Source organism: Microcystis sp. LE19-8.1F, from assembly GCF_027531715.1.
Taxonomy (GTDB): Bacteria; Cyanobacteriota; Cyanobacteriia; order Cyanobacteriales; family Microcystaceae; genus Microcystis; species Microcystis wesenbergii_A.
This window is the reverse complement of the sequence record NZ_JAPZSO010000022.1, coordinates 1-48023: the sequence shown is the minus strand read 5'-3', so window position 1 is coordinate 48023 and position 48023 is coordinate 1. Positions and strand designations below refer to the sequence as shown.

Annotated in this window: 45 protein-coding genes and 2 pseudogenes; 25 read left to right on the top strand and 22 right to left on the bottom strand. The window is 43.9% G+C overall.

From position 1 onward, the window contains the following. Nucleotides 1-147 precede the first annotated feature (147 nt). Nucleotides 148-357, bottom strand: a complete 210-nt coding sequence (locus tag O9334_RS02965) for a hypothetical protein (protein ID WP_072024758.1) — start codon at nt 355-357, stop codon at nt 148-150. Between the two features lie 43 nt (nt 358-400). After that, on the bottom strand, nt 401-1525 hold the full coding sequence (locus O9334_RS02960; RefSeq protein ID WP_045356994.1) for a type I restriction endonuclease: 1125 nt from the start codon (nt 1523-1525) through the stop codon (nt 401-403). Nucleotides 1526-1729: 204 nt separating this feature from the next. Here O9334_RS02960 and O9334_RS02955 point away from each other — a divergent pair, with 204 nt between their 5' ends. Then, nucleotides 1730-2179, top strand: coding sequence for a DUF29 domain-containing protein (locus O9334_RS02955; RefSeq protein ID WP_045356997.1), 450 nt, complete (start codon nt 1730-1732; stop codon nt 2177-2179). A 12-nt stretch (nt 2180-2191) separates the two neighbouring features. Further along, entirely contained in the window at nt 2192-2941 is a 750-nt protein-coding gene (locus tag O9334_RS02950; RefSeq protein ID WP_190381608.1) for an amino acid ABC transporter ATP-binding protein, read from the top strand. An 18-nt stretch (nt 2942-2959) separates the two neighbouring features. Here the strand turns inward: O9334_RS02950 and O9334_RS02945 are convergent, their stop codons facing one another. The 4 genes from O9334_RS02945 to O9334_RS02930 form a co-directional block, all read right to left on the bottom strand. Further along, nucleotides 2960-4525: a cation:proton antiporter gene (locus tag O9334_RS02945; RefSeq protein ID WP_287999240.1), complete on the bottom strand. Its 1566-nt coding sequence runs from the start codon at nt 4523-4525 to the stop codon at nt 2960-2962. 181 nt (nt 4526-4706) lie between these two features. Continuing rightward, nucleotides 4707-8009: an efflux RND transporter permease subunit gene (locus tag O9334_RS02940; RefSeq protein ID WP_287999238.1), complete on the bottom strand. Its 3303-nt coding sequence runs from the start codon at nt 8007-8009 to the stop codon at nt 4707-4709. Nucleotides 8010-8015: 6 nt separating this feature from the next. After that, on the bottom strand, nt 8016-9215 hold the full coding sequence (locus O9334_RS02935) for a membrane protein (protein ID WP_045357006.1): 1200 nt from the start codon (nt 9213-9215) through the stop codon (nt 8016-8018). Between the two features lie 248 nt (nt 9216-9463). Beyond that, nucleotides 9464-10597: a glycosyltransferase gene (locus O9334_RS02930; RefSeq protein WP_287999234.1), complete on the bottom strand. Its 1134-nt coding sequence runs from the start codon at nt 10595-10597 to the stop codon at nt 9464-9466. 293 nt (nt 10598-10890) lie between these two features. Between O9334_RS02930 and O9334_RS02925 the strand changes: the two genes are divergently transcribed. The 4 genes from O9334_RS02925 to plsY all read left to right on the top strand — a co-directional run bounded on the left by O9334_RS02925 (nt 10891) and on the right by plsY (nt 13881). Beyond that, nucleotides 10891-11070, top strand: coding sequence for a hypothetical protein (locus tag O9334_RS02925; protein ID WP_002798263.1), 180 nt, complete (start codon nt 10891-10893; stop codon nt 11068-11070). Between the two features lie 281 nt (nt 11071-11351). Further along, nucleotides 11352-12377, top strand: a complete 1026-nt coding sequence (locus tag O9334_RS02920) for a daunorubicin resistance protein DrrA family ABC transporter ATP-binding protein (protein ID WP_045357014.1) — start codon at nt 11352-11354, stop codon at nt 12375-12377. Between the two features lie 82 nt (nt 12378-12459). Continuing rightward, nucleotides 12460-13155, top strand: a complete 696-nt coding sequence (gene fabG, locus O9334_RS02915; protein WP_002798601.1) for a 3-oxoacyl-ACP reductase FabG — start codon at nt 12460-12462, stop codon at nt 13153-13155. 69 nt (nt 13156-13224) lie between these two features. Continuing rightward, entirely contained in the window at nt 13225-13881 is a 657-nt protein-coding gene (gene plsY / locus O9334_RS02910) for a glycerol-3-phosphate 1-O-acyltransferase PlsY (RefSeq protein ID WP_045357015.1), read from the top strand. Between the two features lie 338 nt (nt 13882-14219). Here plsY and O9334_RS02905 read toward each other — a convergent pair whose 3' ends face one another. From O9334_RS02905 to O9334_RS02895, 4 genes are read right to left on the bottom strand one after another with little or no spacing between them, the layout of a single operon-like run. Then, a complete protein-coding gene (locus O9334_RS02905) occupies nt 14220-15404 on the bottom strand; it encodes a glycosyltransferase family 4 protein (protein ID WP_045357016.1) in 1185 nt (394 codons plus the stop codon). Between the two features lie 6 nt (nt 15405-15410). Then, entirely contained in the window at nt 15411-15581 is a 171-nt protein-coding gene (locus O9334_RS22765) for a hypothetical protein (protein WP_338011288.1), read from the bottom strand. Further along, nucleotides 15532-15912: a ribonuclease toxin HepT-like protein gene (locus tag O9334_RS02900; protein WP_238567742.1), complete on the bottom strand. Its 381-nt coding sequence runs from the start codon at nt 15910-15912 to the stop codon at nt 15532-15534. Before O9334_RS02900 ends, O9334_RS22765 begins: the two co-directional genes overlap by 50 nt. After that, nucleotides 15890-16261, bottom strand: coding sequence for a nucleotidyltransferase family protein (locus O9334_RS02895; protein WP_045357019.1), 372 nt, complete (start codon nt 16259-16261; stop codon nt 15890-15892). Before O9334_RS02895 ends, O9334_RS02900 begins: the two co-directional genes overlap by 23 nt. Nucleotides 16262-16485: 224 nt before the next feature. Here O9334_RS02895 and crtH point away from each other — a divergent pair, with 224 nt between their 5' ends. The 3 genes from crtH (at nt 16486) to O9334_RS02880 (ending at nt 20585) form a co-directional block, all read left to right on the top strand. Next, nucleotides 16486-17997: a carotenoid isomerase gene (crtH, locus tag O9334_RS02890; protein ID WP_045357023.1), complete on the top strand. Its 1512-nt coding sequence runs from the start codon at nt 16486-16488 to the stop codon at nt 17995-17997. Nucleotides 17998-18277: 280 nt separating this feature from the next. Continuing rightward, on the top strand, nt 18278-19957 hold the full coding sequence (locus tag O9334_RS02885) for an ABC1 kinase family protein (protein WP_287999227.1): 1680 nt from the start codon (nt 18278-18280) through the stop codon (nt 19955-19957). A 142-nt stretch (nt 19958-20099) separates the two neighbouring features. Continuing rightward, nucleotides 20100-20585, top strand: a complete 486-nt coding sequence (locus O9334_RS02880; protein ID WP_002777498.1) for a DsrE family protein — start codon at nt 20100-20102, stop codon at nt 20583-20585. Between the two features lie 96 nt (nt 20586-20681). Here O9334_RS02880 and O9334_RS02875 read toward each other — a convergent pair whose 3' ends face one another. Further along, nucleotides 20682-21740: a tocopherol cyclase family protein gene (locus O9334_RS02875; RefSeq protein ID WP_045357028.1), complete on the bottom strand. Its 1059-nt coding sequence runs from the start codon at nt 21738-21740 to the stop codon at nt 20682-20684. Between the two features lie 2 nt (nt 21741-21742). On the opposite strand from O9334_RS02875, the gene O9334_RS02870 reads away from it, so the two are divergent. Beyond that, on the top strand, nt 21743-22993 hold the full coding sequence (locus O9334_RS02870; protein WP_045357032.1) for an FGGY-family carbohydrate kinase: 1251 nt from the start codon (nt 21743-21745) through the stop codon (nt 22991-22993). A gap of 355 nt (nt 22994-23348) precedes the next feature. Here the strand turns inward: O9334_RS02870 and O9334_RS02865 are convergent, their stop codons facing one another. Beyond that, on the bottom strand, nt 23349-23930 hold the full coding sequence (locus tag O9334_RS02865) for a thioredoxin family protein (RefSeq protein ID WP_287999221.1): 582 nt from the start codon (nt 23928-23930) through the stop codon (nt 23349-23351). Between the two features lie 152 nt (nt 23931-24082). Between O9334_RS02865 and O9334_RS02860 the strand changes: the two are divergent. Together O9334_RS02860 and O9334_RS02855 are read left to right on the top strand one after the other, a co-directional pair. Next, nucleotides 24083-24292 (top strand): annotated as a pseudogene (locus O9334_RS02860) (ISAs1 family transposase); the annotation flags it as partial. Nucleotides 24293-24452: 160 nt separating this feature from the next. Further along, a complete protein-coding gene (locus O9334_RS02855) occupies nt 24453-25898 on the top strand; it encodes a DUF3370 domain-containing protein (protein WP_045357038.1) in 1446 nt (481 codons plus the stop codon). A gap of 302 nt (nt 25899-26200) precedes the next feature. On the opposite strand, the gene glmU is transcribed toward O9334_RS02855, so the two are convergent. Continuing rightward, a complete protein-coding gene (gene glmU / locus O9334_RS02850; RefSeq protein WP_287999246.1) occupies nt 26201-27553 on the bottom strand; it encodes a bifunctional UDP-N-acetylglucosamine diphosphorylase/glucosamine-1-phosphate N-acetyltransferase GlmU in 1353 nt (450 codons plus the stop codon). A 191-nt stretch (nt 27554-27744) separates the two neighbouring features. Between glmU and O9334_RS02845 the strand changes: the two genes are divergently transcribed. The 4 genes from O9334_RS02845 to O9334_RS02830 all read left to right on the top strand — a co-directional run bounded on the left by O9334_RS02845 (nt 27745) and on the right by O9334_RS02830 (nt 31466). Then, nucleotides 27745-27912, top strand: coding sequence for a hypothetical protein (locus tag O9334_RS02845; protein ID WP_002756735.1), 168 nt, complete (start codon nt 27745-27747; stop codon nt 27910-27912). 92 nt (nt 27913-28004) lie between these two features. Continuing rightward, a complete protein-coding gene (locus O9334_RS02840; RefSeq protein WP_045357051.1) occupies nt 28005-28748 on the top strand; it encodes a DUF561 domain-containing protein in 744 nt (247 codons plus the stop codon). Between the two features lie 246 nt (nt 28749-28994). Next, nucleotides 28995-30254: a dihydrolipoamide acetyltransferase family protein gene (locus tag O9334_RS02835; protein WP_287999218.1), complete on the top strand. Its 1260-nt coding sequence runs from the start codon at nt 28995-28997 to the stop codon at nt 30252-30254. Nucleotides 30255-30518: 264 nt separating this feature from the next. Further along, nucleotides 30519-31466: a PRC-barrel domain-containing protein gene (locus tag O9334_RS02830; RefSeq protein WP_287999216.1), complete on the top strand. Its 948-nt coding sequence runs from the start codon at nt 30519-30521 to the stop codon at nt 31464-31466. 147 nt (nt 31467-31613) lie between these two features. On the opposite strand, the gene O9334_RS02825 is transcribed toward O9334_RS02830, so the two are convergent. The 6 genes from O9334_RS02825 to O9334_RS02800 form a co-directional block, all read right to left on the bottom strand. Further along, nucleotides 31614-31841: a type II toxin-antitoxin system HicA family toxin gene (locus O9334_RS02825; RefSeq protein ID WP_016514648.1), complete on the bottom strand. Its 228-nt coding sequence runs from the start codon at nt 31839-31841 to the stop codon at nt 31614-31616. Further along, nucleotides 31834-32043 carry a type II toxin-antitoxin system HicB family antitoxin gene (locus O9334_RS02820; RefSeq protein WP_002734849.1) on the bottom strand — a complete coding sequence of 70 codons (210 nt, stop codon included), beginning with the start codon at nt 32041-32043 and terminating at the stop codon, nt 31834-31836. The genes O9334_RS02825 and O9334_RS02820 overlap by 8 nt, the downstream gene beginning before the upstream one ends. A 424-nt stretch (nt 32044-32467) precedes the next feature. After that, complete coding sequence (locus tag O9334_RS02815; RefSeq protein ID WP_045357062.1) at nt 32468-33130, bottom strand: hypothetical protein; 663 nt, start codon at nt 33128-33130, stop codon at nt 32468-32470. 437 nt (nt 33131-33567) lie between these two features. Continuing rightward, nucleotides 33568-33942 (bottom strand): type II toxin-antitoxin system PemK/MazF family toxin, encoded by a 375-nt coding sequence (locus O9334_RS02810; RefSeq protein ID WP_016515140.1) that lies wholly within the window; start codon nt 33940-33942, stop codon nt 33568-33570. After that, a complete protein-coding gene (gene mazE / locus O9334_RS02805) occupies nt 33935-34159 on the bottom strand; it encodes a type II toxin-antitoxin system MazE family antitoxin (protein ID WP_004158853.1) in 225 nt (74 codons plus the stop codon). The genes O9334_RS02810 and mazE overlap by 8 nt, the downstream gene beginning before the upstream one ends. Nucleotides 34160-34587: 428 nt before the next feature. Continuing rightward, nucleotides 34588-35433, bottom strand: a complete 846-nt coding sequence (locus O9334_RS02800) for a competence protein CoiA (RefSeq protein ID WP_123231138.1) — start codon at nt 35431-35433, stop codon at nt 34588-34590. 585 nt (nt 35434-36018) lie between these two features. On the opposite strand from O9334_RS02800, the gene O9334_RS02795 reads away from it, so the two are divergent. The 3 genes from O9334_RS02795 to O9334_RS02785 all read left to right on the top strand — a co-directional run bounded on the left by O9334_RS02795 (nt 36019) and on the right by O9334_RS02785 (nt 39044). Continuing rightward, nucleotides 36019-38484: an ATP-dependent Clp protease ATP-binding subunit gene (locus O9334_RS02795; protein WP_002732350.1), complete on the top strand. Its 2466-nt coding sequence runs from the start codon at nt 36019-36021 to the stop codon at nt 38482-38484. 76 nt (nt 38485-38560) lie between these two features. Continuing rightward, entirely contained in the window at nt 38561-38827 is a 267-nt protein-coding gene (locus tag O9334_RS02790; protein WP_287999212.1) for a hypothetical protein, read from the top strand. A gap of 64 nt (nt 38828-38891) precedes the next feature. Next, a complete protein-coding gene (locus O9334_RS02785; protein WP_193745592.1) occupies nt 38892-39044 on the top strand; it encodes a hypothetical protein in 153 nt (50 codons plus the stop codon). On the opposite strand, the gene O9334_RS02780 is transcribed toward O9334_RS02785, so the two are convergent. Then, the gene (locus O9334_RS02780) at nt 39041-39253 is read right to left on the bottom strand and encodes an Hfq-related RNA-binding protein (RefSeq protein ID WP_002733331.1); all 213 of its coding nucleotides are present in this window, start codon (nt 39251-39253) and stop codon (nt 39041-39043) included. The two genes, O9334_RS02785 and O9334_RS02780, sit on opposite strands and share 4 nt — an antisense overlap. A 61-nt stretch (nt 39254-39314) precedes the next feature. Here O9334_RS02780 and dapF point away from each other — a divergent pair, with 61 nt between their 5' ends. Continuing rightward, a complete protein-coding gene (gene dapF, locus O9334_RS02775) occupies nt 39315-40160 on the top strand; it encodes a diaminopimelate epimerase (protein ID WP_287999206.1) in 846 nt (281 codons plus the stop codon). Between the two features lie 58 nt (nt 40161-40218). Here dapF and O9334_RS02770 read toward each other — a convergent pair whose 3' ends face one another. Beyond that, nucleotides 40219-40431: a CAB/ELIP/HLIP family chlorophyll-binding protein gene (locus O9334_RS02770; protein WP_002756687.1), complete on the bottom strand. Its 213-nt coding sequence runs from the start codon at nt 40429-40431 to the stop codon at nt 40219-40221. Between the two features lie 1185 nt (nt 40432-41616). Here O9334_RS02770 and O9334_RS02765 point away from each other — a divergent pair. The 3 genes from O9334_RS02765 (at nt 41617) to hisB (ending at nt 44824) form a co-directional block, all read left to right on the top strand. Continuing rightward, nucleotides 41617-42300: a hypothetical protein gene (locus O9334_RS02765; RefSeq protein WP_045357079.1), complete on the top strand. Its 684-nt coding sequence runs from the start codon at nt 41617-41619 to the stop codon at nt 42298-42300. Nucleotides 42301-42465: 165 nt separating this feature from the next. Next, entirely contained in the window at nt 42466-43980 is a 1515-nt protein-coding gene (locus O9334_RS02760; RefSeq protein ID WP_287999202.1) for an energy transducer TonB, read from the top strand. Nucleotides 43981-44194: 214 nt separating this feature from the next. Beyond that, the gene (gene hisB, locus O9334_RS02755; protein ID WP_287999199.1) at nt 44195-44824 is read left to right on the top strand and encodes an imidazoleglycerol-phosphate dehydratase HisB; all 630 of its coding nucleotides are present in this window, start codon (nt 44195-44197) and stop codon (nt 44822-44824) included. A 30-nt stretch (nt 44825-44854) separates the two neighbouring features. On the opposite strand, the gene thrC is transcribed toward hisB, so the two are convergent. Beyond that, nucleotides 44855-45964 carry a threonine synthase gene (gene thrC, locus O9334_RS02750; RefSeq protein ID WP_008203543.1) on the bottom strand — a complete coding sequence of 370 codons (1110 nt, stop codon included), beginning with the start codon at nt 45962-45964 and terminating at the stop codon, nt 44855-44857. Nucleotides 45965-46304: 340 nt separating this feature from the next. Here thrC and tnpB point away from each other — a divergent pair, with 340 nt between their 5' ends. Together tnpB and O9334_RS02740 are read left to right on the top strand one after the other, a co-directional pair. Next, nucleotides 46305-47501 carry an IS200/IS605 family element RNA-guided endonuclease TnpB gene (tnpB, locus tag O9334_RS02745; protein WP_045357087.1) on the top strand — a complete coding sequence of 399 codons (1197 nt, stop codon included), beginning with the start codon at nt 46305-46307 and terminating at the stop codon, nt 47499-47501. Nucleotides 47502-47689: 188 nt separating this feature from the next. Continuing rightward, nucleotides 47690-48023, top strand: a pseudogene (locus O9334_RS02740) (hypothetical protein); the annotation flags it as partial.

The following is a 48023-nucleotide window of genomic DNA, read 5'->3' as shown; positions in this document are numbered from 1 at the left end:
GTAGGTTGGGCTTCGGCCGTGAGCTTTTGCGTTCGACAAAAGCTCACGCCGAGGTCCGAACGGTTGAAGCATGAAACCCAACGCCCGCATAGTTTACGCTACCGCTAACCCATCCTACAAATAATTGTGCCTCCCTACTTATGCGGCCTAGGTTATCAGTGCCATGGCGAAGGGACTGCCTAGCAGTACGCCGCTCCAGAGGAAAGATTGAGTGATAAAATCGGCAGTAACGCCCAATTTTAGCCGAGAGTTTTCCCTTAAAAATCCCAACTTAGTAGATTGACAAAAATGAGATGCACCCCTATCCCTAGATAAAATTTTACAACCATAATCAGCGATTACTAAAAATGATATCATTAAAAACCCCTATCGGTCATTAAAGAGATAGGGGATAATTATTTTAGATACTTTCTGTTTTTTCTGACTTGCTTCTATAAGTATCTTGAGTCAGATAGCGGATACGAGATTTCAGAAATTCAGCGACTCCATAAATTTCATCAAGACTGTTTATATTAGTGGTTGCTTCTCTACCAGTTTCGACGTTATCGGGAATACTGATTGATTTCTTGCCAGTTCTTTCATGGAAGCGCAGACGACAGACTGTTTTAGTTACTTTTCCATCTAAGTTGATACCAAAATAACTTTTAGTGTCTTTGAATTGAATGCGTGCGGTATTGATTTCTTCCCGTAGAATTGATTTAATAATGTAAAATCCTTCCAATTCTTCGGGGGTCGTATTAATTTTATCTTCCCCTGTTTCTTCTGGTGGAGTATCTTCTGCTGCTGGTGTATCAGGAGGATTTGGTTCAGGTTCTTTTCCTAAGACTTCCTCAAATTTTTCTTTGATGATATCATTGATATACTCTTTGAGAGAACGCTTAATAATTTCTTTGAATTTTTCGACAACCGATGCAGTTTTCACCCCAGAATATACATGACTAACAAAAAACTTAACAAATTCGGGGGAAGGATCACTTAATTGCTGGGCAATCACTTTTTTAACTTCTTTGGTGTACAATAAATTGCGAGCAACCTCTCCTATTTCGTCAGAATTAAAGCTAGATTTAGAAAATCGTTTTAATTCGTTAACGGAAGAGTCGTCAAAGTCGAGGATGTTAAACTCAAAAAATGGCTTATCGTCCATGATATTATCCTTGACGATATCCGTATAAAACCGATAGATAATCCCATTAGTTAAAACTCCAAAGTTAGCTCCAGTTGCGTTAAAATATCGATGCAGTTGGGAACTATGTTTAGGATGCTCAAGATTTTGATGACAGCTTTTACATTCCATCAAAATAATCGGTTGATTGTCCAAACAAATAGCATAATCTACTTTTTCCCCTTTTAATCCAGTTAAATCGGCACTATATTCGGGGTGAACTTCCATGGGATTGAACACATCGTAACCCCATGCTTGCAAAAAAGGCATAATAAAAGCTGTTTTGGTTGCCTGTTCGTTTTGGATTTGAGAACGAGAGGTTTCAACTTTTTGAGCAATTTCTTTGAGTTTATCGATTTCCATGATAGCCTCATTATCTAGGATGTGTGGGTTATCTTCTCAGCCTAACCATAATTTAACCTTTTTTTTACCTCAGGGTCAAGCATTTTTTACTGTCATCATCATTGATTCACAAATATTTACACTAATACAGTGCCATCCGGATATTTTGTGCTATCATTTCTAGGAACGGGTTATTTTTCTTCTGTCGCCATTTTGTCAAAGACAATGCTTGCTTTAGAACAGCTTTATGAACGGGAGTATGATCGCTGGTTAATCGAGACGATCGAGTTATTAAAAAATCGCCAGTTTGATTGGGTAGATTACGAACATTTAATCGAGGAGTTGGCAGCTTTGGGACGAAGCGAAAAAACTGCTGTTAAAAGTTTAAGTTTACAAATAATAATCCATCTCCTAATCTATCAATTTTGGACAACAGAAAGAAAAAGAAATAGTAATCATTGGGCGGCAGAGATGATCACTGTTCGAGTACAATTAGAAGATAAGTTCACCACCAATTTAAGCAAATTTCTAGAACTAGAGTTGGAAAATATCTATGAAAACGCCCGCTTAATTGCCGAAAAAAAGACAGGATTAAAAAATTTACCGATAATTTGTCCCTACTCTCTGACACAAATTCTTGAGAAACAGTGGTTTCCCGATACAGATAATCAATAAACTCTCAAAAATATGGAATCTCACAACAGTGAACCGATTATAATTGCCGAAGCGGTGGAAAAATGGTACGATAACCGCTTTCATGCTTTACGGGGAGTCAATCTCACCGTTAATAAACAGGAAGTTGTCGTGATTATGGGTCCGTCTGGTTCGGGAAAATCCACCTTTATCCGCACTTTTAACGGGTTAGAATCCTATCAAAAAGGCCGCATTATTATTGACGGGATAACTGTTTCCCACAACCTGAAAAATATCGAGGCAATCCGTCAGGAAGTTGGCATGGTTTTTCAACAATTTAACCTATTTCCCCATCTGACGGTATTAGATAATGTCACCCTTGGTCCGATGTGGGTGCGCGGTTGGAAAAAAGCGCAAGCGGAGGAAATAGCGACAAAACTCCTCGAAAAAGTTGGTATTCTCGAACAAGCGCTTAAATATCCCCCTCAGTTATCGGGAGGACAACAGCAGCGGGTGGCAATTGTTCGCGCTTTAGCCATGCAGCCGAAGGTGATGTTATTCGATGAACCCACCTCAGCTTTAGACCCAGAAATGGTGCGAGAAGTCTTGGAAACGATGCAAAGTTTAGCCAAATCGGGGATGACCATGGTTTGTGTCACCCACGAGGTAGGATTTGCGCGAGAAGTGGCCGATCGAGTGGTATTTATGGATCAGGGTGTAATTTTGGAAATTGCCCCCCCAGCAGAATTTTTTAATAATCCTCAATCCGATCGAACTCAGCAATTTTTAGCAAAAATTCTTTGATTTCCCATGACTTGATCATTAAACCATCTCTTTTTCTTCTTCTACCTCGACTAAAAGGGGAACGAGATTTTCATTTAAACGACCGGCTCGAATTAATTCTGCGTAGGTATTAGCTTCTATATCGAGTAAAGTATCTTGAAATTGTTCGGCCACCACATCTTTTAATTGTGGATGTTCCTGTAGTAATTTTTGCAACTGATCTGCCAAGGACTTTAATTGTCCTTCCACCAGAGTTTTTTTATAGCGATAAAATTCGGGATCGATATCGGGAAAACGTTCTGGTTGTTGCAGATAATTAGACACCCTAGTTAAGGCAATTTGACGAGCAATTAAGGCCGAATATTCGCTCCGAATCGGTTGATCACCGATAAGATTGAGGGCATTTAACAGCCATTGTATAGATAATCCTTGCACCAATAAAGTAAATAAAACCACCCCAAAAACCACGTCAATAATTTCTTGACGGTAGGGGATAGACGTAGGAACACTTAACGCTAGGGCGATCGAAACCGATCCGCGCAATCCTCCCCACCATAACACCGTTCTTTCCTTGAAATTGATGCTATTGCCCGTAATTAGGTTACTAATTCCCCCTAGTCCAAAAATTGAGAACAGACGGGAAACCACCATAGCAGCGATCGCTATTAAAATCCCGCTTAAGTGACTACCAAGACTCTCAAAACGGGTTTGATCGCCGATCAGTAAAAAGATGATGGAATTGACAAAAAAGGCGATAAATTCCCAAAATTCGCTAACTACTAGGCGCGTGCGGGGACTCATACCAATGCGCGAACCGAGATTACCGAGAATAATCCCGACAATTACCACCCCGATTACACCGGATCCGCCTAATTTTTCCGTGACGAGATAGGTTCCGTATGCAGAAACTAGAGTCAGAGACTGTTCCACAAAAGGCAAATCAAAGCGTTGGGTAAGGTAGGAAATGCCGAAACCGATCACGCAACCCACACCGATGCCAATCCCCACAAAGGTGCAGAAACGAGCGATCGTCACGGGAATTGAGAAGGTATCGACTCCCAAGGGAATACCCACCAAGAGGACGAAAGCGACCACAGCGACTCCATCATTAAAGAGACTTTCCCCTTCCATCAGGATCGTCAGTTTTTTACTGGCCCCCAATTCTTTAAATAGGGCAATCACAGAGACGGGATCGGTGGCAGCTAGGGCAGCACCCAAGAGAAACGCGATCGATAGGGGTAAATTAGCAAAGATATGTAGGGGATAGGCGACTCCCAAAACGGAGATAATTACCCCGATAACGGCAAAAAGGACGATAGTAACCCAATATTCCTTTAATTTAGCCCAAGGAATATTCCAAGCGGCTTCAAAAAGGAGGGGAGGCAGAAAAATTTCCAGAATTAATTCCGGGGAAAGATTAACTAGACGCAAATCTAAAAAAGCTAAACCCATACCGACAATAACTAACAGCAGGGTGTAGGGAATTTTGCGGAGGAAGGCAACGGTTCTCGATAAAGTGGCGACACTCAAGGAAATGGTCAAAACTAGCAGGAATTGCTCTAAATTATGAGCGATTGCCTCATTAGCAGTGGATTCTAGACTCATTATTTTCAGTTATCAGTTATCAGTTATCAGTTATCAGTTATCAGTTATCAGTTATCAGTTATCAGTTATCAGTTATCAGTTATCAGTATTAAGTGGCAATTGCGGAGCTTTCTTTTTTCTTTTCAGTGATTACTGTTTACTGATTACTGATTACTGATCACTGAAAAAGTCTCCTAACACCCTAGTCATTCGGGGACTGAGGAGAGATTTTCAAAGAGGAAATGGCCCCTTCTTCTATGGGGGTTTCTGATGTATTCCTTTCCCCATCGAGAGAAGGGGTTTTTTTGCCGCCAGAACCGCCACTTTTCGGGGGTTTCGAGGAGAGGAATCGGGCCTCGAACTGTTTGATCAGCACATACAACACCGGGACGAGAAATAAACTCAACACCGTCGAAATCAGATAACCGCCTAGGATTGCAGTTCCCAGAGACCAACGACTCATCGCCCCGGCGCCGGAAGCGATAACCAAGGGCAAGAAACCGACTAAACCGGAAATAGCCGTCATCAGAATCGGTCTTAAGCGTTCCGTCGAGGCCCGGGCTGCCGCATCGGGAATACTTAAACCCAAAGTACGGGACTGGTTAGCGAATTCCACGATTAAAATCGCATTTTTAGCCGCTAAACCGATCAACATGACCAAAGCCACCTGAGCATAGATATTATTATTCACCGTCGGGAAGAGACTACCCACTTGTAGGAAATTCGCCCGCAACAGTAGGGCCCCCATGGCACCCAGGATCGCTAGGGGAACGGTAATCATGATGATAATCGGGTCAATGTAGCTTTCGTACTGGGCTGCGAGTACGAGGAAAACCACGACAAAGGCTAATCCGAAGATAATTGGGGCAGCCCCGGCGGAAGTTTTTTCTTGGAAAGCCGTACCCGTCCAAGCGTAACCGAAACCGGGCTGCAGGACTTTCCGACAAACATCTTCCATCACTGCGATCGCCTGTCCCGTACTAAAACCGGGGGCGGGACTACCCTGAACGTTAATCGAGGGATAGAGGTTAAAGTTAGTGATAATCGGTGGATAGGTGAAGCGTTTGACGCTAACTAAACCCGATAGGGGAATATTGGCCCCGGTACGGGAACGGACGTAAAGACGGTTAATATCTTCAGGATTAGAACGATAATCCGCTTCTGCTTGGGCAAAGACTCGATACAAGCGATCGCCTAAGACGAATTGGTTGACGAAGTTGGAACCGAGATAGGTTTGCAGGGTACCGAAAACGGCCTGCATATCGACGTTTTGCGCCTGTAGCTGGTTGCGATTGATGGAAAGTTCCAGCATCGGCGTGTCGGTGGTAAATTGGGTGAAAATTCCCGATAATTCTGGTCTTGTTCGGGCCTCGGCCATGACTTTATTAGCGTTGGCAATCAAAGCGTCCATGGGGAAAGAAGCGCGGTTTTGGATAAATAACTCGAAACCGCCGGTAGAACTTAATCCATCCACGGGGGGCGCATTAACGGCGAAAGCGCGAGCATCTGGGACTTTAGTGGCTAATTGTTGGTTAATTTTCCGCAGAACCCCGAAAACCGACTTATCTTCCCCGGGCCGTTCCGACCATTCTTTTAACTTGACAAAAAATAGCCCTTGGTTGCTGCCACTTCCGGCAAAACTAAAGCCCGCCATACCGACAAAGTGTTCGATTTCTTCGATACCGTCGAGAATTTCTTCGTTAATCTGACGGATAACCTGGTCGGTGTAGCGCAGGGAAACCCCGGGGGGTGCTTGCACCAAAACGAAGGCATAACCTTGGTCTTCTTCGGGGATAAAACCCTGGGGAGTGGTGCTATAACTCCAAGCTGTGAGAAAGAGGGCGGCGATAAAGAAGGGTAAGACCAGAAACCGAACTCGGATCAGAAATTCGATCGAGCGTCGATAACCTTCTTTAACTGCGTTGAAACCCCGATTAAAGCCCTCGAAAAACAGTCCCAAGGGTCCGCGGGTGCCTTGGGGCGGTTTCATGATAATCGCCGACATGGTGGGGGAAAAACTGAGGGCGTTAAAGGTGGAGATCAGAATTGAAGCGGAGATGATGACGGCAAATTGTCGATAAACGATCCCCACCGTACCGGGGAAGAAGGTGACGGGAATAAAAACCGCAAATAGTACAAGAGAACTGGCAATTACCGCCGAGGTTAACTCACCCATGGCATCGAGGGAAGCTTGAAATGGCCGCATTCCCTGTCGTAATTTTTCCGATACCGCCTCTACAACCACGATGCCGTCGTCCACCACTAACCCGGTGGCCAGAATGACGGCAAACAAGGAGAGGTTATTGAGAGAATAGCCTAAAGCGAGGGCGACGGCCATGGTTCCGATCAAAGATACGGGAATAGCGATCGCTGGAATGATCGTGGTGCGCCAATCCTGAAGGAAGATAAAAATCACTAGAATAACCAGTAAAATCGCCTCCACCAGAGTGCCAAGGGCTTCTTCTAGGGAAGCGGCGACAAAGGCGGTATTATCGAGGGTAATGGCGATATTTAACCCCGGGGGGAAACTTGGTTCTAGTTCCGCCATTTTTTCTTTTACCAGTTTGGCGGTATTCCAAGCGTTGGAACCGGGTAACTGATAGACGATATAGACGACGGCGGGGGATTTGTCGAAATAGGCGGCGGTACTGTAGCTTTCCGCTCCGATTTCTGCGCGTCCTACGTCTTTAATGCGGATTAAATCGCCATTTTCCCCGACTTTGACGACGATATTTTCTGCTTCCTCCCCGGTGGCAACCCTACCAACGGCGCGAATGGCGATCTGGAATTGCTGCTCTTCGGGACTGGGATCACCGCCAATTGTCCCCGCACCCACCTGAATATTCTGTTCTCGGATTGCCTGTACTACTTGTTCCGCCGATACGCCCCTAGCGGCTAAAGCATCGGGATTAAGCCAAAAACGTAGGGCGTATTCCCTCTCCCCGATGATTGTTGTACTACCAACTCCCTCGATCCGACGAATCTCGGCATCGATGACCCGATCGACAAAGTTACTTAAAAAGACCGTATCGTAGGGATAATTGCCCTTTTCGTCCGGTTTGGCGGAAATCCCGTAGGCAAGGGTAACGCTGGGGGATTGGGTATTGGTTGTCACCCCCTGCCGGTTCACTTCTTCCGGTAAACTAGCGGCGGCGGTACTGACACGGTTTTGTACCAAGACTTGGGCAATGTTACGATCCATTTCCACCGGGAAAAAGACATTCACCGTACTCTGTCCAGTATTGGTACTCTGGGACTGCATATAAACAATCTGTTCTGTCCCGTTAATCTGGCGATCGAGTACCGTGGTAACGTTATCCTGTACGGTTTTGGCATCGGTTCCCAAATAGTTGGCATTTACCGCTACCTGAATAAATGCCAACTGGGGCAGTTTTTCTAGGGGTAAAAAGGGAACAGCGATCGCTCCGATCAAAACGATTAAAATCGAGCAAACTGTGGTCAGAACGGGTCTTTTAATGAAAGTATCGGCAATACTAAGGATCATAGGGCGTTACTGGTTCATCTTTTCTAGGATAGTTGCGGCGGTGGGAGATTTACGAGTCAGATAATTAAATATTAATAGTTTAAAGATGGTATCTAGGATAACGGGAACCGTGGCCACAAACAAGCTAATAAATGTAATATTCTCGCGCCAACCAAAGTGCCGGAACAAAGTTTCTAAGATTACCGTCCAACCCTCCGCCGAGTGAAACCCGACAAATATATCGGTAAAGAGAATAAAGATAAAGGCTTTGGTTATATCATTTAAGCTGAGAAAATAACGACTAACATAAGCTCGCGTAATTGCCAATTGTTGACGACCAAAAATTAAGATGGCGATAAAGGCTATTAATCCAGTGATATCGGATAGTAAGTTTTTCCAACCATCTTGACTTTCATAACCCGCTTCTTTAAATAATTCCTGCACCTGTTCCCGAAAATTTTCTTCTGATTCATGCCCTGCTTTTACTACTCCTAAAACGTGCTTGATTTCTTCAATTTCTTGAAGTCTAGCAAATTCCCTGAGATATTTTTCGCCAATTTCCTGAGAAATATAAACTTCTGATATTTTCGCTCTATCCACACCAAAATAGTTTAAAATAGGGCTAAAGACGAAGTTTCTACTAATAACCTGCACCAAGAGAGGAACTAAAATAATAATCAGGATAAAACGAATGGCAATCCGTTGCTGTTGTCGCAGGGTACGGAGTTGTTTAATAACGGTTTGTTCGTATTCTGGGGTTAATTCTTGCTGGAAGTTAAAAAATTTATTACCGGTTGCAGGAGAAATTGTCTGGTTAGTTTTATCTCTGGAGGTATCACCAGTGAGATTCGCTTTAGGCAGATTTGGGGTTTGATTATTCGGTAATGGGGGCAGCAATTCCTCTAAGTCTAGGCGATATTTACCGATAATATCCTCGATCACCTTTAAAGTCTCTAGGATGTTATTATTTTCTGGGTTAGTTTGCGGATTGATAAAATTACCCAGACGCACTTGAGTTAAATCGAGACGTATCTGTAATAATTCTCGTTCTAGGGTACTTTGAAAGTAATCATAAACACTTTTTCCTCCCAGGGCAGCCGGGGAAATTTTTTGTCCCCCAAAATGTTTATCTTCGATCGCTTTAATTTTGAGCGCTCTCTGATAAGCTGATTCTAGGGCCCCTAAAGAGCGTTTTTCTACCCATTGATTAACTCGATTCCAAGGCACGGCTATAATCCTCGCTTTTCTGTCATCACAAGCACCACGATAAGCTATCAGCGTTGGCTAGATCTCAACTTTAGAGAAATATCCATAATATTACATTTTGGGCGCATTGGCTGCGTCCTCATCATTGGGGAAATACAGAGTTTCTCATCAAGATAAAGTGTAACCTAATTTGTTATCGACGACCGATGACCGACTCCCTCAAACGAAAACCTCGTAGCTCACCATTAAGATAACTGCTCTAATTAAAGTTAGCAATAATTTTTAGATATTGAATGTTCCTCGACAAATAAACTATAGTTACTTTGAAAGATTTCAGGAGTAAATTTATTAGCCTGTTGCCGACAATCTTCCGGGTCAATTTTATCCGCATGATCGACAAAATATTTAACCGCTTCCTGCAAGGATTGGGGATTTTGTTCCCCAAAAAGTAATCCTGTTCCCTGGGGAGAATTTTCCCGCAGATCCCGCACGGTTTCTAAAGCACCTCCGGCAGCAAATGCAATCACGGGAGTACCACAAGCTTGCGCTTCCACTAAAGCAATACCAAAATCCTCACAAGCAGCGTAAATAAACGCTTTTGCTTTCGACATATATTCTGCTACCATTCGATCGGACACTGCCCCTAAAATCTGAATATTATCCTTGGCTAACTGTCGGATTAAAGCCATCTGTGGACCATCTCCAATAACCACTAGGGGTAATCCCAATTGATTAAATGCTTCCACAATTAAAGGGACTTTTTTATAACTAACCAAACGAGAGACTACTAAATAAAAATCTTCTTTTTTCTCTTGGTAGGGAAAACGCTCAATTTGTACGGGAGGATAAATAACTTTTGCCTCCCGTCGATAACAGCGCCAAATTCGTCTAGCGGTGTGGTGGGAATTAGCCAGAAAATAGTCCACACGATTAGCAGAAATCACATCCCACTGACGCAACCCATGCAAGAGATAACGGGTGAAAATACCGGGTAATCCTCGTCCTAACTTACTATTAGCCAGATAGTCAAAAGTTAAATCCCAAGCATAACGCATCGGAGTGTGACAATAACAAATGTGAACCTGATCCGGTCGAATTAAAACCCCTTTAGCCACACAATGGGAGGAGGATAAAATTACATCGTAATCCTCTAAATTTAACTGCTCGATCGCCAGGGGAAGAAAAGGTAAGTATTTTTGTACGCCATTTCTCGCTTTCGGGAAATTTTGCAGAAAAGTTGTCCCGATCGAGCGACCATAGAGATAACTATCGGGATTAGTGGACTCAAAATCGATCAAAGCGTATAAATCCGCCTCTAGACATTGTAAAATCTCCTTAACCACTAATTCTGATCCCCCCGTCGCCTTTGGGGTTAACCACTCGTGAACCAGAGCGTACTTCATAGGATAATCAATAATCTCAGCCGTAATTATAGCAGTAAGGGATCGGCAGTTTAAGAGTTTACTTTCTGGCTTTCCGTTCCCTAAAATTACCGACAATTATCTGATCAAGGCAAAAAACACTAGAAAGAAATTATTAAATTTTTCAAGAAAAATTGCAAAGTTTGGTAAAAATTACTAGCCAGATCAGATTAGCGACTCCATAATGGGGATCAAGGAAAAAATAGGCTTAAACCGATTGGGATCAAGAAAAACTAGCTTTATATAGAGAAGATAACTAATTAACGAGGTTTGCTATGATCACCCTGCAACAAGTGCGCTGTCCTAATTGTGGAAATTTTGCCGAAAGACAGCATATTTTAGAACACCATCTCGTTAGCACCGCCTGTTCTCATTGTGATTATCTGTTAATTAGTTGCAGTCTGACGGGAAATGTACTAGAGTGCTATGCGCCTGGTATTGGTTTAAGAAGTTAACTAAGGGAGAGATTCTGGAGACAAGAACAGAAATTAAATAGGGCTGGCTGAAAAAGTTTTATACAAATATATTAACAACTGGCTGTAAGCATCTCACGGAAAAACTAATGCGCTCCGGGTTGTGGGGGTTCTACCCCCCAAAAGCTGGGATTGAATGATAAAATCGCAAGTAACGCCCAATTTTAGCCGAGAGTTTCCCCTTGAAGTGGGGAATCTGGGTTAAAATAGACCGAGAAAGTTAACAAAAAAATTGTCTCGCTCAAGTGGGCGAAAATCAGCTTATGACCCTTGCGGTGGCGATCGAAAAGTTAAAAAAATCCTACGGTCAGACGGCAGCGGTTAAAGATATCTCCTTTACCGTGGCAGCGGCAGAAATCTTCGGTTTACTCGGTCCCAATGGTGCGGGGAAAACCACCACGATTCGCTGTCTTTGTACCCTTGCTAAACCCGATGGCGGCAAAATCGAGGTGGGGGGTGTCGATGCCCTGAATAACCCCAAATCCGCCCGTAAACGCCTGGGTTACGTTGCCCAAGAAGTCGCCCTCGATAAAATGCTTACGGGCCGGGAACTGTTGCAACTACAAGCGGCTCTATATCACATTCCCGCTCAAAAGTCAAGAGAGCGCATCAAAGAATTAATAAATCTTTTAGGATTAGAGGAATACGCCGACAAAAAAACGGGGACCTATTCCGGCGGCATCAAAAAACGGCTGGATTTAGCGGCGGGATTACTGCACCAGCCGGAAGTTTTGGTGCTGGATGAACCGACTGTGGGACTCGATATCGAAAGTCGTTTGATTGTCTGGGATTTTCTGCGACAATTGCGGGCGGCCGGAACCAGTGTATTAATTACCAGCCATTATCTCGAAGAAATTGACGCCTTGGCCGATAACTTGGCAATTATCGACAATGGTATCGTCATCGCTCGCGGTACCCCCTCACAACTGAAGGAGCAACTGGGCGGCGATCGCATTACCCTAAAAGTGCGAGAATTTTCCCCAGAGGAAGAGGCCCTAAAAGCGAAGGAGTTATTATCCCGTCTGCCTTTTGTCGAGGAAGTGATAGTTAATACCGCCCAGGGTAACTCCCTTAATCTCATCGTGGCGGCGAATAGCAATCCTTTAAGCAAAATTGAACAAACCCTAGCCGAATCGGGATTACCCGTGTTCAGCATGGCCCAATCCCGTCCTAGTCTCGATGATGTCTATCTAGCGGCCACCGGACGCACCCTGATGGATGCGGAAATTGCCGCCGCCAGCAGTCGCGACCTGAAGGCGGAGAAAAAACAAGCGATGAAGGAATCCTAGTTCAGGGAGAAAGGCTGTAATATTGCCTAATTGACTGGTTAAATCGTCTATAATTGGAGCGATCGACTATCTATCAATCAATATGAAAGATAAACGGGTATTGCTGACCGGCGGTACGGGAGGACTGGGTTTAGGAGTCACTCCGGCGGTTTTACACCATGGCGGTCATCTGACCATGACCTATCGGGAGGAAAGGGAGGTGGGTCGTCTGAAATCTCGGCTGAGTGCGGCGGAATTTGAGCGTATTCGCTTTGTCAGGGTGGATTTAACCCAAGAAACTGCCGTGGCTAGATTAATTGATGATCTCGGTCGGGTCGATGTTTTAATTCATCTAGTCGGGGGTTTTACCATGGGGGCGACGGAGGAGTTTAGCTATGAAGATTGGCTAAAAATGTTCGATTTAAACCTCCATAGCACTTTTTTACTGTGTAAACACTGTTTACGCTCGATGAAACTTCATAATTATGGTCGTATCGTCACTATCGGTTCTCGTGGTGCCGTACAACCGGGGGCAAATTTGGCCGCCTATTGTGCCTCGAAAGCGGCGGTAGTGGCTTTAACCCAAGCGATCGCAGAAGAAACCAAACAGACTAATATTACTGCTAACGTGGTTTTGCCCAGTATTATTGACACTCCGGGCAACCGGGAAGCGATGGGAGAGGCAAATGCCAAGGACTGGGTAAGTCCCCAATCTCTAGCCGAGGTGATCTGTTTTCTAGCGGGGGAAGGGGCGAAAGACTTGCGCGGGGCGGCAATTCCCGTCTATGGTTCCCTGTGAGTGTTTTTTTGTCTTCGGGCTGATACACTGATAACGGCGCTCGCTCTTGCTAAAAATTGGGGTTAATTTATGCTTATTCCGATTCTTATCAGTCTTACTATCTTACTTTTATCCTATCTGCTCGGTTCGATTCCCACGGGTTATTTAATCGGTAAATACAGCAAAGGTATCGATATTCGTGACTATGGTTCCGGTTCCACTGGGGCCACCAATGTGTTGAGAACTCTGGGAAAAACTGCCGGGGCGACGGTGTTATTAATTGATATGTTAAAAGGAATGGCGGCGGTGGCCCTGGTACGAGGACTATATTTTATTGATATCAATCCTCTCCCAGAAAGTTGGTATTACTGGTTAATTATTGGGGCAGGATTGGGGGCAGTCATCGGTCATAGTAAATCGATTTTTTTGAATTTTAGCGGGGGTAAATCCGTCGCCACCAGTTTAGGGGTTTTATTAGTGATGAATCCCCTAGTGGCTTGCGGAACTTTGGCGAGTTTTTTGGTTATGCTCGCACTTTTCCGGATTGTTTCTTTAGGTTCGATTATCGGGGCGCTGGTGGTGAATATTTTAATGGTTGTTTTGGGTCAACCTCTCCCCTATATTTTATTTAGTTTGATGGGGGGAATCTATGTGATTGTTCGTCATCAGGGTAATATTAAAAGATTGTTGGCAGGGACGGAACCGAAAATAGGCCAGAAAGTACAGCCATCATCGGAAGTAGGTTAAATAAGTAGTCGTGCAAAATTAATTTCCTAGTGAAGATAGGCAAGAGGCAAGAGGCAAGAGGTGGTTAGATATGTGTAATTAATTTTGCTTAGGTACTTAATTTTTTCAAGTCAGAATAACCACTGTCAAATAAAGTTGACGGTTCGGAAAAAAAAGTCAATTCAAATGGATTAAAGCTCTTGCCCTTAGTCGGTGGTAAGCTGAACGCTGATCATTTCTTTTATCAATATTCGAGAGGGGGAAAGATAGCGAGGGAATCATGGTTCGATGCCATAATTTCTAGACTTGTTCATTTATTGGTTAACTTATCAGTGAAAGATTGTGTTTTTTGACTTAACTTATTTAGCTAGTAAATCTCGATAAATTTGCTCAGTTTTTTCTGCTAATCGTTGCCAAGTGAATTTTTCTTCTACTTTTCTTTGACCGGCTATTCCGAGACTAGCGGCTAAATTATTAGCTAATAATACTTGACAAATTGTCTCGGCTATGGATTGAGATTCTTGGGGGACTAAAAAGCCATCAACCCCTTGAGAAATAACCTCAGCAACCGCAGGAATATCACAACCGATGACGGGTTTAGCAAAACTCCAAGCTTCTGTATAAACTCCCCCAAAACTTTCTTGGGTTGAAGGCACACAGAGGAGAGTACAAGCAGCCAAAGCGTCGGTTTTGGTCTGTAAATCCACACTACCTAAACGAATGATTCTATGGTCTTGATATTGGGCATAAATCTGTTCAGAATTGCCCACACTTGGACCGACAAAAACAAATTTCGTTTCGGGGATTTTTTGCCAAATTTGACTAGCTGCTTGTAGGAGTTGTTGATAACCTTTGTAGGGATAGTGTTGCCCCAAAAAAAGTACCATCGGTTCATTGATTTGATAACGTTGTTTAAAATCTTCGGGATCAGCATTAGTAGCAAGAATTGGCCCATGTCCGGTCAGATGAATTTTGTCTTCTTTTACTCCTAATTTAATCAGGATTTTTTTTTCGCTATTGGTTAGGGTAATCACGGCATCAGCTAATTGATAAAGTTTAATATATTCTCGATAGCGCCACCCCACCCACCGGGGATGATGCACAGGGGTAAAAACGAAGGGAATATCTAGTTTTTTAGCGATATTATAGGAAGCGTAACTGAGTCCCTCGCGACCAATTCTGACGTTATGAATTAAATCTTTATCTTGGGCATAATTAGTTAAATAACTCTCTAAAATATCGGCAATTTTGGGCAGAGCAAGAGACATTAAGGGATAATATATGGGCAGATAAGGTAAGAGTTTAAGTTTATCCTGAAGACTAATGCCAATTTGATGAACTGGAATATGATCAATTGTATAATTTTGAGTTTTTTGGGGTGCTTTCAGGGTGGTTCCTAGGAGCCAATCCGTGCGATTTTGGTTCCAGTGGGTAATAACTTGGATTGGGTGTTTTTGGTGCAGTTGTTGGGCTAAAAGATGTTGATGCAGTTGCGCTCCACCGATGGCAGGGGGGTAGGCTGTTAAGGTGTAAAGTAGTTTCATATCAGTTTAATTAAGACTGTCTGCTGTGGTTTTTAACCAAAGGATAAAACTATTAATATCTTCTTGGACTTCTAGCCATGTATTATAATAGTTATTAACCAGATTTTCTAATTTTTGTTTTTCCAATTCAACCCCGTATATATTGCAAACAACCTGCCGAAAGCTGAGGTATTTCATTAAGTTTATACACCGTATCTTCTCGTAATACAGCAGGACGATAATCTTGAGGTTTACTCATAGGATTTAATAGCCTTCTATGCCCGTCATAACTAGATGGTAAACCACCATTTAACTCAGAAGCGATAATTTGAAAAATTCGTTCACATCCTGTATAGAAGTTATGGAGTTTTAGGGCTAAACTTTCGGCACAAATATCGGCTAGTGCTGGGTTGGTTAGCATTGCCGCTTGAACTAAACGCATTGGGCTTTCTAGCTGATTTAATCTATTAACTTCCGGGGCAATATCAAGGGCGATTTCTTGTAATTCACTGGCACTCATCGGACGCATAAAGACATTCTCCTGTTTGCAAAACTCTTTTAAGGAAATGAGGTTCTAAGTCTTCTATAGGCTTTAAATCAATCTGGTGATCGCTAATTAAATTAACTTTTCCTAAAGCTTGAAAAAAACGTTCTGGGGGTATGCCAGCCACTGCTAGATCAATATCAGAAGTTTCCTGAAACTTACCTTTAACTAGAGAACCAAACAGGATAATTTTGGTAATTGGGAAATTTTCTTTTAGATAATCAATAACTGGCGGAAGCTTTTTCCTGGCTTCTTGGGCTAATTTTTGATTATATTCCTGCTGTTCTTTCTGGCGTTTTTGCCAGTATTCAAGATAGGGGTTACTTGCCGACATAATCATTATAGTATCGAGAATTTAGCTTAAGTTTCAAGCTCTTTTTCTAAGTTGCTGTAGATTTTTCTTGCCCTGTCTAAATTAATTTTCAATTGTCCATAATCAGTATTAGTGCCGTAGGCATATCGTCCGCCAAATTTTTTGCTCCCAAAAATTAGCCGATAACTGACCGCTAGTCAAGGGTTACAATGGAAGACTGAAACAAAAATTTATAAAGTTGGGTTATGAGTAATCAGTACGATGCGATCGTGATTGGGTCGGGAATCGGGGGATTGGTGACAGCGACGCAATTAGCGGCAAAAGGGGCAAAAGTCCTAGTTTTAGAGAGTTATCTGATTCCGGGGGGCAGCGCGGGTTATTTTGAACGAGAGGGTTATCGTTTTGATGTGGGCGCTTCGATGATTTTTGGTTTTGGCAAAAAGGGGACGACTAACCTCCTAACCAAGGCTTTGGCAGCGGTGGATATGAGTATCGAAACCATTGCCGATCCCGTCCAGATTCATTATCATCTCCCGGACGGATTAGACCTAAAAGTTCACCGCGACTACGAACAATTTTTACAGGAATTAATTAGCCATTTTCCCGCAGAAAAAACCGGTATCCGGCGCTTTTACGATGAATGCTGGCAGGTGTTTAATTGCCTAAATAGTATGGATTTACTATCATTGGAAGAACCCCGCTATCTGACTAGGGTTTTTTTCCAGCATCCTTTATCCTGTTTGGGATTGGTCAAGTATTTACCCCAAAATGCGGGAGATGTGGCCAGAAAATATATTAAAGACCCGAAATTATTGAAATTTATCGATATGGAATGTTATTGTTGGTCGGTAGTACCCGCCGATCGCACTCCGATGATTAATGCGGGAATGGTCTTTAGCGATCGCCATTACGGGGGAATTAACTATCCCCGGGGGGGAGTGGGACAGATTGCCCTCAAGTTAGTCGAGGGATTGGCAAAAGCTGGTGGTGAAATCCAGTATCAAGCGAGAGTAGCTGAGATTATTTTAGATGCAGGACGGGCGATCGGGGTAAGATTGACCAATGGTAAGGAATATTGCGCTAAAAAGATTGTTTCTAATGCCACCCGTTGGGATACCTTCGAGAAACTACTCCCCCCAGAATCTCTCCCCCGCAGCGAAAAAAATTGGCAAAAACGCTATCAAAAATCCCCCAGTTTCCTAAGTTTACACCTGGGAGTCAAGGCCGATGTGTTACCATCAGGAAGCGAATGTCACCATATTTTACTAGAAGATTGGGAAAATATGGAAGCAGAACAGGGAACTATCTTTGTTTCTATTCCTACCTTACTCGATCCCTCCCTAGCACCCCGGGACCATCATATCATTCATACTTTCACCCCTAGCTGGATCGATCAATGGCAAAAACTGCCCCCCCAAGAATATCAACAGAAAAAAGAGGCCGCCGCTAATCGTCTCATCGATCGCCTGAAAAAACTCTTTCCCAAACTAGATACAGGATTAGATTATATCGAAATTGGCACGGCTCGCACCCATCGCCGCTTTTTGAATAGAATCGATGGCACTTACGGCCCAATACCGCGAAGAAAGCTGTTAGGCTTGTTAGGAATGCCCTTTAATCGCACAGCTATTCCTAATCTTTATTGTGTGGGAGATAGTACCTTCCCCGGTCAAGGATTAAATGCGGTGGCCTTTTCCGGTTTTGCTTGCGGTCATCGTCTAGCGGTAGATCTGGGTTTACCCCGTCCCAGAGATTAAAAGCTGAAAATCAGGATTTTTACCAGCGAATTCTTAAACCGGAAGGGAATACTTGACAGCGTTTCTCAGATAGATGAGTTTTGGCGACTGGAATCCTTACTTGGGCAAGGTTTAATCCATACTTCATCTTTATGAGAAACCCTGTGGATCGGTTTTGCTGAAGGCCTCGGCAACTTATTTTAGAGGAATTACTCACCAATGCAGCCAATAGAAACCGATCACTGATAACTGATCACTGATAACTGATCACTGATAACTGATCACTGATAACTGATAACTGATGCTTACTCCCTTTGATTCCTCGAAATCTTTACATTGGCAGCAAAGCTTGCGATCACCAATTATTCGTCAATTGGAAATATTTAGCTTTACAATGCAGTTTTTGACTTTTTTGCTCTGGGATCGTTTAACGGGGGCTAATAGGGGCAAAAAACGGCAAAGGAGAGCGAAATGGTTAGTTGATCGCCTCATGAATTTGGGACCAACTTTTATTAAAATTGGACAATCTTTATCGACGCGAGCAGATTTAATTCCGCTCGAATATATCGAACAATTAACCAAATTACAGGATCGAGTTCCCGAATTTAATAGTCAAGAAGCGATCCGAGTTATTGAAACAGAATTAGGACAAACCATAGATAATTTATTTGAAAGTTTTACCGTATCTCCCCTCGCTTGTGCCAGTTTAGGACAAGTGCATCGAGCGCGGTTATTAAGTGGGGAAGAAGTCGTTATTAAGGTACAAAGACCGAATCTAGAAGGACTATTTAATCTCGATTTTGAATTGTTGCATCGTCTCACCCGTTGGTTGAATATTTTCCCCGGGGTGAAAAAATATAATTTAGAAGCTATCTATCAAGAATTCTTTGAGCTACTCTTTCAAGAAATCGATTATATTCATGAGGGCAAAAATGCCGATCGCTTTCGGGAAAATTTTAAGAATTATCCCCAGGTAAAAGTCCCTTTAGTTTACTGGCAATATACCACCCGCAAGGTCTTAACTTTGGAGTATGTGCCGGGGATTAAAGTCGATGATCGAGAGACTTTACTAGCTAATGGTATTAACGTAGATGGGATTATTCAACTGGGGATCTGTTCCTATCTCAAACAATTATTACAGGATGGTTTTTTTCAATCAGATCCCCATCCGGGTAATATGGCAGTTAGTCAGGAAGGGGAGTTAATTTTCTACGATTTCGGCACGATGTTCGAGGTAAAATCCGTCGCTAAAGATCAAATGATCGAAACCTTTTTCGCTGTCTTGAGAAAGGATACGGAAACAGTCTTAAAAACTTTGATGTATATGGGGTTAATTGAACCCGTTAGAGACCTGCAACCTGTGCGAAATATCGTGCAGTTTCTTTTGGATGAATTTCGCGATAAACCGGTAGATGTGAGGGCCTTTGAACAAATAAGCGATCAAGTGTATTTAATGTTTAAACAGCAACCTTTTCGCTTACCTCCCCAAATGACTTTTATTATTAAATCTGTCACTACTTTGGATGGGATTGCCCGCTCTTTAGATCCCCAGTATAATTTATTAGCAGCTAGTCAACCTTTTGTGAAAAGTCTAGCGGTATCAGGAGGAACTACCAAGACAATGCTTACCCTAGCTAATCAAGCGCGCACTTTTCTTCAACAACAATGGCAAAAAGGTAATAAAAACCAGAGAATGATCCGTCAATTAGAGGAAAAAATCGAGCGAGGAAATTTAGTTTTTCAAGTTAAGTCACGCGAAAATGAACGACTTCTGAAAAGAATTTATCTGGGAATTAAAGTATTAATTAATGTCTGTTTATTGGGATTTAGCATTGTCTCAGCCATATTTTTATTAGACACCAACTATAGTAAACTAGCTATTATTCCCTTCAGTTTAGCGGGGTTATTTGGTTTATTTTTTCTACGTTCTTCTATGGCTTTATTGATTCAGGAAAGATTAGATAAAATGTTAGATAAGTAAATAATTATCATTTTTATTAGTAGATGGTTTTTGTTATCCGCAACAAAAATTAAAGTTTGACAGGCTGTCTGTTGACAAGATTTTCCAGAAGTTATCATAATGAAAATGTTTTCATTGCACCCAGCAGCAAGAGGACAAGAAAATGTTATTAAAATCTTTAGCCCTTGGTTCCCTTGTCGGATTATCCTTAGTTACATCTATCCCAGTCTTGGCTAATCCTTCCCTTTCTCCAGTACAAACTAACGAAGCAATAATCGCTGTCGGTCAACAAAAATCCGATTTATTTGTTAATTTAACCACCGATGATCCTTGGCGAGCTGCAATGGCCATTGGTGTCGCCACCAATATGCTGAAAAAAGGTCACTCAACCACCATTTTTTTGAATATTACAGGGGTACACCTGGCAGCGACGACCATTCCTCAACACACTAACGGTATCACCGGTAAAACCCTGCAAGCAATGTTAGTAGATTTCATCAGTCAAGGGGGAAAAGTCTTAATTTGTCCCTCCTGTATGAAACAAGCAGCCATAAAACCCGAAGATCTAATTGCCGGTGTGGTGACAAGTTCCCCCGATTCCCTAGAAGCAAATTTATTTAAGGAAACGGTTAAAGTAATTAGCTGGTAATCGAGCATTTTCTAGAGAATATCGAGGCTGCCTCTCAATGTTGTCTGAGATGCAGCCAGATAACTGGATATTCTCCCCTCGTAATGGTGATTTAAATCACTGTTTAATCCAAGCTGATGGCCAAATACCGCCAATTTCGAGACCAGCTAGACGACTAGAGGCATTTATAAGGGTTTTACCACGACTATCAGCCAATTTTATCGATAATTTACCTTTGAGGGTATCTTGACAAGCAAAACAGAGACCTTTTTCCGTGGGTACACGCACGCGATCGGGAGGATGATCACTGATCCCGATTAAGACAATGGTATAATTCTCGTTAGTTGCCCTCATTTCCCAATATCCCCAGGGTTGCACTGTCCAAGTTAGTTGAGAATTCCAGATATCAAACTTATAAAAGCGATTTTGCCAGTGAATACCGATAATTCCCACCGATTCCGTCCAGTTGAGAACTTTTCGGGTAGAACCCACTGCGGTTAAGGTTAAATCGGGATTTTCAGGGAAAGCATTACAATTAATCCAAAACCACTTTTCGGGGAAAGAATAGCCCCAATTTTTCTCGCTATAAAAAGGTACATTCTCAAATGGGTAATTTTTTCCCCCATAGGTAATCATTCCCGTTGCTAAACCATGAGCAGTTAAAATCTGCCAACCTGGGTCAAAAATCGGTAAATAAGATAATATTCCTGCTGTTGCTTGGGGTGGACGCTTGTTATCTCCCCAAGTGTACCTAGTTTCAATGCGATAATCCCATTGACAGATTTCTCCAGTGACAGGATCATAAATTCGTCCTTGCTGCTGGTTTGCCGTTGCTTGATAACCCTCTTGAATAGACTCAAAAAAAGCTGACGGGGAAAGAAGACAGGGACGGATTTTTAAGTTAGTTTTTCCCCAATGGATAATGGCTAATTCCTGACGACTTGCCCAAAATTTATCCGTATCGGGAAAAGTGCGACAAAGATAATTAGATTCTATGGCTAAAATTTGCACTGCTCCGCCGCTATTGACTTGACCGCCGCTTGGGTCTTGAATAGAATACATAAAGGCGAATCCGTCGGCTAATTGCGGAATCATGACTCGGAAGTACCAACCTTCAAAGAATCGAGGAGTGATACCATCCCAATGGTAGCCAGAATGAGGGGGTTGTGAAGACATCTATGGGTTTATCTTTAGGTATTGATTTTGGCACATCGGGAGCGCGAGCGATTGCTATTGATTCTAGCAAAAATATCGTCGCTGAGGTTCATTATCCCTTCACTAATGCCAATTTTCAGGATTGGCAAAAGGCCCTATTTTATTTATTGGATAATCTAGGGGATTCGGTGCGTTCAGAACTTAAATCGATCGCGATTAACGGTACTTCCTCGACGGTGTTATTATGTGATAATTGGGGTAATCCTCTTTCTGAGGCCATATTATACAATGATGGGCGAGGAATTGCCTTTTTAGAAGCAATTAAAGCTATAGCACCTCCTCACCATCCCGTGATTAGTGCTACCTCCAGTTTAGCTAAATTATTTTGGTGGAGTCAGCAAGAAATTTTTTCCCAAGCGCATTATTTTCTCTCGCAAGCTGATTGGTTAGCATTTCTGCTGCACGGTAAGCTGGGAATTAGTGATTATCACAATGCCTTAAAGTTAGGTTATGATCTCGAAAATCTCTGTTATCCCCATTGGTTAGAGAATTTACCGATGTTTAATTTACTGCCGGAAATTTTTACCCCGGGTACAGCGATCGATACTATTAAACCGGATTTAGTGACTCGTTTTGCTATCCCGAAAGATTGTTTAATTTATACGGGAACCACCGACAGTATAGCGGCATTTTTAGCCAGTGGTGCTAATTCTTTAGGGGCTGCAGTGACATCTTTAGGTTCAACTTTAGTTTTAAAATTATTAAGTAGCCAGAAAGTTGATGATAGTAACTATGGCATCTATAGTCATCGTTTAGGAAATTTGTGGTTAACCGGTGGGGCATCTAATACGGGGGGAGCAGTGTTAAAAAAGTTTTTTTCTCATGAAGAATTGAGAAATTATAGTTTAGCAATAGATGGAGAAAAAGAAAGTAATTTAGATTATTATCCCCTACTAAAAGCGGGCGAGCGCTTTCCCATTAATGATCCTTTTTTACCTGCAAAACTGACTCCCCAGCCCGATAATCCTCGAGAATTTTTGCATGGTTTACTAGAAAGTATTGCCCGCATTGAAGCTTTAGGTTATCAGCGTTTACAGGAATTGGGAGCCAATAAATTACAGCGAGTTTATAGTGCGGGTGGTGGGGCAAAAAATTCGACTTGGAGAATAATTCGTCAGCGTCATTTAGGGGTTCCCGTGCTTTTATCTAAACAGGAGCAAGCGGCCTATGGTACTGCCCTATTAGCACAGCAATCGGTTACGCTATTGAAATAGTCTCATAAGTAGGGTTTGCGGCAAAAAGTTTGTTGGTGGGGTTAGGAGTCGGTCGTCAGGAGTCAGGAGTTAGGAGTCAGGAGATTATTTTTATAGTCATTTCAGATAAGTCTGATACACTCTAGACCAGTTAAACCCTTATGAACTCTGGCATTGATATTCTCAATCTTAATTGAAATGACTATAGCGGTTTTCAGTCTGCTGAGGTACAAAAGTTATGGGTTTTAGGCAAAAGGCAACAGGCAACAGGCAAAAGGAAAGAAAAACAGGTGTATCTCACTAGCTTAGGAAACGCTATATATTTATTCTTCCCACACCCCACACCCCACACCCCACACCCTACACCCTTCGTTAATTAACCGTAATAGGGTGGCTCATTACCCGGTTTCCATTTGATATTACAGCCTAAACTCGGTTTTTGCTCCGTCGGCACCGGTTGGCCGGTTAAAACCTTGTCAATAGCGGCCCGGAGATCTTTGCCTGTCACCGGTACGCCATTACTAGGGCGACTATCATCTAATTGACCGCGATACACTAGAAGGCGCTGACTATCAAAGAGGAAAAAATCGGGAGTACAGGCTGCCGTGTAAGCTTTCGCCACTTCTTGGCTTTCGTCATAGCATAAATTTAATTTAAAGTCAAGAGTTATCGCCATTTTTTTCAAATTTTCGGGCGAATCATCGGGATATTTCTCCACGTCATTAGAACTAATGGCTAGGATGCCCAGATTGGTGTTAGCATAATCGCGACCTAGACGGGTAAGTTCTTCTTGAATGTGTTTAACAAAGGGACAATGTTCACAGAGGAAGATGACTAACAGAGCGGTTTTAGCCGCAAAGCTGTCCAGAGAAATAGTTTCACCCGAAACCACATCGGGTAAGGCAAAACTGGGAGCTTTTGTCCCCAAATCTAACATTGTGGACTCGGTGCGTGCCATAAAGTTTATACTCTTTTCTATAGAGAGGACTGAGATTTTTATAGCATTTCATGCTTCATCGCGCAAATTTAAGCCATTGACCAGCATCAGTAAACAGTAATCAGTAATCAGTGAACTGATAAGCCATTGACCTATCTAAATTACTGGTTAGAGCTGCAGTAGTCATAGTTCGCAGTGTCCGCCAATTGTGGAATAAAACTACTACAGAAATTCGCTTCTTCATCAGTAGTTTAGCAGCAGATGCCCAAAAACAGGCCGAGGTGATTCGCAGACATTGGAGTATTGAAAATAGTCTCCATTGGGTACTCGATGTTACATTTAATGAAGATGCCAGTGGGATTCCTCTGGGGTATGGAGCGGAAACACCTTTGTAACCCCTAAATTAGGTTTTATGTCAAGCTATTTTGAAAGCCTTGCTAGAAACCAGTTTTAGGGACAAGTATAATTACTCACTTGCATAAATGAGATGCTCCGGGCAAACGGCAAACTGGCAAATGGCAAACTTACTGGAAAAATCAAATTATGGGAACTTTGCAAGCAAAAAACCACATCCTCAAACCTGTATTCATCATCATATCAGGATTAGCGATTACTCAAACTATCGGCTGTACAACTTTCAATAGCTATCATCAGAAAAATCAAGTAAACGCCCAAACACCTGCAAAACCAGCACCCCAAGAAATTGTACAAACTGGAGAAGTGCGCCCTTTACCTGGTAGTTTAGATAAAATACCTGTTTTTAATAGCAACAGTCCAGAATGGATCAAAAATGAAGGTATTCTACTTTCTACTTTTACACCTAATAACAAAAAAGTTCCAGCCGCACATTTAAACTTTCCCATTCAAGGCAGATTTGATTTATTTGCTCATCATTATACCCACACTCCCAAGGATTTACAAACCTTATATATAGGAGTAATTTTACATAATCCCAGTAAAAAACCTATCACTATTAACATTTTACAAGGTGCGAGTTATTTAATGACAGAAGCACCGTTTGTCACCTTGCAACCCTACATAGAAAATAACGATGGTAAAGCATTTTCTGGACCAGGTGCAAGAGCAGTAGCGGATGTTTTGCGGGGAGTACGTCAAAAAGAATTTCCAGCAAGAATAGTCATTCCTGCTGGGGGAAGTCAAATGTTATTAAACCATCCTATCCCAGTCAGAAATTTAGAAAAACCTGTCAATGGCAGATCCAGTTTTTTCCGATTAAATAGCAGTGGTAAAATTTATGCAGCGAGTTTAGCCATGTTTGCGAAAAAAAATGCTGATGGTAGCGAGCGCGCACCCACATTAAAAGAATGGCAAGACTTATTAAATAACGGTAACTTTGCAGGACCAAGAGATAAAACCCCCACACCCCCAGATGCAAAAGGAGGTCAATTAATTTACAGCAGAGTCGCAGGTATATCCGAAGGTGCAACATGGAAAGCAAACCTCACAGACAACACCAAAACCCAAACCCTGACTATTCCCGAACCAGGTAAAATTATTTCTTATCCCATAGCCAACTTACGGGGTGGAAGGTTAGGAACAGAACAAAGCCAAACCGCAAAAATGCTAGTGCGGTATCCTGATACTGCTTACGAAGCACATGGTAACTATGGGGTAGAATATCAACTCAACATACCTTTAACTAATAACACTAATAAAAATCAGACAGTTAGCATCACTTTAGAAACTCCATTAAAAGAAGATAGACTATCTGAAAAAGGAATTAAATTTAGAAAACCATCATTAGACTTTCCCTTTTTCCGTGGTACAGTGCGTTTAAAATATAGCGATGATCAAGGTAAACAACAAACCCGTTATGTACATTTATGGCATAGAACAGGGCAGGTTTTAGATCCTTTATTAAAACTAGATTTAAAACCAGGAACTCAAATAAAAGTACAATTAGATGTTATTTATCCACCTGATTCTACACCGCCGCAGGTGGTTACAATTAAGACTTTGGAAAATTAAAATAAATTGCAACAGACAAAAATCACTGACTGCCTTGTCTGTTACGGCGAACTGACAGGAGTTAATCTGAGAGTAAGCAAAAAAAAGGGCGTTGCTGAATCAAGGTATGAATGACAATCTTGCACCCATCCAAAAGTTAGTTTGGGTCTAGGTTTTAAAAATCCCACAAAAGAAAATTCATATCTCAAATCAGCAACGCCGGTTGAATGGTACTCAACCCCTCTTTCTTTCCCTCCCCGTTTATCTTGACTCTAATCTCGGAATTTAGGAACAGTTTTCTTAGCTTAAATCCCAGAATTAACCTACTGAAACTGAACTGCCCAATTTTCGACCACACGCTGACGTTCCCGAGCAATAACTAAAGCATTATCGGGGACATTTTTAGTGATAGTTGAACCCGCAGCCACGGTGACATTTTTTCCTAATTCTAGAGGAGCCACTAAAACACTATTTGCCCCAGTTTTTGTACCACTGCCGATCATCGTTTGGTGTTTTTTCACGCCATCGTAATTAGCAGTAATTGTTCCCGCACCAACGTTAACTTTTTCCCCTAAAGTGGCATCTCCCAGATAGGATAAATGGGCAATATTGGTTTTATTGCCGATGTCACTTTTTTTAATTTCAACAAAATTACCGACTCGACAATTAGCCCCAATTTTCGCTTCTCCGCGCAAATGAGCGTAGGGACCGATACGACAACCGGAATCCACCTGACTATCAGAAATAACCGAAAATAAGACCGTTACATCGCTGCCTATGCGACTATTTTCGATTAAACTCCCCGGACCGAGACGACAACCAGAAGCGATTATCGTCTCACCGCGCAGATGGGTTTGGGGTTCAATAATCACATCGGCACTGAGGGTGACAGTATCCTCAATGGTGACACTATCGGGGTCAATTATGGTGACTCCAGCGGCCATCCAATCATCTTTGACTCTAGTTTGCAGGATATCATAGGCGGCGGCCAATTGTTTGCGATCATTGATGCCGCTAATTTCTAAACAATCCTCCACATCCACAGCCATGACGGGATCGAGAAAATTGACCACATCCGTGAGATAATACTCACCTTGATCGTTATTGGGCGTTAAATTAGGCAGTATCGCCGCTAATTTTGACCAATTAAAGCAGTATATACCCCCATTAACCCGGTGGTTTTGTCGTTGGGCATCGGTACAGTCTCTTTCTTCCACAATCTCCTTAACGAGATTATTGCCATCACAAAAAACTCGACCGTAACCTTTCGGGTTAGGAAGGTTAGCAGTTAACAGGGTGGCAGCGTTACCATGGTCTTGATGAATCTGGAGAAGATTTTGCAAGGTTTCGGGACGCAACAGGGGAACATCGCCATTTAAGACCAACAAATCCCCCTGAAAGTCCTCTAAATGGGGGATTAACTGCTGAATAGCATGGCCAGTGCCTAACTGTTCCTTTTGTTCGACAAATTCGATATCCTCAAGATGCTGTAGAGTATTTCGCACCTGTTCTCCCTGATAACCGATAATCACCAGTTTTCGCCGGGGATGTAAGGATTCGCTGACATTAAGGACCCGTTCCACTAGCGATCGACTGCCGAGGGGATGTAAAACTTTCGGAAGGCTGGACTTCATTCGGGTTCCCTTACCCGCCGCTAAAATTGCTACCGCTACCATGGTCATGCTTGCCAATATCGTTCGCGACCGAGTATATCGCACTCCGATCCCTTTGGGTGCAAGAATTTTTCCCCTCTTTGAGCCTGTGCCAGTTGAGAAACTACCATAAAAAGGTTTTCTTTAAGACATTGTTAAGGTACTATACACAAATTGAAACAATTAAACATAATCAGCACTCTATAGATACCGCTATGACAACTGTACTAACTAAGGAATCCTCCGCCATGAAACAGATTCGCACCACCTACCAAGCTGACCAACAGGTTAAATATCTCCATTTAGAAGCGGAAATCGAGGTACTGCTGCAACAACTGCAAAACCTCAAGCGCAAAAACCAAGAGAATCAACACCTAAATTAAAGAAAATTTCCCTAAGAATTCTCAAATCCCACCCTCTGATCAGCGAGAAGGTGGGAAAATGTTTTTTGAGAATTCCAGATAGGTGTAGATTAATGATCAATTTTGCCTTACAGCAAGCCTTCGCCCGTCGTCATGCCCTGAAAGTGATTAGTGGGTTAAATAATTTTGATCGCTCGCAGGTTCTCTCAGTAGTTAAAGCCGCTACAGCCGGAGGAGCAACTTTTGTCGATATTGCCGCTAATGCTGACCTAATTCGGGCGGTAAAAGCCTTGACAAATTTGCCCGTATGTGTATCGGCCGTCGATCCAGAATTGTTGGTGATGGCAGTGGCGGCCGGGGCCGATTTAATTGAGATCGGTAATTTCGATAGTTTTTATGCCCAAGGACGCATTTTTGAGGCGGCGGAAGTTTTAGCCCTCACCCGTCAAACTCGCGACCTACTGCCCGAAATTACCCTGTCTGTGACAGTTCCCCATCGGCTGCCCCTCGATGAACAGGTGAGACTAGCGGAAGCTTTAGTTAGTCAGGGTGCCGACATTATTCAAACCGAAGGCGGCACTAGCAGTCAACCCCGTCACGCCGGTATTTTGGGACTGATTGAAAAAGCTGCCCCGACTTTAGCGGCAGCCCACGCTATTTCCCATGCGGTTAAAGTTCCCGTCCTCTGCGCTTCCGGTTTATCCAGCGTTACCGCACCGATGGCGATCGCTGCTGGAGCGGCCGGCATCGGTGTGGGTTCGGCGATCAATCAATTGGATAATGAAGTGGCTATGGTGGCAGCCGTGCGCGGTTTAGTCGAATCTCTGCAAGCACAACCAATCCATATTGGCAACTAGAACAATTTTTGTCTAGATACGGCAGAGAAGGGGCCGTTTTCCCTTCTCTTTTTCCCTCTGTCACCAGTTATCAGTTATCAGTTATCAGTTACCAGATGTGAGTTTGCAGTTATCAGATGTGAGTTTGCAGTTCACTGATTACTGATTACTGCTCACTGATTACTGCTCACTGAAAAGCCCCCCAACCCCATCAACTGTGGTAAAATGCGCTATGGCTCAAAACATTAGAGATAGAAGCACTCCACCATGATTCGAGATATCTTCATGCCCGCGCTCAGTTCCACCATGACCGAAGGAAAAATAGTTTCTTGGGTGAAGTCCCCCGGGGAAAAAGTCAGCAAAGGGGAAACGGTGTTAGTGGTCGAATCCGACAAAGCCGACATGGACGTGGAATCGTTTTATGATGGCTATCTCGCTGTAATTTTAGTCGAAGCTGGCCAGGAAGCACCCGTGGGGGAAGCGATCGCCTATATCGCCGAAACTGAAGAGGAAATTGAACTGGCCAAAGCTCAGGGAAAAACTGCCGCAGCTGCCCCTAGCAAGCCCGTAGAGACCCCAGAAATCGCTCCGCCTCCCGTTTCGATCCCCGTTGCCGCCGTTAAAGAGAATGGCCGTTTAGTCGCCTCTCCCAGGGCCAAAAAACTGGCTAAAGAATTAAAGGTAGATCTGAAAACCCTAGTGGGTAGCGGCCCCCACGGACGAATTACCGCCGAAGACGTAGAAAAAGCGACAGGAAAAGTCAGCACCGCCCCCGCTCCCGTCATTACTCCCCCGCAACCCGTCAGCGTGCCTGTAGCGGCTCCTAAAGCCCCTATTCCAGCCAGCGCCCCAGTCGGACGGACTGTTACCCTCACCACTCTGCAAAAAGCCGTCGCCCAGAATATGTCGGTTAGCCTACAGGTTCCCACCTTCCAAGTGGGCTACACTATCACCACCGACCCACTGGATCAACTCTATCAACAGCTAAAATCTAAGGGTGTCACCATGACGGCCCTGTTAGCAAAAGCGGTAGCTAATACCCTCGCTAAACATCCGATCGTTAATGCCAGCTATAGCGATGCAGGAATTCAATACCACGGGGCGATTAACGTGGCCGTAGCCGTAGCTATGCCCGATGGTGGCTTAATTACGCCGGTTTTGCGCTCTGCTAACCAGATGGATATCTATTCCCTCTCCCGCAGTTGGAAAGATTTAGTCGATCGCGCCCGCAGTAAACAACTGCAACCGGAAGAATATAATAGCGGTACTTTTACCATTTCTAATCTGGGAATGTTCGGAGTCGATCGCTTTACCGCTATCTTACCCCCCAACCAAGGCGCGATCCTAGCCGTGGGCGCTTCCCGTCCCCAAATCGTCGTCAATAAAGATGGTTTATTCGGAGTGCAAAAACAGATGACGGTTAATCTCACCAGTGACCACCGAGTCATCTACGGGGCCGATGCAGCCTCCTTCCTGCAAGACTTGGCTAAACTGATCGAAACTGAGGTGCAGTCTTTAACTATGTAATCAGAATCTAGACAGCAGGAGCCAAGGGAGTTTCTCTCTAGCTCCTGCTTTGTTGTTACTAAAAAAATGTAAAGAATTAGCTAAAATGGGTTTAACCTTATCTATCACCCGAAACTATCGCCCAAACGAGGCCAAAAAAAGTGTTAATCTCAGGGAACTTTAATATCTAAGCTAATATCGGTAAATTAACCCTCAATCTCGCCCTATATATTAAGCCTACACTAATTCGTATTCCCACGACCTAACGCCTACCCATAGGAAAAAATGATCACAGAGAATAGTCGCTTACGTTCAGAATTTTTAAATACACAGGTTATCACTCGCAATACAGGCAAAAAACTCGGCGTTGTTAAAGATATCCTAGTAGATATCGATCAACGAGAAGTGGTTGCCCTGGGACTCCGCGATAATATCCTCTCCCTGTCGGGAATGCCCCAATATATGTATTTATCGAGCATCAGTCAGACGGGAGACGTGGTTCTCGTTGAAGATGATAACGTCTTGGAATCCGTCGATATCGATGCTTATACTCCCTTAATCGGTAGTGAAGTGATCACGGAAACCGGCGAACCTTTAGGCAAAGTCCGCGATTATCAATTTAATCCCCTTAGTGGTCAATTACATTCCATTATCATCGCTTCCCTGGGATTGCCTCTTATCCCCGAACAATTGATCAGTACCTACGAAATTTCCATTGAAGAAGTGGTTAGCAGCGGTCCCAATCGCTTAATTGTCTTTGAAGGGGCCGAGGAACGTCTTACCCAAGTTAGTGTGGGGGTTTTGGAACGTTTGGGTATTGGTCGTCCCCCCTGGGAAAGAGAAGAGGAAGAAGCTTATTATACCCCCGCTGCTCGTCCAGAAAATCAGTTAGGTACGGGTATTCCCCTCCGCACCCCCGTTGAGGCCGCTAAACCCGTTGAAGAACGCTGGAGTGAAGACGAATGGGAAAAAGAACCACTGCGGGCCAATCCCCCACCGCAAAAACGGGCCGAAGCTCGTTATTATGAGGAAGAATACGAGGAAGAAGAAGATAACTGGGGAGAAGCGCGCTCAGAACGCACAGAAAGCTTTTCTCGTCCTCAGTACGACGATTACCAAGATAAGGCCGAGGATGATATGTGGGATGATGACGTGGAACCGGATTACAATCCCCCCCGCGTCAATATCACCGAGAAGAAAAAGGAAAGAATCCCCGAATACGAAGACGGTTAATCTTTGATCATCCCCCTATCCATTAGTTACACATTTCTTAACATAAAATTTGACAAAAAAAGAAAAGTGTGCTATGTGGACAAAGGGGGTTCTCTGGGGGGACTAAATATTTTGGGGATCACGTCGAGTGCAGTGATTTGTCAGACTTTACAGATTTTCAATGAACTCTTCAACTGTGACTTGGGCTTGTTTCAGAATTCCACTTAATGTACCAACCTTCAATTCCCGATGTAAAGGGACAACACAACCAATTTTGCCCTCTTCGGTTTCTTTCTTCATCACAACATGGCTACCTGTTTGACGAACTTGCTCGAAGCCTAAGCGTTCAAGAGATCTAATTGCCTCCCCACTAGAGATTCGTGGCAGCTTAGGCATAACTAACCTCAATACTGGTCACAAATCTAGGGGATGTTTCTGGTAAGGTAAATTCCTCTAGGTAAAGCCGTGTGGCTTCTTTCAATCCAGCAATCGCCTGCTCAATTGTTTCTCCTTGATCTACTGTGCCAACTTCTGGACATTCAGCAATGTACATATTATCTTCTTTGTACAAAATAACAGTAAAGATGCGATTTTTCATGGTGTTTTATCATCTCAGGCTTACTCTGAAAATCATAACATAACTGTTTCCTAATCGTTTGGTTAGAAAATAGTTATGTTTCCCGATCATTGACCCAACTCAAGCTTTTTGAAAAACTCTATAAGATATTAAGTTATTAGTACTTAATCTAATATTGTCCCACCTTCCTAGAATTGAGTGAGAAGATTGTGCAAAAACAGGCGTAGAGTCGATATAGAGAATGGAAAATATTAAAGCAAAATAAAGTTTTTCTATCTTGAACTTTAACTTTGATGGTCTAATTAACATCTTTTATCCTCAATTTGTCCGAAAATTCTGTCTAACGGCATGCGGATCACCGGACGGTAGTAATGTTTGTATCAATAACAACAGAGTAACGATCCGTTCCGAGTGCAGCCGCTTGTTAGGTTGGTTAGGTTGAATTTCACTGATCAATATTTTGTTGATTTTTCTCTCGCTCGATTACTTTATAAATGTCAGGTGAAAAGCGTAGAGCATCGTTCTGTTTTTGGCGTTCTCGCGCGAAACGTTGCCTAGACTTTAAGGTTTCCCTCAATAGATACTTAACCCACTTATCTACATCTGCTCCAAACTGATACTCATCTAATAAAGCTTCTTCTGAGAAGCCAAGAAAAATTTGAATCAGATCAGAAGCAGTAAGCTCCAGATAACGATTGGAGTGATTTGGCTCTTCAGGCCAGTGGGGTAAGGTATCATCTCCAAAACTCATATCTTTTGCTAGCTCAATAAGATCATAATAATCTGTATACCAGATATTTTCATGATCCATATCAGGAAATATTCTAGCCTTGATTGCAAGATAGTTAATCGCCTTTAACAGGCTATCTTTTACTCTTTCTTGTTCTGATGGAGAATAATGTTCTTCAATTGCTGCCCGGAATAGTTGCCCTAATTCTTTACCTCTTTGAAAAGTTGTCTTTTTGTCTCTGTCAATTTCACTTTTTGTAAGTCTTTCCCCCTTTCCATACTCTGTCTTAGGCAACTGATCGTGCTTTCGACGAGACTCATCTAATTGAGGATTATGGGTATTGGAAGTGAATCTTTGAAATAGCTCAAATAATGACATAGCAATCAAGTCTCAGCTTACATGGATGGTACTTACATACATATATTACTAGAACAATAATAAAACTATCGTTGTTCTCAGATGATGTTGCTGCCTAACTACATATTATAGGTCAACTTTCTGCACAATACTCTCCAGAGTAACGATATGGGTCAACTTTCGGCATATTACCCCTTCTTACAACATATATACTCATTTGTCAATAGTTAGCAATATTTAATCTGCTTATACTTCGAGTTTTGACCTGAAAATGGGCGATCAATAGAGCAGCAATTATTGTAGTTGGGTTGACCCAAGTAAACCCAACAAAGAGTAACCTTTGGGGTGGTTGGGTTGCGCTTTTTCAAGCGAATTGAGCTATTTTCGCCCCAGTATTGTTTCGCCCAACCCAACCCACGAGGCGATGCGTACTGCTACGCAGTGCCTTCGGCATCGCACTATGAAGGCTTAAAAGCTAAACTGAAACCGAGTTGAATACAGACTGCTTTCTCTATTTCTTGCCAATAAACGTCTTCTAAAACACCCTGTTTATTCTTAATTCTTTGAGAATCTACAGCCCTCATTTGACTTAAGTTGATGTGTCGATCTCCGTCTAGTCCATTCTGCACTGTCGGGGTAATATTGACAACAAAAGGATAAGTCCTTTTCCCAGGCAACAATGGAGCAACTATTGTCGTTGTTCCATTTTGATTGCCAATATCGTTTTGTAAAATCAGGCAAGGGCGTTCTTTATCGGTTTCATAACCAACAACGGGTTTCAGATCGACCCACCATATCTCTCCTCGCTTATAGGTTAGTCTTCCATTAGGCATTTAGACCATCGCCCACTGCAATATCCCAGACAGAAATTTCTGCTTGCATCTCTGGATCATTGGCCTGATCTTTATAAGCATCTTCTAGCTCTTTCATAAAAACCCTTTTCTTCTCTTGCCAGAGAACATCATTGATAAAGCGGCTACGATTGCTTGCTAGTCGATCTACAAAGTCCAAAACTTCGTCGTCTAAGGTGATGCTAACTTTCTTACTCATTGCCCTAAACTGCCCACGACAGCCCAGTAGGATTAGAGCATCATACTAACTAATCCTACATTAATTGTCAATGCCTGCCTCTGATCTGTAAGTAGATTGAATGTCTAACGGTTGAACTCACCCGCCGTCACTAACTTTGGATGATAGCAGTAGTTTAGCAATTATTTTAGGTTGGGTTGACCCAAGGAAACCCAACAAAGAGTAACCTTTGGGGGGGTTGGGTTGCGCTTTTTCAAGCGAATTGAGCTATTTTCGCTCCAGTATTGTTTCGCTCAATCCAACCCCCGCGGCTTAGACTCACAGTTTCAATCAATGTGCATGGTGCGTTCCCCAAAATCGATCGCTGGATCGGTAGGACTTGCATTAGGGAACGCACCCTACAAGATTGCGATCACTGACGTTGCTGCCCGCTCGCGTGCAACGTTTTGTTAGGGCACGTTCTCTGGAAGCGGGTAGAAGCGAGTTGCGATGTCATGAGCTTGAGTTTCGACCATCGCGTCATGCACGAATTTGCGTTTTGACACATAGCGGATGCACTCCAATTCGGAGTCGTCGTATATCTCAAGCTTCACAAGGCGATCGTCACCAAAGTCAATGTACACCGGACACTTTGCATCCAACCAAGTCGTCCGAGGTCGCACCCAATAGTACTGATGGTATCCATTATACGATTTGTCAACCTCGTCTTGGATCTCATAGATGCTATGTATCCTACCGGAGCAAACTTCTGCCTTAGTAATATTAGGGTTTTCTTCACGGGCTTCTGATAGGCGAAAGAACAAACCCGCACCCGCGTTAGCCCCGATCATGTGCCGCTGTACTTTGCCCCACACTAAGTCGCGGGCTAGTTCCGATTTCGGATCGGGAAGGCCATGATATATGTCGAAGTTCTTGCGGAAGCCCGAACCGTCAATCACCCAGACGAGGTTTTCGTAGAATTCTTCGCGAGATTGGCGTTCGGCATCGGTCATGGACGAATGCTGTACCTCGATGACGATTCCAGTAACGGTTTTTATGTCCGCCCTGTGGATCTCCCCGTCATCGGCGGTATGCGATACTTCGCGACATTCAATAGGAAATAGGTTCTTCCATTCGCGGTGCCATGGCGTTTCATTCTCCCACCAAGGGTCGCAATCCTTCGGACGATGGTGCGCCCAATGGTGCATGACTCTCGGCCCGCACTTGGCGACCATTTCGGAACCGCAGATTGGACATGACCCGCGGCCACCGGGGAAAGCCTCGACGCGGTCATTGTTGACGAGAGCGAATTGCATTGAACGATTGCCTCCTTGCGTGCCCTAACTACATACTATACGAAGGCGTTGTCAGATCAGAATATGAAAGATGCAATGCAATCCTTGCTATCAAAGTAATTTCAGTTCCCAGCTGATTCGGATCATCTTTCAATTTGACAACGCCATACGAAAACTTTCTGCACAACACTGTCCAGAGCAAAGATATGGGTCAACTTTCTGTATATCACCCGTCCTCGTACAACATATATACTAATTTGTCAATAGGTAGTAATATTTAATCTGCTTATACTTCGAGTTTTGACCTGAAAATGGGCGATCGATAGTCAAGCGATCGAGAGATGGGGATGACCACGAGCCTGGGGGATTATGCAACGGTGAACAACTTATCCGCAGGTTTCCGGGGGGACAAAACCATAATCCGGGAGATTCCGGGCATCTCCGCAAGTCAGCTAAGAGCCATTGACCCCAGAAAAAATCTTCAGAGCTACAACCACTATAACTAATAGCCGCTCCCCAATAACTGATCACTGAAAGACGGCTAAACTAAAAAGCCGTGCTAAAATCAGCATATCTAGGGTCGCTTGTGTAGGTGATGGATAGGCTATGTTTGAAAGATTTACGGAAAAAGCCATTAAAGTAATCATGCTCGCCCAAGAAGAAGCCCGCCGCCTTGGCCATAACTTCGTGGGAACAGAGCAGATTTTACTAGGACTAATTGGAGAGGGAACGGGAGTTGCCGCCAAAGTCCTCAAGTCCATGGGTGTCAATCTCAAAGATGCGCGCGTGGAGGTGGAGAAAATCATCGGTCGCGGTTCCGGATTCGTAGCCGTGGAAATTCCCTTCACCCCCAGAGCCAAACGAGTTTTAGAACTCTCCCTCGAAGAAGCCCGTCAACTGGGCCATAACTATATTGGCACAGAACACCTCCTTTTAGGACTAATTCGCGAAGGGGAAGGTGTGGCCGCTAGGGTTCTGGAAAATCTCGGCGTGGATCTCTCGAAAGTTCGCACCCAAGTGATCAGAATGTTAGGGGAAACCGCCGAAGTGGCCGCTGGTTCATCTTCCCAAGGTCGCACTAAAACCCCCACTCTTGATGAATTTGGTTCCAATCTCACCCAAATGGCCAGCGAGGGTAAACTCGATCCCGTAGTCGGCCGACAAAAAGAAATCGAGCGCGTTATCCAAATTCTCGGTCGTCGTACCAAAAATAACCCAGTCCTAATCGGGGAACCGGGGGTAGGTAAGACAGCGATCGCAGAAGGATTGGCCCAACGCATCGCTAACAAGGATATTCCCGACATTCTCGAAGAAAAACGGGTTGTCACCCTCGATATCGGCTTGTTAGTGGCGGGAACCAAATATCGCGGCGAATTTGAGGAACGCCTCAAAAAAATCATGGACGAAATTCGCCAAGCGGGTAACGTCGTCCTTGTTATCGATGAAGTTCATACTCTCATCGGTGCCGGGGCAGCCGAAGGGGCGATCGATGCAGCCAATATTCTCAAACCAGCTTTAGCCCGGGGAGAACTGCAATGTATCGGGGCGACGACCTTGGATGAGTATCGCAAACATATCGAACGGGATGCGGCTCTAGAAAGACGTTTTCAACCGGTTATGGTCGGTGAACCCTCCGTAGAAGAAACGATCGAAATTCTCTACGGTCTCCGGGAACGCTACGAACAGCACCATAAATTAAAAATCTTAGATGAGGCCCTGGAAGCGGCGGCGAAATTGTCCGATCGCTACATTAGCGATCGCTTCTTACCGGACAAGGCGATCGATTTAATCGATGAGGCTGGTTCGAGAGTGCGCTTGATTAATTCCCAATTGCCACCGGCAGCCAAGGAATTAGACAAGGAACTGCGGCAAATTCTCAAACAAAAAGATGACGCGGTGCGCGGTCAAGACTTCGAGAAAGCCGGGGAATTGCGCGATCGGGAAATGGAAATCAAAACCCAGATCCGGAATCTCGCTTCTACCAAAAAAGGCGAAGATGGCAACGATGAACCCTTTGTGGATGCCGAGGAAATCGCTCACATCGTCGCTTCTTGGACTGGGGTTCCCGTCAATAAACTGACCGAAACCGAATCCGAGAAACTGCTGCACATGGAAGATACCCTACATCAGCGTCTCATCGGTCAAGAGGACGCGGTTAAAGCGGTGTCCCGCGCCATTCGTCGCGCTCGCGTCGGTCTGAAAAATCCCAACCGTCCCATTGCTTCCTTTATCTTCTCCGGTCCAACGGGGGTAGGTAAAACCGAGTTAACTAAAGCTCTGGCCGCTTATTTCTTTGGTTCGGAAGATGCGATGATCCGTCTCGATATGTCGGAATACATGGAACGGCACACGGTTTCTAAGTTAATCGGTTCACCTCCGGGTTATGTTGGTTACAACGAAGGGGGACAATTAACGGAAGCGGTGCGTCGTCGTCCTTATACGGTGGTGCTATTCGACGAAATCGAAAAAGCTCACCCCGATGTCTTCAATATGCTTCTGCAAATCCTTGAAGATGGACGTTTGACCGATGCCAAAGGTCGCACGGTGGACTTTAAAAATACCCTGTTGATCATGACCTCGAACATCGGTTCTAAAGTCATCGAGAAGGGTGGCGGTGGTTTAGGTTTCGAGTTTGCCGATAATCAAGCCGAGGCCCAGTATAATCGCATTCGATCGCTGGTTAATGAGGAATTAAAACAGTATTTCCGTCCGGAATTCCTCAACCGTCTCGATGAGATTATTGTCTTCCGTCAACTCAATAAGGAAGAAGTCAAGGAAATCGCCGAAATCCTGCTCAAGGATGTGTTTAAACGTCTGACAGAACAAAATATTACTTTGTCTGTCACCGATAAGTTTAAAGAACGCTTGATCGAGGAAGGTTATAATCCGGCCTACGGCGCTCGTCCCTTACGTCGTGCGATTATGCGTCTGTTGGAAGATGTTCTGGCTGAGGAAATTCTCTCCGGACGGGTTTCCGATGGGGATACGGCCATGGTCGATATCGATGAGGAGGGTAAGGTGAAAGTTATTTCGGGGGAAAGACGCGAGTTAATCGCTCCCGTGATTGAATAACTTCTAACTGGAATTAGTTAAATAAAGGGTGGGCTTTTTGCTCACCTTTTCTCGTAAAAATAGGGGAAAAAGTGCGATGAAAGTTTGGGTTGTGGGTTGTGTTTTGTTATTTTTGTTGGTGGAATTTTATCAGTGGGCGAAGGGGTTTATTTTACCGTTACCTCTCTATATTTTTGCTGGAGCTTTGCTATCGATCGCTTCTAATTATTCTCAAGATATGAGCAATTTATTTGCTAGAAATGAACAGGTTTATCAAACTGCCAGTTTAAGTAATATTCCTGACATTTTGACGGCAGAAAACTCGATACCTGTGCTAAAAGAAGGAGAAAATAAGCTTGAATAGCTATAATAATCGTCTATTGATGGCTATTTTCTAGTATAAAAGCTTAAAATAAACATGAAGTACAATGTTATCGATATCTAATGAGAATAAACCGCAACAAAAAACTCTGCACCCATCCGCAAAAGAAACAGAAAGAGTGCAAAAATTAAGACAGGAATATTGGGATAAAAGTCTAGATGTAGATAATGAATTTTTGATGGGTTCGATTTCCCCCTAGGCTTTAGGTCTTAAATAAACTAGAGACTGTTGCCAAATTAAAGTGGGTTTATCGTAGTGATCAACTAGGTATAGACAGTTAGCATCTTGCCAAAGGATGCGACCAACGAGCAGATCATCGGTGCTTAACTTAATTTCTACTTCCCGTTTCTCTTGAATATAGCTCTGTACTTGTTTAATACTCGGCAGACCAGGATCAAATTGAGACATAATGAGTTTATCGATGAGGTGTTCATCCTCTATTATTCCTGTTGAGCAGCTTTTATTGACCATGAAAATCCCCTTCACCAAATATCAAGGCCTGGGCAATGATTTTATTTTGATAGATAACCGTCACAGTCCCGAACCCCTGATCACAGCGGAAATAGCCGTGGCTATGTGCGATCGACATTTTGGCATCGGCGCCGATGGCGTGATTTTTGCGCTTCCCGGCCAAGCAGCAACCGACTATACCATGAGAATTTTCAACTCTGATGGTTCGGAACCGGAAATGTGTGGTAACGGTATTCGCTGTCTAGCCCAATTTATCGCCCGTTTAGAGGCTAACAACACCATTGGCCGCACCTATCGCATTCATACTCTAGCAGGAACGATCATTCCCCGTTTAGAAGCCAATGAACAGGTAACGGTTGATATGGGACCGCCGCAACTTTTAGGCAGTGAAATCCCCACCACTTTAGTCAAGGGGTCAGAAAAAGTCCTCGCGGTTCCCCTAGAGGTGGAGGGCAAAGATTGGTTAGTTACTTGCGTTAGTATGGGTAATCCCCACTGTGTCACTTTTGTGGATGATCTGGCCTCTATTCCCCTAGAAACTATCGGGCCAAAATTTGAGCATCACCCGGTTTTTCCCCAACGGACTAATGTGGAGTTTGTGGAAGTAGTCGCGCCGGATTATATGAAGATGCGTGTCTGGGAAAGAGGAGCGGGAATTACTCTCGCTTGTGGTACTGGTGCTTGTGCTGTGGTAGTGGCGGCCGTGTTAACGGCTAAATGCGATCGCCGTTGTACCGTGGAACTCCCCGGTGGTTGTCTTCAGATTCACTGGTCGGACACCGATAACCGGGTTTACATGACAGGTCCTGCTAAAGCTGTTTTTGAGGGCATTTACCCGGTCTAAACCAACCCGCTAGGACGGGGACTGAACTCCCCGAACAGCGCGACGGGATTGTTAATTCTTAGAGACTGGTAATCCAAGCAATGATTCCTTTACCAGTTAACAATTCAATGGCTAAAAGAGAGACAAAGCCAATCATGGCTAGTCTGCCATTCAATTTTTCAGCGTTTTTGGTAAAACCGAGACTGCTAGAACTATCAACGTACATTTTTGGTTCAACAGCAAAATTATTCAGTCTTCCTTGTTCTTCGGTGGTGTAGCCGCGGGCAGTCATGGGGAGGCTCCTTTTGTATGCTTATGTTAAGAAGTGTAACACATTGTTAAGTTATGTTGCGAGTTTTAACAAAAAATTTCTGGAGACTCAGAAAACCTCGATCGGGTGGTCATACTAAATCCTGTTTAAAAGGTATAGGAGAGTGGGGAGTGGGGTGTGGGGTGTGGGGAGAAGGGAGTACCGGAGCTGCGGAGTGGGGAGCAGGGAGAAACAATTCATAACTTGAGAGTTAATCACACTATTAAAAACGGATTTGGGGTCAGTCAACGGCAAGGTTCTAGGCTGTCAGGGTAGTGCTATAGTTCTATCTCCTCTGGGGTTTATTGAGGAAATTTTGCTTTTTTCTTGACAAATTACCCAAGTTGTGGTAAAAAAGATGTGTGAACTTGATCGCCTGATCAAGGGAAAGACAAAAACTATCTTAAGGTCGCCAGAGGAGTCCCGTTAAACCGTACAGGAGTTAGCGGGGGATAAATTGCCACCAAAAGGGAACCCGATTTTAGGGAGTCAGCTTATCCTGCGTGGAGATACTGGAAAGGGTAAGTGTGGGGGGAACAGGGAAAAACCACTAGGAAAAACCTGAATAGAATCTTAATATATAGAGTGCCTAGTAGCCATAACGATTGCGCTCACTATCTTTTTGACAATCCCCGAAGCGCTCATGCGAGGGATTCTCGAAGCTCATCACTGCGCTTTCTGGTTTCCCCTACTCACGTCTTACACGATTATGTCCTATCCGAACCTACTAGAATATCACTTGTTATCTAGTTGTCCACTTGTGGATAGCTCTCCAAGCGTTTTGGTCTTTCAACCAAGATTCGGGTATGCCCTACCCTATCTGCCTTACGGCCAAATGTTTTTAGTTTATTTCAGTCTTGGAAAAGACTTACTCCCCTGTTTTAAGAGTTTTCGGGTGGCTCTTGTCTTCTTTTTTCTCCTCAAAAGTGCCGTACTATTGCAACGGGATTTTCACCTCGGTGAGCGGCATTTCAACCTGTTGACTCTTAGATTTTAACACAACTGTTTAGAGTTGTGCTTCGTGTCACTGAGCCTTGACATTGAGCTTGTCGAAATGTGTCGAAGTGTGGACACTGAGCCTGTCGAAGTGCTGTTCTATATTGGCGGAACCTTTCATCTCCGAGGTAAAACCGAGGGTTCCTTCAAGCCGACATTAAAGTAAATTCTATGGCAGAGATTAACCCAGAGATCAACCTGATGCAGATAGCGACTATACTCAACCAATATCGATTTGAAATGAGAGGATATAAAGCGCAAGAATTAATCGAGTGCTGGTTGCCCACCTATTCGCTAAATTGGATTCGCATGGCGATTTTAGAGGCACTCTATCAGGGACGTTACAAAGTCATTTCGGTGGAGGAAATCCTCAAAATTTGGCACCGTCGCGGCCATCCTACCTTTCATTTTACGGGGGAATTCGAGCGCTTGGTTTGTAAAAACTTGCTAGATTCCCAGTTAAATGGCAAAAAAACGGTAGTTATCCCTAAACAGGAAAAGGTCAATATACTTTCTACCACCCTTGAGCAGCCTTATCCAGAGCCAGCAGCGGGAAAAACCGATAGTAATGGCACAGTAGCCACGAGTAAAGACTCTTTACTAAACTTAGAAACTTCTCTTTTTGATGATCCTCGTAAAGGGATGAGTAATGTGGAGCAATTATTGTCACAGTTAACCACGGAAACGCCCAAATTCCCTGAATTAGAATCAGTGCCTAAATCGCCTAAGGGTACTGGAACTGGGGAGAATTTTCCAGCTAATTTTAAACCGGCAATCGATGAGTTTACCCCTTTGTTAGACCCTTCGGAATTATATCCCAAATTAAAAGCTGTGGCTCGATCGCAGTATAAGTAGGGAAGGAGACTCCGAGACGGTCGACAGGAGACAGGAGACAAATTCACCATACTTCTGCCTATTGCCTATTGCCTATGAATTTCCCGCCCTCAAGAAAAAAAATCGCCCTGACGATTAGAATAGAGTTAACTTTCCCCCTCCAGGCTCTGCTCAATTAACTAGATTATGACATCCTCCTATTTTGGTCTAGAAACCGAAGAAAATAAACTAATTAACTCTAATAATCTCTCGTTCGCCGCTTCTCTTGGTATTCATGGCCTGCTTTTGGCGATTATCTTACCTAATTTCCTCAATAATCCAGTGCAGGAGTCAAAAAAGGATTTACGCAACGTCAATCTGATTGAATTGAACCCTCTAGAGCAGTCACGTCTTCCCAGTCTTGACTCCTCCCTGTCCAGCTTACCGGAACTGCCTAACCCCAATTTGTCTTCTTCCTCTTTGCCTCCTCTCCCCCCCATGGATGGCATCCATAACAGCACCTTACCTCCTTTACCCTCGGTTTCTTCCCTTCCCCCCTTACCTTCCTTACCTGCTTTACCTCCCCTCTCCTCTTTACCCTCCGTCAATATCTATTCTCCTCCCGTGGCATCTATTCCCTCTCTGGGTAGATTACCGATTCCTCGCAATTTTCCCACTTCTACCCCCAGTTTACCTAGTCCTCCTTCTGTTCCCACGCTGCTGGACAATAATAATCTGCCTAGGGAGACTAATAACAACCGGATACCGCCTGACTTCGATCCCTACCAAGATAATCTAACTTTAGATAGATTGCGAAAATCCCCTCTTAGTGCATCGCAACAGGCACAGGAACAATTAAACAATTCCTTGGCCCGCACGCCGGAGCCGAATGGTCAATCGCCCATTGATGAACAGCGTCGTCAACAATTAATGTGGGAAATGCAGGAACGTTTGCGCTCCCTGGAGGCGGATAAAAGTAATACCAGTAACGAGGATGCCATGAGAAATCAGGTGGATTGGCTGGCCAGAGTCCAAAAAACTAATCCTAACGCCTTAAATGAACTAAATCAGCCCAATCAGGGCAGCAGAGGCATAACTACCGTCAATTTGACCGGTAATTATCCCGCTACGGCTTGTTCCCGTCAATTAGCGGGGACGGCGGTTTATGGGGTGACGGTGGATGGTCAAGGCCGCCTCAGCAGTGAACCCCAGTTAATTAAAAGTGCTGGCTTCCCGATTTTCAATCAACAGGGGGCTAGGGAAGTGCGCTTAACTCGTTTTAATAATCCCAGTGGTGAGTCGAGAATCTATCAGGTGCGAGTCAGTTTTGCCCCTAACCCGGAAGTGTGCCGAGGTGCGATCGCTAATCCCCCAAAACCAGAGGGTAGTAACCTCAATACTCGTAACTCCCCCCCCGTAACGCCGGCAATTGAAACCCCGCTTCGTCCTAATCAACCGCCGCAACCGGCCGTTAGCCCCCAACCGGATAACGTCAAGCCGCCCGAAACCACAGGTCCAAATCCGGCCCCAACCCAGTCAGAACCGCCCAAAGAAGCGATAATCGAAGAAAAAGCCCCAGAAACTCCTCCCCAAACCCCCGCTCTCAATCAGCCGGAGGGTTCCCCCACTAGTCCCCCCACTAGCCAAAATCCTCAACCCCTGAGCGAGGAAGTGTTGCCCCCCGGTCCGCCAGCGGAAGCTAAAACTGAACCAGAAAGTTAGGCCTTTTCAGTGATCAGTTATCAGTGATCAGTTATCAGTGATCAGATATGAGTTTTAAGTTCACTGATTACTGAAAAAAACTCCCATCTCCCTAGTCAATAATTCGATCCCCCCTGCCCCCCTTGATAAGGGGGGTGCCGATCCCCCCTTAATCCCCCCTTAATAAGGGGGGCATCTGATAATTTTTAACGGCTACCTACTTATTTTTACTTAAATGATTTCCACTTCCCAGATCCCCGATTCTTTTGTCTCACCTTGCCGTCGCGCCTCGGTTAGTCGTACTACCAAAGAAACCGATGTAGAGGTGACGCTCGATCTTGATGGTAGCGGCAATTGTCGCGCCCAGACAGGAATTCCCTTTCTTGATCATATGTTGCAGCAAATCGCCTCCCACGCTGCGATCGATCTCGATGTGCGTGCCACCGGAGATATAGAAATTGATGACCATCACACCAATGAAGACGTGGGAATCACCCTCGGACAAGCTTTACTGCAAGCTTTAGGCGACAAAAAAGGCATCGTCCGTTTCGGGCATTTTGTCGCCCCTCTCGATGAAGCTTTAGTGCAAGTTGCCCTCGATTTTTCCGGTCGTCCCCACCTCAGTTATGGTCTAGAAATTCCTACCCAAAGAGTGGGAACCTACGATACTCAGCTAGTGCGGGAATTTTTTGTTGCTTTGGTCAATCACAGTCAAATGACCCTACATATTCGTCAATTAGACGGGATTAATTCCCATCATATTATTGAGGCTACTTTTAAAGCTTTTGCCCGGGCGATGAGTATGGCCATAGCGATCGATCCCCGTCGCGCCGGTATAATTCCCAGTTCTAAGGGAGTTTTATAGAAGCACTGCTTAACCCGAATTAACGTTAGCTTAAAAGCCCATAATTTGAGCCACTTGGGTTAATTCGGGAGCAATCCCGGATTTTAGTTGGTTATTGCTGTATTTTACCGCCGAATCTGGGTCTTTTAGTCCATTTCCCGTTAAAACACACACTACGGTGGCCCCATCGGGAACCTGTTGATGCACTTTTAATAATCCTGCCACAGAAGCGGCGCTGGCCGGTTCACAGAAAACCCCCTCTTGGCCTCCTAAAATCCGATAGGCTGCCAATATTTCCTCATCGCTGACCGCGTGAAATTGCCCTTGACTAGCGTGACTAGCGGCCCAAGCTTTTTCCCAGTTAGCGGGGTTGCCGATACGGATAGCCGTGGCTAGGGTTTCGGGATGGTCAACCGGTTGTTTAGAGATAAAAGGGGCAGCCCCGGCGGCCTGAAAACCCATCATCTTCGGCAGTCGGTCACATTTGCCTATCTGGTGATACTGACAGAATCCCATCCAATAGGCGCTAATATTGCCCGCGTTACCGACGGGAATACATAACCAGTCGGGGGCATTACCCAAGACATCGACAATCTCGAAAGCGGCGGTTTTTTGACCCTCTAAACGGTAGGGATTGACGGAATTGACTAAAGTTACGGGATAATTTTCTGATAGTTGGCGGACAATCTTGAGGGCATCATCGAAGTTGCCATTAATAGCGATGACTTCCGCTCCGTACAATAAAGCTTGGGCTAATTTTCCTAAGGCCACATAACCGTCGGGGATAATCACAAAGGCCCGCATCCCCGCACGTCTTGCATAGGCTGCCGCCGCCGCCGAGGTGTTCCCAGTACTGGCACAAATCACCGCTTTTGCCCCTTCTTCTTTAGCTTTCGAGATGGCCATGGTCATGCCCCGGTCTTTAAAGCTGCCGGTGGGATTTAAGCCATCATATTTGACAAAAACCTTGACATCGCGCCCGATTTGTGCTGAGAGATAGGGGGCGGGGATCAGGGGTGTATTGCCTTCTAGGAGGGTAATTACAGGGGTTTTACTGCTTACGGGCAGAAATTGGCGATATTCTTCGATCAAACCGCGCCAGCCGCCGATAGACGAGGATTTAGTGGGTGATTGGGGGATCGATCGAGAAATAATTGTCATAGCCTTAAGGATACAGATTTGATTAGATGGCCTAATTTCCTATTTTATCGAATAAGCAGTCCAAAAAATTAATCTCGATCGCCCGATTGGGATTCATGGGGTTTAAAACAGGGATGCGGGAAGATAAAAGGCAGTAACAGCCAATAAATTACCTTTTTGGTCAAAAAATAGCTATTGTATCGCTATAAATCTGATTTTTTGCCCTTTTTGTCTTTCAGAAGTTGATTTAACTTAGTGTCAGCAGAAGTCCCTCGCTTTTAGCGATGGGATGAATGCTGACCAGCATATAGACAATTCTATAAAGTTGTGTTATCATAAATATAGATTCTTGATAACAGCCATGTACAAAGCATATAAATTCACAATAAAACCCAATACCGAGCAAGAAATAGCCTTAGCTAAAGGCTTCGGCTGTTGTCGCTGGTTTTGGAACTATTCCTTGAATTTATGCCAAGAAACCTATAAAACCACAGGAAAAGGGCTAACACGAAACTATATTCAGGGACTATTGCCTAGTCTCAAAAAAGAATATGAGTGGTTGACAGATGCTTATTCTCAGTGCTTACAGGTTGTTGCTTTGAACTTATCGCAAGCTTATCAAAATTTCTTTGAAAAACGGGCTAGATTACCAAGATTCAAGTCCAAACATGGTAGGCAATCAATTAGCTATCCAGCTAATGTCAAGTTTGAAGGTGACTACCTCAAATTACCGGGTAAAGTTGGATTAGTTTATTGTGTGCGTCATCGGGAATTTGAAGGAACAATTAAAACCGTTACTATCTCAAAAACTCCAGACGGTAAATACTACGCTTCTATTTTAGTTGATGACGAATTGGAGTTGCCTGAGACATCAAAGGATGGCAAAGGCATAGGAATTGATTTAGGACTTACTCATTTTGCCATTACCAGCAATGGTAGTAAGTATGAGAATCCTAGACATTTAGCTAAACATCAACGTAATTTAAAGCGTAAACAACAAAAGTTATCCCGTAAAAAGAAGGGAAGTAACAACCGTCAAAAAGCTAGACGTAAAGTAGCTAAAGTTCACTCTAAAATCTCAAGATGTCGTGAGGATTTTCTCCACAAGCTATCCCGTAAGATAGTTAACGAAAACCAAGTTATTGCGGTAGAAAATCTCAATGTTAAAGGCATGGTACGCAATCATAATTTAGCTAAGGCTATTAGTGATTGTGGTTGGGGAATGTTTTGTACAATGCTTAAATACAAGGCAGAATGGGAAGGAAAAACTTATATCGAAGTTGATAGGTTTTTCCCTAGTTCTAAAACTTGTAATGTCTGTCTAAATCAAGTAGCGAGTTTACCACTTGATGTTAGAACATGGACTTGTGAGCATTGCAAAACAACCCATGATCGTGATATAAATGCGGCGATAAACATCAAAAATGAAGCCTTACGGATACTTGTACTGAGCAAAGCCGAAGTATTGTCGTTAGGAACTAGCGATACTGCCTATAGAGGGGATGTAAGACCAAAAGTTGGGCGTAAGTCCGTCTTGAGGCAATCCCCCGTGAAATAGGAAGCTCTCAACTCTGTTGAGAGTAGTTCACTTAGCTGGTTATAATTAAATTGAAGATGGCTCCCCCCTTAATCCCTTGATAAGGGGGGTTTGATCCCCCCTGCCCCCCTTGATAAGGGGGGTGTTTGACAGTTAACACCTACCTACTTAATAAACCATCACCGGGTAAATAGCCAGAGATAAAAATTATGAAGGAAAGCACCGTCCCCACCATTAATCTCGCCCCTAAACTCAGACGCGATTTATCTTTATGGAATCCCTTTGATTATCTTTTGCTGTTGTACTGGGTGTTTTATTTTCCCCAAGCAGTGCGCTGGTATGTGGAAACGAGAGGCGGCGGCGATAACCATCCCGTACAATTGCGTCTAGGGATTCAGGGTCTTCTCTTAACTGTAATTACCCCTCTGATTATCTGTAGCATAGCAGCAAATTTAGGACTTTCTGTTAATTGGGTGGGCGTGGTGTTGGGCGTGGCGTCGGGCGTGGCGTTCGGCGTGGTGTTGGGCGTGGAGTGGGGCGTGG

Coding starts and splice junctions, on each gene's coding strand:
- O9334_RS02965 (WP_072024758.1), bottom strand. CDS start 357: ATGATATCATTTTTAGTAATCGCTGATTATGGTTGTAAAATTTTATCT.
- O9334_RS02960 (WP_045356994.1), bottom strand. CDS start 1,525: ATGGAAATCGATAAACTCAAAGAAATTGCTCAAAAAGTTGAAACCTCT.
- O9334_RS02955 (WP_045356997.1), top strand. CDS start 1,730: ATGCTTGCTTTAGAACAGCTTTATGAACGGGAGTATGATCGCTGGTTA.
- O9334_RS02950 (WP_190381608.1), top strand. CDS start 2,192: ATGGAATCTCACAACAGTGAACCGATTATAATTGCCGAAGCGGTGGAA.
- O9334_RS02945 (WP_287999240.1), bottom strand. CDS start 4,525: ATGAGTCTAGAATCCACTGCTAATGAGGCAATCGCTCATAATTTAGAG.
- O9334_RS02940 (WP_287999238.1), bottom strand. CDS start 8,009: ATGATCCTTAGTATTGCCGATACTTTCATTAAAAGACCCGTTCTGACC.
- O9334_RS02930 (WP_287999234.1), bottom strand. CDS start 10,597: ATGAAGTACGCTCTGGTTCACGAGTGGTTAACCCCAAAGGCGACGGGG.
- O9334_RS02925 (WP_002798263.1), top strand. CDS start 10,891: ATGATCACCCTGCAACAAGTGCGCTGTCCTAATTGTGGAAATTTTGCC.
- O9334_RS02920 (WP_045357014.1), top strand. CDS start 11,352: ATGACCCTTGCGGTGGCGATCGAAAAGTTAAAAAAATCCTACGGTCAG.
- fabG (WP_002798601.1), top strand. CDS start 12,460: ATGAAAGATAAACGGGTATTGCTGACCGGCGGTACGGGAGGACTGGGT.
- plsY (WP_045357015.1), top strand. CDS start 13,225: ATGCTTATTCCGATTCTTATCAGTCTTACTATCTTACTTTTATCCTAT.
- O9334_RS02905 (WP_045357016.1), bottom strand. CDS start 15,404: ATGAAACTACTTTACACCTTAACAGCCTACCCCCCTGCCATCGGTGGA.
- O9334_RS22765 (WP_338011288.1), bottom strand. CDS start 15,581: ATGAAATACCTCAGCTTTCGGCAGGTTGTTTGCAATATATACGGGGTT.
- O9334_RS02900 (WP_238567742.1), bottom strand. CDS start 15,912: ATGCGTCCGATGAGTGCCAGTGAATTACAAGAAATCGCCCTTGATATT.
- O9334_RS02895 (WP_045357019.1), bottom strand. CDS start 16,261: ATGTCGGCAAGTAACCCCTATCTTGAATACTGGCAAAAACGCCAGAAA.
- crtH (WP_045357023.1), top strand. CDS start 16,486: ATGAGTAATCAGTACGATGCGATCGTGATTGGGTCGGGAATCGGGGGA.
- O9334_RS02885 (WP_287999227.1), top strand. CDS start 18,278: ATGCTTACTCCCTTTGATTCCTCGAAATCTTTACATTGGCAGCAAAGC.
- O9334_RS02880 (WP_002777498.1), top strand. CDS start 20,100: ATGTTATTAAAATCTTTAGCCCTTGGTTCCCTTGTCGGATTATCCTTA.
- O9334_RS02875 (WP_045357028.1), bottom strand. CDS start 21,740: ATGTCTTCACAACCCCCTCATTCTGGCTACCATTGGGATGGTATCACT.
- O9334_RS02870 (WP_045357032.1), top strand. CDS start 21,743: ATGGGTTTATCTTTAGGTATTGATTTTGGCACATCGGGAGCGCGAGCG.
- O9334_RS02865 (WP_287999221.1), bottom strand. CDS start 23,930: ATGGCACGCACCGAGTCCACAATGTTAGATTTGGGGACAAAAGCTCCC.
- O9334_RS02855 (WP_045357038.1), top strand. CDS start 24,453: ATGGGAACTTTGCAAGCAAAAAACCACATCCTCAAACCTGTATTCATC.
- glmU (WP_287999246.1), bottom strand. CDS start 27,553: ATGGTAGCGGTAGCAATTTTAGCGGCGGGTAAGGGAACCCGAATGAAG.
- O9334_RS02845 (WP_002756735.1), top strand. CDS start 27,745: ATGACAACTGTACTAACTAAGGAATCCTCCGCCATGAAACAGATTCGC.
- O9334_RS02840 (WP_045357051.1), top strand. CDS start 28,005: ATGATCAATTTTGCCTTACAGCAAGCCTTCGCCCGTCGTCATGCCCTG.
- O9334_RS02835 (WP_287999218.1), top strand. CDS start 28,995: ATGATTCGAGATATCTTCATGCCCGCGCTCAGTTCCACCATGACCGAA.
- O9334_RS02830 (WP_287999216.1), top strand. CDS start 30,519: ATGATCACAGAGAATAGTCGCTTACGTTCAGAATTTTTAAATACACAG.
- O9334_RS02825 (WP_016514648.1), bottom strand. CDS start 31,841: ATGCCTAAGCTGCCACGAATCTCTAGTGGGGAGGCAATTAGATCTCTT.
- O9334_RS02820 (WP_002734849.1), bottom strand. CDS start 32,043: ATGAAAAATCGCATCTTTACTGTTATTTTGTACAAAGAAGATAATATG.
- O9334_RS02815 (WP_045357062.1), bottom strand. CDS start 33,130: ATGTCATTATTTGAGCTATTTCAAAGATTCACTTCCAATACCCATAAT.
- O9334_RS02810 (WP_016515140.1), bottom strand. CDS start 33,942: ATGCCTAATGGAAGACTAACCTATAAGCGAGGAGAGATATGGTGGGTC.
- mazE (WP_004158853.1), bottom strand. CDS start 34,159: ATGAGTAAGAAAGTTAGCATCACCTTAGACGACGAAGTTTTGGACTTT.
- O9334_RS02800 (WP_123231138.1), bottom strand. CDS start 35,433: ATGCAATTCGCTCTCGTCAACAATGACCGCGTCGAGGCTTTCCCCGGT.
- O9334_RS02795 (WP_002732350.1), top strand. CDS start 36,019: ATGTTTGAAAGATTTACGGAAAAAGCCATTAAAGTAATCATGCTCGCC.
- O9334_RS02790 (WP_287999212.1), top strand. CDS start 38,561: ATGAAAGTTTGGGTTGTGGGTTGTGTTTTGTTATTTTTGTTGGTGGAA.
- O9334_RS02785 (WP_193745592.1), top strand. CDS start 38,892: ATGTTATCGATATCTAATGAGAATAAACCGCAACAAAAAACTCTGCAC.
- O9334_RS02780 (WP_002733331.1), bottom strand. CDS start 39,253: ATGTCTCAATTTGATCCTGGTCTGCCGAGTATTAAACAAGTACAGAGC.
- dapF (WP_287999206.1), top strand. CDS start 39,315: ATGAAAATCCCCTTCACCAAATATCAAGGCCTGGGCAATGATTTTATT.
- O9334_RS02770 (WP_002756687.1), bottom strand. CDS start 40,431: ATGACTGCCCGCGGCTACACCACCGAAGAACAAGGAAGACTGAATAAT.
- O9334_RS02765 (WP_045357079.1), top strand. CDS start 41,617: ATGGCAGAGATTAACCCAGAGATCAACCTGATGCAGATAGCGACTATA.
- O9334_RS02760 (WP_287999202.1), top strand. CDS start 42,466: ATGACATCCTCCTATTTTGGTCTAGAAACCGAAGAAAATAAACTAATT.
- hisB (WP_287999199.1), top strand. CDS start 44,195: ATGATTTCCACTTCCCAGATCCCCGATTCTTTTGTCTCACCTTGCCGT.
- thrC (WP_008203543.1), bottom strand. CDS start 45,964: ATGACAATTATTTCTCGATCGATCCCCCAATCACCCACTAAATCCTCG.
- tnpB (WP_045357087.1), top strand. CDS start 46,305: ATGTACAAAGCATATAAATTCACAATAAAACCCAATACCGAGCAAGAA.